The 50,280-nt window shown below is 39.8% G+C and carries 46 protein-coding genes and 5 tRNA genes; 35 read left to right on the forward strand and 16 right to left on the reverse strand.

Annotated features, from left to right (window positions below; all coding sequences use genetic code 11):
• The 5 genes from KA531_00295 to KA531_00315 all read right to left on the reverse strand — a co-directional run.
• Positions 1-832: glycosyltransferase (locus KA531_00295; protein ID MBP6005339.1), on the reverse strand; the 832-nt coding region annotated here is incomplete at its 3' end.
• 9 nt (positions 833-841) lie between these two features.
• A complete protein-coding gene (locus KA531_00300; GenBank protein ID MBP6005340.1) occupies positions 842-1,789 on the reverse strand; it encodes a flippase-like domain-containing protein in 948 nt (315 codons plus the stop codon).
• Entirely contained in the window at positions 1,789-2,733 is a 945-nt protein-coding gene (locus tag KA531_00305; GenBank protein ID MBP6005341.1) for a glycosyltransferase family 2 protein, read from the reverse strand. Before KA531_00305 ends, KA531_00300 begins: the two co-directional genes overlap by 1 nt.
• A 53-nt stretch (positions 2,734-2,786) precedes the next feature.
• On the reverse strand, positions 2,787-4,160 hold the full coding sequence (locus KA531_00310) for a UDP-glucose/GDP-mannose dehydrogenase family protein (GenBank protein ID MBP6005342.1): 1,374 nt from the start codon (positions 4,158-4,160) through the stop codon (positions 2,787-2,789).
• A gap of 28 nt (positions 4,161-4,188) precedes the next feature.
• Complete coding sequence (locus KA531_00315) at positions 4,189-4,845, reverse strand: VTT domain-containing protein (protein MBP6005343.1); 657 nt, start codon at positions 4,843-4,845, stop codon at positions 4,189-4,191.
• A 49-nt stretch (positions 4,846-4,894) separates the two neighbouring features.
• Here KA531_00315 and KA531_00320 point away from each other — a divergent pair, with 49 nt between their 5' ends.
• The 3 genes from KA531_00320 (at position 4,895) to rpoD (ending at position 8,511) form a co-directional block, all read left to right on the forward strand.
• Entirely contained in the window at positions 4,895-5,596 is a 702-nt protein-coding gene (locus tag KA531_00320; protein MBP6005344.1) for a class E sortase, read from the forward strand.
• Positions 5,597-5,720: 124 nt separating this feature from the next.
• Positions 5,721-7,445, forward strand: coding sequence for a DNA primase (locus tag KA531_00325; GenBank protein MBP6005345.1), 1,725 nt, complete (start codon positions 5,721-5,723; stop codon positions 7,443-7,445).
• Entirely contained in the window at positions 7,420-8,511 is a 1,092-nt protein-coding gene (rpoD, locus tag KA531_00330; GenBank protein MBP6005346.1) for an RNA polymerase sigma factor RpoD, read from the forward strand. The genes KA531_00325 and rpoD overlap by 26 nt, the downstream gene beginning before the upstream one ends.
• A 236-nt stretch (positions 8,512-8,747) precedes the next feature.
• Here the strand turns inward: rpoD and KA531_00335 are convergent.
• Together KA531_00335 and KA531_00340 are read right to left on the reverse strand one after the other, a co-directional pair.
• A tRNA-Ile gene (locus KA531_00335) sits at positions 8,748-8,823 on the reverse strand.
• 83 nt (positions 8,824-8,906) lie between these two features.
• The gene (locus KA531_00340; GenBank protein MBP6005347.1) at positions 8,907-9,104 is read right to left on the reverse strand and encodes a hypothetical protein; all 198 of its coding nucleotides are present in this window, start codon (positions 9,102-9,104) and stop codon (positions 8,907-8,909) included.
• Positions 9,105-9,279: 175 nt separating this feature from the next.
• Between KA531_00340 and lexA the strand changes: the two genes are divergently transcribed.
• The 3 genes from lexA (at position 9,280) to KA531_00355 (ending at position 14,110) form a co-directional block, all read left to right on the forward strand.
• Complete coding sequence (gene lexA / locus KA531_00345; protein ID MBP6005348.1) at positions 9,280-9,897, forward strand: transcriptional repressor LexA; 618 nt, start codon at positions 9,280-9,282, stop codon at positions 9,895-9,897.
• Positions 9,898-10,136: 239 nt separating this feature from the next.
• Complete coding sequence (locus KA531_00350; protein MBP6005349.1) at positions 10,137-12,797, forward strand: hypothetical protein; 2,661 nt, start codon at positions 10,137-10,139, stop codon at positions 12,795-12,797.
• Between the two features lie 179 nt (positions 12,798-12,976).
• Positions 12,977-14,110, forward strand: a complete 1,134-nt coding sequence (locus KA531_00355) for a hypothetical protein (protein ID MBP6005350.1) — start codon at positions 12,977-12,979, stop codon at positions 14,108-14,110.
• 55 nt (positions 14,111-14,165) lie between these two features.
• On the opposite strand, the gene KA531_00360 is transcribed toward KA531_00355, so the two are convergent.
• Positions 14,166-15,377 carry a hypothetical protein gene (locus KA531_00360; GenBank protein MBP6005351.1) on the reverse strand — a complete coding sequence of 404 codons (1,212 nt, stop codon included), beginning with the start codon at positions 15,375-15,377 and terminating at the stop codon, positions 14,166-14,168.
• Between the two features lie 139 nt (positions 15,378-15,516).
• Between KA531_00360 and KA531_00365 the strand changes: the two genes are divergently transcribed.
• The 10 genes from KA531_00365 to KA531_00410 all read left to right on the forward strand — a co-directional run bounded on the left by KA531_00365 (position 15,517) and on the right by KA531_00410 (position 27,854).
• A complete protein-coding gene (locus KA531_00365) occupies positions 15,517-16,650 on the forward strand; it encodes a glycosyltransferase family 4 protein (protein MBP6005352.1) in 1,134 nt (377 codons plus the stop codon).
• A 137-nt stretch (positions 16,651-16,787) separates the two neighbouring features.
• Positions 16,788-17,210, forward strand: coding sequence for a DUF1761 domain-containing protein (locus KA531_00370; GenBank protein MBP6005353.1), 423 nt, complete (start codon positions 16,788-16,790; stop codon positions 17,208-17,210).
• 8 nt (positions 17,211-17,218) lie between these two features.
• Positions 17,219-17,728: a magnesium transporter gene (locus tag KA531_00375; protein ID MBP6005354.1), complete on the forward strand. Its 510-nt coding sequence runs from the start codon at positions 17,219-17,221 to the stop codon at positions 17,726-17,728.
• A gap of 7 nt (positions 17,729-17,735) precedes the next feature.
• A complete protein-coding gene (locus KA531_00380; protein MBP6005355.1) occupies positions 17,736-19,514 on the forward strand; it encodes an alanine--tRNA ligase in 1,779 nt (592 codons plus the stop codon).
• Between the two features lie 278 nt (positions 19,515-19,792).
• Positions 19,793-19,966 (forward strand): hypothetical protein, encoded by a 174-nt coding sequence (locus KA531_00385; protein MBP6005356.1) that lies wholly within the window; start codon positions 19,793-19,795, stop codon positions 19,964-19,966.
• Positions 19,967-20,011: 45 nt separating this feature from the next.
• Entirely contained in the window at positions 20,012-21,115 is a 1,104-nt protein-coding gene (locus KA531_00390) for a rod shape-determining protein (protein MBP6005357.1), read from the forward strand.
• Positions 21,102-22,715: a hypothetical protein gene (locus KA531_00395; GenBank protein ID MBP6005358.1), complete on the forward strand. Its 1,614-nt coding sequence runs from the start codon at positions 21,102-21,104 to the stop codon at positions 22,713-22,715. Before KA531_00390 ends, KA531_00395 begins: the two co-directional genes overlap by 14 nt.
• Before the next feature lie 570 nt (positions 22,716-23,285).
• Entirely contained in the window at positions 23,286-24,311 is a 1,026-nt protein-coding gene (locus KA531_00400) for a LysM peptidoglycan-binding domain-containing protein (protein MBP6005359.1), read from the forward strand.
• 11 nt (positions 24,312-24,322) lie between these two features.
• Positions 24,323-25,624 (forward strand): GTPase ObgE, encoded by a 1,302-nt coding sequence (gene obgE / locus KA531_00405; GenBank protein MBP6005360.1) that lies wholly within the window; start codon positions 24,323-24,325, stop codon positions 25,622-25,624.
• A gap of 268 nt (positions 25,625-25,892) precedes the next feature.
• Complete coding sequence (locus tag KA531_00410) at positions 25,893-27,854, forward strand: hypothetical protein (GenBank protein ID MBP6005361.1); 1,962 nt, start codon at positions 25,893-25,895, stop codon at positions 27,852-27,854.
• Between the two features lie 243 nt (positions 27,855-28,097).
• On the opposite strand, the gene KA531_00415 is transcribed toward KA531_00410, so the two are convergent.
• The 5 genes from KA531_00415 to KA531_00435 form a co-directional block, all read right to left on the reverse strand.
• Positions 28,098-28,174: transfer RNA gene (locus tag KA531_00415), tRNA-Ala, on the reverse strand.
• Between the two features lie 86 nt (positions 28,175-28,260).
• Entirely contained in the window at positions 28,261-29,070 is an 810-nt protein-coding gene (locus KA531_00420) for a hypothetical protein (protein ID MBP6005362.1), read from the reverse strand.
• Positions 29,071-30,303, reverse strand: coding sequence for a glycosyltransferase family 2 protein (locus KA531_00425; protein ID MBP6005363.1), 1,233 nt, complete (start codon positions 30,301-30,303; stop codon positions 29,071-29,073). It lies immediately after the preceding gene.
• Entirely contained in the window at positions 30,293-31,030 is a 738-nt protein-coding gene (locus KA531_00430; GenBank protein MBP6005364.1) for a hypothetical protein, read from the reverse strand. The genes KA531_00425 and KA531_00430 overlap by 11 nt, the downstream gene beginning before the upstream one ends.
• On the reverse strand, positions 31,020-31,790 hold the full coding sequence (locus KA531_00435) for a hypothetical protein (protein ID MBP6005365.1): 771 nt from the start codon (positions 31,788-31,790) through the stop codon (positions 31,020-31,022). Before KA531_00435 ends, KA531_00430 begins: the two co-directional genes overlap by 11 nt.
• 290 nt (positions 31,791-32,080) lie before the next feature.
• Between KA531_00435 and KA531_00440 the strand changes: the two genes are divergently transcribed.
• The 11 genes from KA531_00440 (at position 32,081) to KA531_00490 (ending at position 40,033) form a co-directional block, all read left to right on the forward strand.
• A complete protein-coding gene (locus KA531_00440) occupies positions 32,081-32,317 on the forward strand; it encodes a hypothetical protein (protein ID MBP6005366.1) in 237 nt (78 codons plus the stop codon).
• Between the two features lie 130 nt (positions 32,318-32,447).
• Positions 32,448-33,698: a glycosyltransferase family 2 protein gene (locus KA531_00445; protein MBP6005367.1), complete on the forward strand. Its 1,251-nt coding sequence runs from the start codon at positions 32,448-32,450 to the stop codon at positions 33,696-33,698.
• A gap of 424 nt (positions 33,699-34,122) precedes the next feature.
• Positions 34,123-34,260: a hypothetical protein gene (locus tag KA531_00450; GenBank protein ID MBP6005368.1), complete on the forward strand. Its 138-nt coding sequence runs from the start codon at positions 34,123-34,125 to the stop codon at positions 34,258-34,260.
• A gap of 88 nt (positions 34,261-34,348) precedes the next feature.
• Positions 34,349-34,425, forward strand: a tRNA-Met gene (locus tag KA531_00455).
• A 24-nt stretch (positions 34,426-34,449) separates the two neighbouring features.
• Positions 34,450-36,876: a leucine--tRNA ligase gene (locus tag KA531_00460; GenBank protein ID MBP6005369.1), complete on the forward strand. Its 2,427-nt coding sequence runs from the start codon at positions 34,450-34,452 to the stop codon at positions 36,874-36,876.
• A 141-nt stretch (positions 36,877-37,017) separates the two neighbouring features.
• A complete protein-coding gene (gene rpmF, locus KA531_00465; protein MBP6005370.1) occupies positions 37,018-37,182 on the forward strand; it encodes a 50S ribosomal protein L32 in 165 nt (54 codons plus the stop codon).
• A 14-nt stretch (positions 37,183-37,196) separates the two neighbouring features.
• Positions 37,197-37,673, forward strand: coding sequence for a transcription antitermination factor NusB (gene nusB, locus KA531_00470; GenBank protein ID MBP6005371.1), 477 nt, complete (start codon positions 37,197-37,199; stop codon positions 37,671-37,673).
• Positions 37,674-37,686: 13 nt separating this feature from the next.
• A complete protein-coding gene (locus tag KA531_00475; protein MBP6005372.1) occupies positions 37,687-38,166 on the forward strand; it encodes an NUDIX domain-containing protein in 480 nt (159 codons plus the stop codon).
• Entirely contained in the window at positions 38,166-38,888 is a 723-nt protein-coding gene (gene rnc, locus KA531_00480) for a ribonuclease III (GenBank protein ID MBP6005373.1), read from the forward strand. Before KA531_00475 ends, rnc begins: the two co-directional genes overlap by 1 nt.
• Before the next feature lie 88 nt (positions 38,889-38,976).
• The gene (locus KA531_00485) at positions 38,977-39,549 is read left to right on the forward strand and encodes a nucleoside-diphosphate kinase (protein ID MBP6005374.1); all 573 of its coding nucleotides are present in this window, start codon (positions 38,977-38,979) and stop codon (positions 39,547-39,549) included.
• Between the two features lie 49 nt (positions 39,550-39,598).
• Entirely contained in the window at positions 39,599-40,033 is a 435-nt protein-coding gene (locus KA531_00490; protein ID MBP6005375.1) for a hypothetical protein, read from the forward strand.
• A 556-nt stretch (positions 40,034-40,589) separates the two neighbouring features.
• Here KA531_00490 and KA531_00495 read toward each other — a convergent pair.
• Positions 40,590-41,027 (reverse strand): RecX family transcriptional regulator, encoded by a 438-nt coding sequence (locus KA531_00495; protein MBP6005376.1) that lies wholly within the window; start codon positions 41,025-41,027, stop codon positions 40,590-40,592.
• Between the two features lie 69 nt (positions 41,028-41,096).
• On the opposite strand from KA531_00495, the gene KA531_00500 reads away from it, so the two are divergent.
• The 5 genes from KA531_00500 to efp all read left to right on the forward strand — a co-directional run bounded on the left by KA531_00500 (position 41,097) and on the right by efp (position 42,903).
• Positions 41,097-41,171: transfer RNA gene (locus KA531_00500), tRNA-Arg, on the forward strand.
• A 163-nt stretch (positions 41,172-41,334) separates the two neighbouring features.
• On the forward strand, positions 41,335-41,628 hold the full coding sequence (rpsF, locus tag KA531_00505) for a 30S ribosomal protein S6 (protein ID MBP6005377.1): 294 nt from the start codon (positions 41,335-41,337) through the stop codon (positions 41,626-41,628).
• Positions 41,628-42,068, forward strand: a complete 441-nt coding sequence (gene ssb, locus KA531_00510) for a single-stranded DNA-binding protein (protein MBP6005378.1) — start codon at positions 41,628-41,630, stop codon at positions 42,066-42,068. Before rpsF ends, ssb begins: the two co-directional genes overlap by 1 nt.
• Positions 42,069-42,090: 22 nt before the next feature.
• Positions 42,091-42,339: a 30S ribosomal protein S18 gene (rpsR, locus tag KA531_00515; protein MBP6005379.1), complete on the forward strand. Its 249-nt coding sequence runs from the start codon at positions 42,091-42,093 to the stop codon at positions 42,337-42,339.
• A 6-nt stretch (positions 42,340-42,345) separates the two neighbouring features.
• Entirely contained in the window at positions 42,346-42,903 is a 558-nt protein-coding gene (gene efp / locus KA531_00520; protein MBP6005380.1) for an elongation factor P, read from the forward strand.
• A 234-nt stretch (positions 42,904-43,137) separates the two neighbouring features.
• Here the strand turns inward: efp and KA531_00525 are convergent.
• Positions 43,138-43,214: transfer RNA gene (locus tag KA531_00525), tRNA-Asp, on the reverse strand.
• Between the two features lie 178 nt (positions 43,215-43,392).
• On the opposite strand from KA531_00525, the gene KA531_00530 reads away from it, so the two are divergent.
• The 3 genes from KA531_00530 (at position 43,393) to KA531_00540 (ending at position 48,978) form a co-directional block, all read left to right on the forward strand.
• Complete coding sequence (locus KA531_00530) at positions 43,393-44,535, forward strand: hypothetical protein (protein ID MBP6005381.1); 1,143 nt, start codon at positions 43,393-43,395, stop codon at positions 44,533-44,535.
• Between the two features lie 112 nt (positions 44,536-44,647).
• The gene (locus KA531_00535; protein MBP6005382.1) at positions 44,648-48,715 is read left to right on the forward strand and encodes a DUF11 domain-containing protein; all 4,068 of its coding nucleotides are present in this window, start codon (positions 44,648-44,650) and stop codon (positions 48,713-48,715) included.
• Positions 48,716-48,720: 5 nt separating this feature from the next.
• Positions 48,721-48,978, forward strand: coding sequence for a hypothetical protein (locus KA531_00540; GenBank protein ID MBP6005383.1), 258 nt, complete (start codon positions 48,721-48,723; stop codon positions 48,976-48,978).
• A gap of 408 nt (positions 48,979-49,386) precedes the next feature.
• Here KA531_00540 and KA531_00545 read toward each other — a convergent pair.
• On the reverse strand, positions 49,387-50,280 hold an 894-nt coding region (locus KA531_00545), incomplete at its 5' end, for a glycine--tRNA ligase (protein MBP6005384.1).

The raw sequence follows: 50,280 nt of genomic DNA on the forward strand, positions 1-50,280 counted from the left end.
TTTCTTGGGTAGATACATAGGTTAGGTTATGGGAAATATTAAGTTGATCTAGTTGATTTATGAGCTGATCTTTATTACCCCAGGTTTCACCAACAATGTTGAGATGAATTCTGTCACGATCTACTTGAGAGAGCTTAGAGTAAGCTTCAATAAGAATATCTACCCCTTTGTAGGGGCGAATAAATCCGATAAAAAGTAACTCTAATTTCTTGTTAATAACTTTTTTGTTGGTTGGTTTTGGTAAGCCAGTAGGTGAAGGTAAACTTCTTGTTATGATTGGTTTATTGAATTTACCAATAACTTTTGTCAAATGTTGTGCATCTATTGAGCTATGTACAAGGTAGCCATCAGCCACCTTGAGTAGTCTTTCAGAAGTAATTCTTAGTACCTTATCGGGTATTTTCTGGCCAAGGATAGTAACATCATGGTCGTAGAGATTGTGGCAGATGAATACTACTGGAATGCCAGATTTCTGTAACTTCTTTGATATATACCAAAAAGCAGGTTGCCAAAATAGAGTCCACCAATTGATTAATACAGCATCTGGATTTTGGTTCTTGATCATAATGATTGTTCTTTGCCAAGATAGTGGGTTATTGGAGTCTAGGGTATAGTAAATATCTTTAGAGATCTTTTTGATTTCCTGGTAGTCTGTATTTCCAGGATATAAAAATTTCGGGTATTGTTTCTTGAAAGAGAATAGATCAATTTTCGCTAGTTTTTTTAAACTATCTGCTAGGTCAGTATTATATTGGACTATCCCACCACGATAAGGTGTAGTGGGACCAATGATTGATAATTTGAGACTGGGTTGATGGCTGTTGATTTGCATATTAGCTAGTTATTGGTGTTTTTTTGATTTATTAAATCTGATTAGATAATTAATTTTATTGTAATGTTTTGCAACAAGAATCAAGACAAAGATCATAAAAAGAAAAATCACATAATATGCTCGATCAATAATACTGGCTGCAATGATATCTTGAGTAGCTATTCCGTGTAATCTTTGGCTTAATACTAAAAAAGATTCTCGAAAACCGATTGCCCCTGGAGTCAGAGATACAAAGAGTGCCAGATTTGCTGCTCCTGTATAGATTAGAGATTGCTTATAATTAATTGGGTTAGAGCTGATGGCGGATAATTCTATATGATAGACCAATGAGCTAGCCAGTACCAACAGGCCAGTCATTAAACCGATCATCCAAAGGCTTTGGTTGTAGGGTTTTAGATTGCCTAGATAGCCCTTGACCTTTAGGGATCTTGATTTACCACTACGCTGATCTATGGCATAAACGATTAGTGGAATAAAAATAGCTATTGAGCTAGAGGCAATGACTATTTTTGGGTATTGTGAGAGCCCCGTAATTATCAGGATTAAGCAATTAATAAGAGCAAAGAATAAATAAAATATAAAAGTAGCATTGATAAATTGCCTGTACTTTACCTGATATTTCTTATTTAAATAGATTGCTCTAAAGCCAGGACCGCTTTGTAAGGGTCCAAAAAAGTTAACTATAGAAGAATATCCAGTCAAAAAAAGATTATCAATCAGTGGCGTTTTCTTATCCAGATAGGAGAGGGTGAAATGAAGAATTAGAGAGTTTGCTACAATAGTTAACGTAAAAGCTGCAGTAAGTTTAATAAGGGTTACTATAGAAAGATTAGAAAGGATTGAGAGAGTATCAGGGTTGCTATAAAGGTATAGCCCGAAAATGCTGATTGTCAGGATAACTACTCCTGAGATTGTAGCATTACGAATTTTTTTATTATGGATCAGTTGAGAAATCATTACTGATCTTCGTATTGCAATTTTTTGATTCTTTCAAGCTGATCTTCAGTCAGGGTACGGTTGGTTTGTAGCATATCGGCAATGATTAAAAGTGAAACTGATAATAGTGATCCAATTAACATTGTAGAACCAAATATCAATGACTGAAGGTGTCCATCTCCTTTTCCTTGAATTGTATACAGGGCATAGCGAATAAAGGGAATGCCCCCTAGAATCAAAAATATTATAGCAAGTCTACCAAATACTTTCTTGGAATGAAACATGATATAGCTACGCAAAATTGCAGAGGCAGATTTGAACATATGTTGCCAAATATTCTTGAACAATCTTGATTCTCGTGTTTTTGGGTTGGTGGTAATAGGAATACTAACAATCTTGAGATGTTTATTACCAGCTTGAATGATAGTTTCCATGCAGTAGCTAAACTCTGTAATTATATTGATTCTATAAAGCGAATATCGCGAATAAGCCCTAAACCCACTTGCTGCATCCGGTAGATCCGTTTGGGCTGCTTGGTTAACTAGCCAGCTGCCAAAGCGTTGCATGATTTTTTTGAACCCAGAGAAATCAGTGATTTGAGCTGTTTGCCTATCTCCTATTACGATATCGGCCTGAAGGTCAATGATCGGCTTTACCAGTTCGCCAATCATTGATTGGGGGTATTGATTATCTCCATCAGTATTGACGACTATATCAGCTCCATGTTTTAGGGCATAATCAACCCCATCATGGAAGCTGCGAGCAAGACCCATATTGCGTTTGTGTTTGACGAAATGTTTTACACCATAATATTTTGCTACATCGATAGTATCATCAGATGACCCATCATCTATCACTAAGACTTCAATTTGATCTATGCCAGTAATTTTTTTTGGTATGGATTCTAAGACTAGACCCAATGTCTTCTCCTCGTTGAGACAGGGTACCTGGATGAATAACTTCATATTCTTATAGTATATCTTAATCTTATGTCAATCTCAAAATGTAGAGTTCGCATCTACAGTCTTCTACCTACTCCCAGATATTGAATATGGTGTTTGACTAGTAATTTGGGATCATAAGCATTGATGGCATCTACTAGCAGACCTTTTTTGCCCAACAAAGCTATTATCTGGGATGGTGTTAAGTTGCAAAATTCTGGCCATTCAGTTGCGACAATGATTGCATCGGGACTCTTGGGAATTTCGGATATAGAGCTAATTATTTGAATTCTTGAGTCAAGATCATTAAGATTGTTCTTGTCGACTACTGGGTCAAATACTGTTACCCTAGCTTGATTTGTTGCACAAATGTTGGCCATTGCAATACCGGGTGATTTTCTTGTATCACTTGTGCCCGACTTGAACGATAAGCCCAGTATGATAATTTGTTTATTATTTAGAGTGGTTAATTGATCCTTGAGCTTGTCGATAATATATTTGGGCATATTGGCATTGATTGCTTGAGTAGATTGCATTAGTGCAAGATCAATGCCATATTCCTTGGCACTAGAGATCAGGCCACTAACATCTTTTGGGAAACAACCACCACCATAACCCCGTCCAGCTCTCAAAAAAGCAGAACCTATACGTAGATCTGATCCAATGCCATCCATTATCTCTACTACGTCAGCATTAACCCTATCAGATAATATGGCAATTGAGTTAGCAAAACTAATTTTCATAGCTAGAAAGGCATTTGCTGTTACTTTAATCAGTTCGGCACTGTTTATCTCTGTAGTGATATATTGACAAGTTTTGCTTTGTTGATCAATTCCAGTTAGTTTTGTAATGATTTGACGGCTTGACTCGATTTGCTTGTAGACCTTGATCAGGCTATTAATAGCGTTGGCGTTGTTACCCCCTATGACTGTACGGTCTGGATAGAGGCTATCTGCTATAGCAGTGCCTTCACGCAAGAATTCAGGGTTCGATAGATAGTCAATAGTGAAGCTAGATTGGTTAAAAATGTCAATTAGACGATAACCGGTACCCACCGGTACGGTACTTTTTTGGACGTAGATTGTATCTCTTTTGATATATTCTAGTGTAGTTTTGGCAGCTTCAAAAATATAATCTAGATTTGAGCTACCATCTGGGTTGTCTGGTGTGCCTACGCAAGAGAATATGATATCTGATTGTGATACGGATAAAGAATAAGAATCAGTCGGTAATAACATTTTTTTGTTTAAGCCTTCTTGGATTAATCTGTCCAAACCTTTTTCATAGAAAAAAGATTTACCCGATCTTATGATATCTAAACGTTCTTGGTTGGGTTCTACCAAGTAGGTTTGATATCCAGACTGAGCTAGGATTGCCCCAGTAGTCAGTCCGACGTAGCCAGCTCCTAAGATAGTGATAGTTGGTGTTTTATTGACATTAAGTCTAGACATTACAAGTCTTGAAACCTAAAAGCCCTTACTAGAGAACTCGATCCTTGATTAGGTGATAGATTGAAGGTAATACTGAAATAATAATAATCAAAATTGTAGTAGGCAGAAGATAGTCCTCTGCTTGAGGTATAGTACTGCCCAGTATAAAGCCAAGCCAAGTGATACCTATTGCCCAAAGTATTGCTCCAACAAGATTGAAGATCAGGAATCTTCTGTAGTGCATCCCACTAACTCCAGCTAAGATTGGTGCAAAGGTGCGGATGATTGGCATGAATCTAGCTATAATGATAGCTTTGCCACCGTGTTTATCATAAAAGCCTTGAGCTTTCTCCAGATGAGATTGCTTGAATACCATTGAGTCTTTGCGTTCAAAAATCTTTGGACCGACTCGTTTGCCAAAGCTATAGCCGACACTATCTCCAGCAACTGCTCCAATAAAAGTTGCAATTGATAAAAAGAAGATATTGAAAAATCCCTGTGAAGCTAAGAACCCAGCAGTGAAGAGTAGACTGTCTCCTGGGAGCATAAAACCGATCAGTAAACCAGATTCGGCAAAGGCAGTAAAGGCAATGATCAAAACCCCAACGATTGTGCCAAATTCTTTGGCTTTTTCGGCAATATTAAAAAATTCCAAGGCACCGATTGCTTGAATGAATTGGTTAATAGTTTCTAATATTAGTGACATCAAAGCTATTTTAGCATAAGTTTAGTGATTGCTATATAATACTAAATATATGGCAAGACTTAGGAAGCAAATTACTAGAGTTGATAAGACTCCAAAGTCCAGTTTAAGCAAAAGGTATAAAACTCTGAGGTTATTTAATGATCTGATTAGTGTTGTGATATTTTGTTTGGCTATTTATATCATAGTTACACCTTTTTTACCCGAAATCAGACTCAAGTTAGATCAGTGGCTACATGGTGACAATCAGCTAGTCTATCAAAGCGCTTTGGCCGGGGGCAATAATCAAGACTTGTTGCCAATTCCAGAAGTTAACACCTTGGTTATTCCCAAGATAGGAGTTAATGGTGAAGTTTATGAGGGTGCCGATGCCAGTACTTTGGAGCTTGGTATTTGGCGTAGACCAAATACTTCTACTCCAGACCAGGGTAGCAATACAGTGATAGTTGCTCACCGGTTTATGTATACCAGTGGTCCGAAGACCTTCTATCACCTGGACAAAATTGAGGATGGAGATAAGATTCAGGTTTATTGGCAGGGCCAGGAATATATTTATCAAGTTTACGAAACTGAGGTTGTTCCTCCGACTGCAGTTGAGGTAGAGGATCCAACCAATGATCCGATCTTGACTCTCTATACTTGCACGCCACTCTGGACAGCCAAAGATCGTCTTGTAGTTCGGGCAAAATTGATCTATGGTCCAGATAGTCAAGGTGTTCAGGAGACTAATTCAGTAGGAGATCAAGGATTATGAGAAGAGAGGCCACTAGGACATTATTGCTAATCTTGTTGCTGGGGATTACGATTGGGGTAATCATCTTGATGCAGAAAGGCTATGATGCAAACTTTACCAATACCTTCAACTAGGAGATCATCTGATGAGTCGCGCTGTTGAGCAGGTCAAAGAAAGAATTGACCTAGTCGAATATATCTCACGTTATCTAAGTCTTAAGCGTTCGGGTACTAACTACAAAGGTCTTTCACCTTTCAATCAAGAAAAAACTCCGAGCTTTGTAGTTACTCCAGATAAAGGTATCTGGTATGATTTTTCGGCTGGTTTTGGGGGTGATATTTTTGATTTTGTAATGAAGCTTGAGGGGATGGATTTCTATCAAGCCTTGAAGTATTTGGCAGATTTGACAGGAGTGGAGCTAGAGCCTAGACCAGAGGACAAAAAGAATCAGGTTGATAAGAGGTTGCTCTACCAGCTTAATGATTTAGCAAAGAATTTCTATCAACATCGTTTGCTCAAGAGCCCAGAAGCTTTGGAATATCTTAAGGGACGGGGTTTTAAGCGACAGGCAATAATTGATTTTGGGATTGGTTACGCTCCGGCAAGCGGTCAAGAGCTATATACTTTTTTGATCAACAAGGGTTATCAGGAACATAACCTTGTTCTAGCAGGATTAGTTGGTAGGGGTCAGAGGGGAGCCTATGATTTTTTTCGAGATCGGATCACATTGCCGATTAATGATTTTCAGGGGCGTGTGATTGGCTTTTCTGCCCGTTTATTGAAGCCCAAAGAGGGTGTTGGTAAATATATCAATACTGCCAATAGTCCTATCTATCAAAAATCTGAAGCTGTTTATGGAATTACCCAAGCTAGAGAGAATATCAGGAGCAATGATCAGGTGATAGTTGTCGAGGGCAATCTAGATGTAATTAGTCTAAATCAAGCTGGAGTTAAGTACGTAGTGGCTGGATCTGGGACAGCAGTTGGCCGAGGTCAGATTAAAATCCTGGCTCGTTATAGCTCAAATATTACCCTGTGCTTTGATGGAGATCGAGCTGGTAGACAAGCAACAGACAAATTAATCAAGGCAATTTTTGATCTGGATCTCAATCTCAAGTTGATTTTTATGCCTGCTGGTCAGGATCCAGACTCTTTAATTACCGAGGGATTGGAAGCTTGGCAAAAAGTGGCAGACCAAGTAGTGAGTTTGAGTGATTACCTTTTGATTAACAAGGCAAAAGATTTTGATCTGACTAGGGTTAGATCAAGACTCGAGTATCTTAGGGAGATATTTAGTTTCCTAGTTTATAGCAAGAGTCAGGCTGAAATTGAAAGTTATATTGAAGCCCTAGCTAAACGAACTCGACTCCCTAGGGCAAGCATTAGACAAGACTTTAATCAGTATCGAGTAAGTAATAGGTCTACTGAGGCTAATTCATCTGGGTCGGTTGTAATACCAGAAATCCCAAAGACCAATGCACTTGAAGAGGATTTATTGGCATTTATTTTAGTTTATCCTGAAATTTATCAAGACTTTCGTTCACTTGATTACTCAAAATTGTTGATAGATCAGGATCGGTTTGAGCAAATTATTACTCAGGATTTGTCAAAGGCTGATAAAAGTGTTAATCTACTAGTATTGAAAGCGCAGGAGCGATTTGCTAACCTGCCTATGCAAGACGCATTTAGTCAATATCAAAGTATAGTAGCAAAACTCAGAGATCAATGGTATGATTGGGAGTTAGCTGAAATAAGAAGCCAGCTAAATCAAGCTGAACTTGGGGGAGATCAGCCTACTAGTAGAAATTTGATTGAAAATTATCAAAAATTGTTAAAGGAGAGAAATGAGCGAAGAAAATCTAGAGCTTGACCAGATTGTTGATGCCTTGGTCAAGATCTATAAAAAAAATGGAACAGTTAATTACCAAGATATTATTAAGGTAGTACCTAATGTTGAAGATGATATTGAACTAATAGATCAGATCTATGCTAACTTACTTGAAAAAGGCATTGAGGTACGAGGTAAAAGTGAGGATGAGCAAGCAGCTGATTTTGGTGATGATAATGTTCGGGCAGGTGGTTATCTAACCGAAGAAGATTTTAGAGATATTTCTGATGATTCTATCAGGATGTATCTTAGGGAAATTGGTAAGATCCCATTAATTGATTCGGATAAAGAGGTCGAATTGGCTAAGCGGATCGAAGATGGGGATAGTCGTGCTAAATCTGAGCTGGCCGAAGCAAATATGCGACTTGTTGTCAGTATTGCCAAACGTTATGTCGGTAGAGGCCTAGATTTATTAGATTTGATTCAAGAAGGTAATATTGGGCTACTCAGGGCTGTTGAAAAGTTTGATCACACTAGGGGTTTTAAGTTTTCTACTTACGCTACATGGTGGATTCGTCAAGCGATTACTAGAGCTATTGCCGATCAGGCTAGAACCATTAGAATTCCAGTTCATATGGTAGAGACTATCAATAAGCTAGTTAGAACCCAGAGAAGAATGACCCAAGAACTAGGTCGTGAACCTACCAATAAGGAGCTTGGTAGAGCAATGGATATGGATCCGAAGAAAGTCGCTCATATCTTCAAGATTGCTCAAGAGACTGCATCGCTGGACTCAACAATTGGGGATGATAAGGATTCGACACTTGGAGACTTTATCGAAGATGGTGATACTCTCAAGCCAGAGGAAGCTACTTCTGCCCAGCTTCTTAAGGAACAGCTACATAGTGCTCTTGAGAAAGTGGTATCAGATCGAGAAAGGTTGATATTGAGAATGAGATTTGGTCTCGAAGATGGTAGAAGTCATACCCTGGAGGAGGTGGGCAAGTATTTTGGTGTGACCAGGGAGAGGATTCGCCAGATAGAAGCCAAGGCGCTTGCTCGATTGCGTAACAATCGAGACACTAGTAGGCTTAAAGAGCATCTCTAAAAATATCATAGAGTGGATTGAAGGATAGATCATCTATCTTGCCTGAGGTTATGATATTTATTTCGTAATAAAAGGGTGACACCGTACAAACTAGGCCATTTATTATATAGTTAAGATATCAATCCAAAACTTATCCCTAAAAAAGCCTAAGGTGTCTCCGGTATTGCGGGTATTGCGTACAGAAACAAAAAACCACTCCCCCCGTGATGAGAGAAGTGGTTCTAGAGAGGCAGTTGTGGTGGGTCTGGCTGGGATTGAACCAGCGACCAATCGGTTATGAGCCGACTGCTCTAACCACTGAGCTACAGACCCGTAAACCCTATTTTAGCCTAAAGTCAATTTTTTGCCAATTAAAAAGCCTCCCAGTAGGAGGCTTTTTCGCTAGATTGAATAATCTAGGCTTTTTTGAGGATCAAAAGACCAGTCTTTTGATTTTCAATCACTTGATAGCCTGCAGGTACTGCATCGATAGCACCCTCTTTGGCTTCCTTGGCAAAGAAGTAGATAGTTTGTTGTCTACCACCCTTGAGGGTTACTTCTCTACGATGAAGGTAGTAAGTTTGACCCTTTGAGTTAGTTTGTGAATAAGCCATATATTCCTCCTTGTTATTAATTGGCTATTACAGAGTGAACACTTCTGTATATGACTAGCATAGGTATCCATCAGGTTATTGTCAAGTAAATTTTGCTGATATACTTGTCAATTCGCTTAATGTTCGCTATAATTAGTCTGTATTATCCAATTAAGTATCAAATATGGAGGGAACAATGAAAGTAGCACTAACCAAAAAACAGCGTAAAGTCTTGGATTTTATCAATAAGTTTATCGAGAAAAATGGCTACTCACCATCTTTCCGTGAGATAGGCAGAGGCCTGAAGCTTAGCTCTGTAGCTACGGTTGCTCAACATATCAGAGCACTCGAAAAGAAGGGGATGATCAGCAAAGACAACAATGCAGCTAGGTCAATATTGCCAGTCGAGGATGATCAATTATTGGAGAGTGGAATCTTTTTGCCTATCATGGGGAGCATTGCTGCTGGTACACCGATAGCTGCTGTGGCTGATGGGAGCGAGACACTCGAAGTACCATCATTTATGATTAGTGGCAATAATAATTATGTTCTGAGGGTCAAGGGTCAGAGTATGATTGAAGATGGGATATTTGACGGAGACTATGTGGTGATCAAGGAGAATCAAGCTCCTAGAGATGGTGAAGTAGTAGTGGCCCTGATTGATGGTGGGGAAGTCACCCTCAAGAGGATTTACCATGAGACCAATAGGATTAGGCTTCAACCAGCCAATAGTAGCATGGAGCCAATCTATGTTGACAAGAAGACTAGCCTAGATATCCAGGGCGTAGTAGTAGGTGTGATTCGAAAGTATTAGAATAGTTTTTGGAGTGTAGATTCTGTATGACAAAAATAAATACACCATTGTGATTTCTAGATTCCTAGGCTTTATTTTCAGTAGAATATCGGAAAAAACTGATAATGACAGGAACATAAAGGGCGGTATTATCAAGAATGGACTAATAGGAAAATGTAGCTACCAGTCATCTTCAGGGCAGAGATTGGGAGACTATTTAGTCTTAACATATTTGGCTAGAGCGTGTTATAATACCCCTGATGAAACTTAAGAGGTTTGGTAAGCTGCTAATGAGGAGTGGATTGATCTCGCTATTGCTTTTGATGCTTATCAACCTAGCTCTACCCTTGGTAGGTAATCCTAATCAGTATGCTAATAAGATCAATCAATTCTCTAAGCTTGTTCAGCCATTAGTACCAACTAGCTATGCAATTTGTGTGGTAGATGGTGAGACTGGAGATCAGGATAGTGTAGATGCATGCGATGATGCTGGTGGTGAGTGGGTAGATAGCCTGGATGATCAAGCGCAAAGCGAGATCGATACTTGTTATGCAGGAGGCTTTAGTCTGGGCTGGATTATGTGCCCAATCATTGAAGGGTTTACCGGTGTGCTTAATTTTGTAGAGACTCAAGTAGTTGATTCACTAGAGAATGATCCAAAAGGTATTGAGGGACTTCAAAATTCTTGGATAATCTTTCGTGATATTTCAGCTGGAGGAATGGTTTTGGTCATAGTCTTTATGATCTTGAGTAGTGTCTTGAAGCCAGCTGGGGATGCTGGGAAATCTTACAACCTTAAGCGAACAGTACCTAGACTATTTATTGCTTTTATCGGCATATACTTGTCCTTTATGATATCAAGCTTGATACTAGACATTGGCAATATTATGGGTGAAATTATCAAGACAGTGATGAAGGAGCTTCCAGGCTTTGATGGTGGTGAAGTTAGACTGCTTGATTACAGTGGGGCAGGTACGGGATTACTCAGGTCGGCTATCGATGCAGTAGTCCTTGGGTTTGGTGTTTATTTTTTAGTTACAGGCATGCTTGGTGCAGCAGCGATCGGAGTGTTGTTTTTATTTTTCACGGTTGCAATCAGGAAAATATTAGTAGTATTATTGGTGCTATTTTCTCCTATTGCATTTTTGTTATTTGTATTACCTCAAACAAATGGGATATACAAGAAATGGTTTGAAAACCTTTGGCGCTTGAGCTTGATGTATCCAATGGTGATAGCGATTATTTATGGTTCAGAGTACGTGTCTTTTATTATTGCACAGCAGAATGATAATAAGGGAGCAGTAACTGACTTATCTGCTTATATCGGGTTTATTGTCAAGATAGCCCCACTTTTTATAATTCCAGCAACATTTAAGATGGCAGGGTCATTGCTCAGTTTTGCTGGGGGTAAGTTGAATAATTTACAAAATAAAGGCACAGGGGTGGTTAATAAGGCTATTAAGGATACAGTTTCTCAGCCTACAAAAGAATTAATTCAAAGGAAAGCTGTAGGCATCGTAGATAATCGCGAAGAAGGCAATAGTCGTCGGTTAAGATTTAAGAGAAAGGCTGCACGTTTAGCTTTTGGCCCGGGTGCTGTGTTTAGAGAAGGTGGTAATCTTAATTATTCCAAGCAGAGACAGGCTGTGCTAGCCAAGAATGAAGAACTAGAAAAAGCTGATCAGGATCTGTTTGCCGATCAGTGGAATTTGGGCAAGGAAGAAAGGGATGCATTAAAAAACGCCTTAGCCAATGGAAGGTCTTATAATGTTGAGAGGGATGGCAAGATTGTAGATACCAAAGAACCAGCTTCATCGAAATCCCGTATTTACTTCAATCAAAGGAAGAATTCTACCATCCATGGCGTGAAAAATAGTGACCTCAGGGCTGTCGAGGAACTTCATATCAAGAAAACAATATTTGGAGATTCTGGAGACCATAAAGAAGAAAGATTTAGAGCTGCGATGGAAGTCTTGTATAAAGATAACCCACGTTTGGTGCAGAGTGAGATCGATAAATACTTCAGCGAAGGAACCTTGAATGCAGCTGGTATAGAGGAGGCGCGTACTTCTGCTGTATTATTAAACTATGTTATAGCAAACGAAGGAAAGTCAATCAAGGATAAGGCAGCCTTCATTGTGAAGCCACCTAGCTCACTGAAGCCTGAAGAGATCGCTACACAACAGGCGGCATCAATTGAATTGATGACACGGGGTCATATACTTGATGAAAGTGGTAGAAAGATCATGCCCAATTCTAATGACGTCAGGGCTGCCTTAGATGATCCGCAATTAGCACAATTCTTTACGGCAAAAACAAGAGCCATGTGGGAAGATTTCCTGGCTACTAACCCTCCTACCAATACACGTCCTAGTGCATCAACATCGAATTCGGGAGCAAAACCAACTCCTGGCTCTAGCGCACCAGGCTCTGCCACCAGATCAGGTACTACGAATGCTGCTGCCAACAGATCAGGTACCCAGGGCACTACCGCGTCTCCTGTTAATATTCCAGTACCACCATCTGTTTATGCTAGCCTAGATGTTAACCAAAAGATTTTGCAGGGTGATAGTGGATTATCTGATGCTGTTAGGCAGATCCCAAGTATGCCCCAGCGAGTCAGTACTGTTATAGGCACTGCCCAGTCTATTAATAACGATACTTTGAGGAGGAACGCTAATGGCTCAAATCTGAGTAGAGAAATTGCCAGACAGGCAGACGCTGCTATGAGTAGTAGGAATATTTCAGGGATTAGTCAGATGAATGAGCAGCAATTTGTTGCTCAACATGGGGCTGATTTTGATACTCCAGCTGAGGCACAGACTGCCTACCGACAATTAGATGCCATAATAAAAACTATGGACATAAGTCGAGATCAGACTACTGGCGAGATTATTAGTGCTGAGTTTAGGGTACCATAGCATTTGATTGATAATTGATTTTGTGTTGATAAATCAGTTTGTTTTATAATACGTAATATCAATTTTTAGACCCTGGCATTAAAAGATTATTTGTAATTAGCTAGTCTTTTGCTACAATATAAGCATAAAGGGTATAACCTATCAAAATAAAGCAACCCAATAATTCAATAGGAGGATTAATGACTACAGACAAGAAGCCCAGCATTAGCAAAGCCGTCAAGACCCGTACGGTCGCAAGTGCTTCAAGAAAACCGACAAGTACTCCCAGCACACCAGTTCGAATTGTCAGTCAGACAAAAGCAGATCAGGCAGTAAATGCTCAATTGGGTTCGAATAATTCACCCCAAAAATCAAACAATAAAAAAGTACTGTGGATAGTATCAGTTATTGTTGCACTGCTAATTGTGATTTTAGGGTATTTTCTAGTTAGGAATTTTAGGACTCAAAGGTTTATTGAAAAATCTTGGCATCAGGTTGTTCTTGGCGCAGATAAGTTATCCAATGAGGTAACGATAGATATTAGAGATGATCAGATAGAAGAGAGTATTATGCTCGCTAATGATCTGAAATTGACTATCAAGGATCAAAGTTTTGCTAGTGGTAATAAGACAGCAATTTTTAATAATTCCACAGAATTAAAGCGTTATCAGGAATTACTTGGTCAGGTTGACCAATATAACAATCAGATTATCGAGAATATCGAAGCTGATAGCCTTGATCGAAACAAACTAGAAGCTCTGGCTAATGCTGGAGAAAATCTCAAGAATTATTTGGATTCCAAGCTTTCGGAATTCAAGTTTATTAGCGAAAAGATCAGTGACGATTACTATATGGTCGACCAGGATTTGATTGATAAGCTAGAACAAGAAGAGATAGAGGCAGGAGAGCAGCAGGCTAGTCAAGAAGCTGAAGCTCAAGCAGAGGCTCAGAGTCAAGCTGATCAGGATCAGGCTCAATCTAATGTCTTGTCCTTTGTTGAGGCAATGAAAAATCGTAATACTTCTGATACTCCAGCTGGCATGAAGTACTATATGACCAATGCCTATATCCAGGAGTTCGGTCAGCCCGAGTTTGATCGGATTACCAATCCAGATGATAGTTATTCGGTCAATGATATCAGTAGTTACCGGATAGTTGGCACAGAAGCCTTGGATAATTCAGCTGGCTATCGAGTATCTGTCAGTGTTGGGTATCATGTCGAGTATACCGATAGTGATTCGGTATATGATTACACCAGTACGATTGTCTACCGTGTAATCAAAAGCGAATATAATAATCGCTGGGAAGTAGATGGCATCATTCCAGGTAACTAATAGAATCTTACTCCTACAAATAAGTATAATTAGACTTCGAGGATGCTAAGAAAGGTCATAGCCATTCAGGGTTTGGCTGAGACCAGCCAATGTATTGGCCAAGTCCAGGCATCTTAATATCAACGACCATCACTGCTGGTCCTGTGCTGACAAACTGACCATTGCCGATTGAAATCATCACATGACCAGCTGGTATGTTGCTAGTAGGCCCGAAGAAGGCAAAGGCGCCGGGTGGGACATCTTGATTTTGATGGATCATCCCCCTTCTATTCATTTCGAGAAAATGATCGTAGGCAGTATGATAACCACTAAAAGTCCTGCCATAAGCAAGAGCAACAAACCGATCACACCAGCCGTTCCAAGGACGACCATTGTCCGGTTGATAGGCTTTGCCAACTTGAGCTTTCGCCCAATCTACTGCCATTCGAATTTTTGGGTGGATATCTGTAAGATTTGGATCATTGTTAGGGGTAGAAGAGTTTGAGCTAGTCTTGTCGGTAGTAGCTTGCTTGTCTCTTGGGTCAATTCCAGTATAAACACCACTGGCTATTGCTTCATCGATTTTTGCCTGAGTAATCTGATCATTAATCTTGTCATATTTTGCTCTAGTTTCCTCGCTAGTTTGTTTGCTGGTTGATTTAGTGGGAGATTGAGAATCTTGACCCGGGGTTGAACCTTTAGATAGTTGATCTTGAGTTTTTTCGCTTTTCGGACATGATACTTTGCCAGTAATCTGGTATTTGGCTAGCTGATGATAGTCATTAGATTTTGGGTTGGATTTCTTGAGCTTATTAGTGCAGGTTAGGCCCGATTTATCGATCAGTAGAAGTTGCTCCTGGTAAATGAGATAATCCTGATCGTCTATAGTAATTACCTGTAATTCTTCAACTTTTTTGTCTCTTTCACCTTTTTCACGATTGACTCTAGCTAGTCGAAAATCACCATCTTCTTCTGTTAATTGATGTGGGTCGAGTCGATCTTGGCAATCAGGAAGTTGTTGAGTATTCTGACTTGGTTCAATCAGACCTCCATCGTCAAGTAATATCCAACCCTCACTATTAAGCTTGCAACTAGCGATGATACTAAGGTTTGCAGGGATGGTGTAGCTAACTGCGAGTTTAGTATCGGGACCACGAAAGACTAATTGATCCGTCTGGGGACTAATTTCAATTAGTTGATTTGTTGGGACATTGTCTTGATTGGCAATTGCAATACTTGTGCCAAATACTAGACTTATCACTACTAATAATAGCTTTTTGGGCATCATTACACCTCCGTGACAATCTAATCCAATTGTCTAGTTAATAATATATAAAAAATAAATTACTTCTATAGTAGAGGTTATTTTTATGACTTGCAAGCATAAGTAGGATGATTTTAGGTCAATATTAAGTTAAAATAAGACTATGAAGATACTGATTGATGGGCGGATGATCAAGGGAACTGGAATAGGACGATATATTGATCAATTAGTTAGGGAATTGGTTGATCAGGATAAGAACAATAAGTATCTTTTACTAGTGCTAGAGAAAGATAAGGACTCGATTGATATTGAAGCAGACAATCTTGAGCTAGTGGTTTGTGATATTAGTTGGTATAGCTTAGGTGAGCAAAGCGAATTATTAAGAGTTATCACTACCTTTAGGCCTGATTTGGTACATTTTGCAAACTTTAATTTTCCAGTCAGATATAAGGGTAGATTTGTGATGACTATCCATGATTTGACACTTTGGCGTTATCGCAATACCAAATCTGGTCTCAAGCGCTTCATTGATCCCTTGAGATCACAGGTAATGCGTTGGATGGTTAAGCGTGGTGCGAAGAGGGCTGAAAAAATATTTTGTCCAAGTGAGTTTGTTAAATCAGATCTAGTAGAGACACTTGGTATTGATCCGGATAAGATAGTAGTGACCAAGCTGGCTGGCTTTGGCAAAAAAGTTGCAAAAACAGATATCAGAGTGGATCTAAGGCAGTATGGGATCAATCGTCCATATTTATTGTATGTTGGAAATCTATACCTTAATAAGAATATTGAAAGACTAATAGTAGTCTTGGCCCGTCTTGTGATTGAAGCCAAGCTAGATATTCAATTGGTCTTGGTTGGCAAAAAGACAATCTATCATCAAAGGTTGGAGCAGATTGTCTTGGAGGCTGAGCTACATGAGAGAGTGATTTTTACAGATTACTTAGATGATCAAACTCTCTTGGGGGTCTATAAACAGGCCCTATGCTACACCTTTCCATCTTTGTCGGAAGGTTTTGGCTTGCCAATTTTGGAGGCTATGAATCAGGATTTGCCAGTTGTCTGTTCGTCGACGACTTCGGTCGGAGAAATAGGAGGCTATGCTGTAGAAAGTTTTAACCCAACAGATATTGATGATATGTATCAAAAGATTCTATCGGTATTAGAGTCTCCAGATCGTCGAGAGGAGTTAATTTTGCTTGGACGCAAACGTGTCAAACAGTTCTCTTGGCAAGATACTGCAAGTAAGACCCTGGAGGTTTATAGGCAAGTCTTAGAAGTTGCCAGTAGTGATTAAATATAAATACTGATCTTTTGATAGATTCCGCTGGCGCCATGGGGGATATTGTTAACTTTATTTTTTAGGCCTATTTTTGACAGAGTTGCAAAAGAGTGAGATTATAATCTATGACAATATTTAACTAGGAGGGTCTGGTGGATGTAGAGATCAATTATTTAGCAGTTTTGCTAGCCAGTATAGTTCAGTTTGTGATTGGAGCTATCTGGTATATGCCGATTTTTGGTAATTTGTGGGGTAAGATTCACGGATTTGAAAAATTAGAAAAGACAGTTCAGAAGGAAATGCAAAATAATATGATGCCAATGTTGGTTGTCCAATTTGTTTTAAATTTTATCCTGGCTACCGTTTTAGCACACTTCATTGACCAGGTTGATCAGAGCTGGTACAAGATTGCAATCTGGGTTTGGTCTGGGTTTGTAGTTACCACTCAAGCCTCCTCAGTAATTTTTGGGGCAACTCCAAAAAAGTGGCAACTCAAGAAAGTACTAGTGATGGCCGGTGCTTCACTAGTTGAGATCTTGGCTGCTGCTTGGATTATTAGTCTGTTCTTAGGGTAGATTGGAATATGTTCAATGAGGTCAAAGTCAGACTGACCTGGCTTATAATCGGCCTAATTGCTAGTCTGTTAACGGCGGGACTGATTAATAATTTTGATCAGGTACTGGATCGTAATCTGGTATTGGCATCTTTTATCCCTCTGATAGTCTATATGAGCGATGCTGTGGGTACGCAGATGGAGGCGATGATTATTCGCGAACTAAATAACAATGAGAAACTCAACTTTGGCAATTTCTTCAAAAGGCAGCTCCTAGTGGTAAGTACGATTGGGGTAATCATTGCTAGTATCGCTACAGGAATTGTTGGAGTCTGGAAATCTGATTTTGATCTAGCAATAGTGGTTGGCATCTCATTATTATCTGGTATCTTGACTTCACTTGTCACGGGGGCGGTGATGCCATATTTCTTCTGGAGGCTTCATCAAGATCCAGCTGAAGCAAGTGGACCTGTAGCTACTGTAATCCAAGATTTCTTGAGTGTTTTGGTATTTTTTCTAATCGCTTCTATTTTGCTATAATATCTATATGACTACATCACAGATACGCCAATCATTCTTAGATTATTTTGCTAGCAAAGGGTGTCATATTATTCCTTCAGCATCCCTAGTCCCTAAAGATGATCCGACAGTACTGTTTAATATTGCAGGGATGCAGCCAATCGTCCCTTTCCTTAAAGGTCGACCACATCCAGCTGGTACACGATTAGCCAATTCACAAAAATGTGTCAGGACATCTGATCTGGAAGAAGTCGGAGATAGCTCACATTTGACATTTTTTGAGATGCTTGGTCATTGGAGCTTGGGGGATTATTACAAAAAAGAAGCCTTGGAGTGGATCTGGGAATGGCTAACATCTCCAGAATATCTTGGACTAGATAGCTCAAAACTTTATGCAACTGTCTACGAAGGTGATCAGGAAATACCCAGAGACGATCAGAGTATTGGAATTTGGCAAGAAATCTTTAATAGTCAAGGATTGTCGAGTCAGATAGGTAAAAGAATTCTAGATTTGGGTAAGGATGATAATTGGTGGGAGATACCTGGTGCAGAGCAGAGTCCAGCTGGACCAGATAGTGAGATCTTTTATTATCTTGGAAACCAGGCTGATCCGGTATTTGATCCCGAAGACCCAAATTTTATTGAGATTTGTAACTCTGTATTTATGGCTTATCAGAAGGCTTCAGGTGGTTATCAAAATTTAGCTAAAAAGAATGTTGATTTTGGTGGTGGGCTTGAGAGGTTGGCAATGGTCAAGCAGGGAGCAGATTCAGTTTATGGGATAGATATCTTCATTGAGATAGACCGGGCAATTTTGAGCCTAGCAACAGAGAATGACATTAGGGCAAGGCGGATAGTGGCTGATCACATCAGGACTTCTGTGATGATGGTTGGAGATGGGCTTGTGCCCGATAATAATGGTGCTGGCTATGTACTCAGACGACTCATAAGGCGCGCCTTACGTGAGGCGGATAGACTAGGCATTGGTAATCAGTTGATAGAGAAGCTTGTTCCTGTGGTGATTCATTTGTATCAGGATGCTTATCCAAATCTTGCGGAAGACAAGGATCGAATTTTGGTAGTTCTTAGTAAGGAAGAACGTTTGTTTCAGGCTACTTTACGTAAGGGAATTAAGTTATTTCATAAAGAGGTTGGAGAGAAGTTGACTGGTCAGCAGGCTTTTAAGTTATTTGATACTTATGGGTTTCCTTTGGAGCTTAGTATTGAGGAAGCCAAACGGTTAGGATTAGATATTAGCAAGAATCTCGATCAAGAATTTGCGAAGGAATTATCTGCGCAACGAGAAAGATCCAGAACGGCCAACAAAGGAGTTTTTAAGGGTGGCTTGATTGACCACTCACCCAAGGTGATTCGCTATCATACTGCCACGCATATACTTTACAAAGCATTGAGATTGGTTCTTGGGGATCATGTGATTCAAAGAGGAAGTAATATTACAGCTGAAAGAACAAGATTTGATTTCTCTCATCCTGATAAAATGACCAAGGAGCAACTGTCTAAGGTGGAAAATATAGTCAATCAAACTATCAGTCAAGGTCTATCCGTTAGCTATCAAGTAGTGCCTACCGAGCGGGCTTTTGAACAGGGGGCATTGGGTGCGTTTGGTGATCGCTACGATGATCAAGTTAAGGTTTATCAAATTGGTGAAGGAGACAATGTCTACTCATTGGAGATATGTGGAGGGCCCCATGTCCAAAATACTAATGAGGTTGGTCAGTTCAAAATAGTCAAAGAGCAAGCTTCTTCTGCTGGAGTCAGGCGCATTAAGGCTGTAATTGAAGATTGATCATTGCATTGTCATTTTCCGAGTCTTCGCAGAAGATTAGGCGATAACCAATATTTAGCACCTAAGACTGTGGCTATCCTTTCTGGATGCATACGGTCAATTTGGGAATATATACAACTAAAAACAAACAATATAAATAATAAAAACTCATGCATTAGCTCGAATACAGGATTTTGAAGTTTGACCTCAGCGATATATCACTAGACTTCGAGAATGATGAAAGAGTAGGTAGTATCAAATATGAGGAGAAAATATTATTTTCGTGATAAGATATTCTTATGCTTAGAATAGATAGCATTCACTTTATTTCTATCAAGAAATACCTCAATGCCCATTATCAATATCTTTTGCAATTGTTGAAAAAGAGAGACCCCGGGATATTTTTGGGACTAGATATTGGAACCGAGCAGGTTAAGGCAGTACTTGCAAAATACAATGCTGATAGCGGCTAGCTGGAGATTATTGGTGCTGGACATGCTAAGCAAAAATTGAGTGATATGCAGTCAGGTACTATTACAGATATCTCAGGAGTGATTACTAATTGTGATCAGGCAATCAGGGAAGCTGAATCTCAAGCAGATCAGGTCGCAAAACAGGTGGTGATTGGGATAGCTGGAGAGTTGGTGCAGGGTAATAGTTTTGATTTGAGATACCAACGTAAGAATCCTGAGCTAGAGATTAATAAGCTTGAGATTAATGATGTGTTAGCTAAATTACAAGCCAAAGGACTGGGAAAGGCCAGGGACAATATTAGCTGGGAAACTGGACAAAATAATCTGGATATTCGTTTGTTAAATTCAGCAATTACTCAAATAGTCATCGACGGCTACCAGGTCACAAATCCAATAGGCTTCAAGGGTGAACATGTCACGATTAGGGCTTTCAATGCTTTTGCTCCAATGATTCATATTGCAGCAGTTGAAACTATTTCTAAGAATTTAGACCTGAGTCTTACGACAATTGCTGCTGAACCTTTTGCTGTAGCTAAAAGTGTTCAGGAATTGGGCAAAGAATCTACAAGTGCAATTTTTATTGATATCGGAGGTGGGACTACGGATATTGCTATAGTTAGTGAAGGCGGAGTGGCTGGAACAAAAATGTTTGCCCTGGGGGGTAGAAGTTTTACAAGAACTCTAGCAAGTATTTTTTCTATTAGTTTTGAACGAGCTGAAGAACTCAAGCTAGCCTATAGCACTAGTAAATTGGTCGAGCAAAAGTCTAAAAAAGTCAAAAAAGCTCTAGCAGATACTGTAAATCTTTGGCTGGAAGGGGTTAGATTATCCTTAGAAGAATTTGAAGATCTTGATCAGTTGCCTAATAGAATTTTACTCTGTGGGGGAGGTTCCAAGTTAGCCGATTTGATCGAGGCACTTGAGAACAAAAGCTGGCACAAGGAAATTGGATTCAGTAGAAGTCCTGTGATCAAATATATTCAAAAGTCTCAGATATCGAGGGTTGTTGATTCATTAGATTTGGTATCTGGTCCAGAGTTTATTACTCCGCTTGCTTTATTGGGTCTAAGTATAGATACTATTGATAATGATTCAAGCTCAAATATTCTTAGTAAATTTAATCAGGTAGTGAAGAATGACAGAAGATAATAGTCAAATAATTTATTTAGAAGCTGATGCAGATATTACTGAGGTTACAAGGTTATTTAGTCAATCAAAATCAAGTAATATTCGTCTGGTAGTTCCTGCCAAGTCGGGTCTGCTCAGGAGCTCGATCAACCTTAGATTACTTGGTAGACAGATCAAGAATAGTAATAAGCAGGTAATATTGGTTTGTCCAGATCAAGCGATTCAGAAATTGATTTTAAGAAATGGGTTGGATGTTGCTAGTACAATCAAGTCAGAGCCACTAGAGGCAGAGCTAGTCTTGCCCAGTCAATTGGATACCTCAACTCAACAAGTTCAGGTAGTCAATCAAGATAACCAGTTAGACTTAGAGGAAGATTCTGAGCATGGTCAACAGATTGAAAAAAGTGATGACTTGTTAGTTACTAAAGATGATACTGATACTGAGCCTGAGGATAAAGAGATTATACAAGACCCTAAAACTACTTTTATTCAGTCAGATTCTAAAGCATTAAGCATTCCAGATTTTGATCATTTCAGAAAGAGAATCTTGATCGGGCTTGGACTTGGATTAATGGCAGTGACTTTGGTAGTTATTGGAGTCTTATTGCCCCGAGCTGAAGTCAAGATTAGTTTGCAAGCTGACCAAGTGCCAGTCGACCTTCGTTTGGATAGGTCAGAGTTTACTACTGGGGAGATTGGCCAGGTAACCGATAGCGAGACCCTGACCACTTCAGTCGTTGCTAGTGAAGAAAAAGACCTGGGTAAGGTCGCTCAAGGCCAGATAGTGATTCAGAATTGTGAAGATAGTGATACACATAGTCTCAAGAAGGGTGCTAGACTGACTGCTAATGGCTTGGTATTTGAGTTAGATCAAGTAGTCACTATTCCAGCTGGAATTTTTAGCTCTGGGGGGACTGTTTGTTCCACTCCACTTGTAGAGGCTGGAATTAAGGCAACTGATAAGGGCTCTGACTTCAATTTATCTCAGGCTAGTTTTGATTTTGCAGATCTCAGTGCCAATTTCAAGGTTACTGGGACTACGAGTGGTGGTGAGAGTAAGATAGTCAAGGTAGTTTCTCAGGCAGATATTGATACTGCCAAGGAAAGATTAGTAGCCACCAATAGTCTTGATCAGTCAGAACTGGTCAGCCGAATTAGTCAAGATAGTAGAGTGATAGAGGGTAGTTATGCGGAAACAATTGATCAGGAAACTGTGGCTAATCCTGCCGGGAGCCAAGTTGATCAGACTGAGCTAAAGATTACTGTTGTATCTAGCTTGGATTACTTAGAAAATACAGCCATTAGTCGGGTTCTGGATCAGTCTTTGCTAGATAACTCTGATGGTAGTAAGCAGATATTTGATAATGGTCTTGAAGATGCTGGATTAAGCTATCAGGATGGACAAGTAATAATTACTACTACAGGATACCTCGGACCAAAGTTTGATCAAGAGCGAATCATTAAAGAGTTACGATTTGCTAGCAAGAAACAGGTTCGTGAGATAGTCAAGAAACATATCAACTATCAGGATTTACAAGTCAATGGAGGGATTACATTTTTGTCGAGGATGCCAATCTTTGATTCGAAAATTAGCCTGGAGCTCGAAGTCACAAATATTTAGAGGTCAGATATTTTGTGTTGTACGACTAGACTTATAGCCCCCGTAAACAAAACCTGTACCTTATGGTACATAACTATCACTATTACTTCTCATCATATCTACATATATGATTTATTACAATAACAACAATTCTAGGTCTATAATCTATCACTCCCAAGCGAACAGGTTTTGTTTTTGGCAGCTATACCTAGAAATCCTGAAGGGGTTTATTGGTATCTAGAAATATAAATAAAAACAACACAAGTAATCACGCGGTCTAACATTTTCATATATGGGTTCCCAGAGCTTTTTAGATGAAGATAGGAAAAGTCCAGTATGACAATACGGGTTTTGTTTGGTTGACACTAGCTAAGCGGTTTGTTAGAATTCTAGCTAGTATCTTTGTTGTTTGTATAAGTAAGTGAGGTACTGAGTTAATTAATATGGAGTATTGCTATTAGTAAGTTTACTAGTGTCTCTACTGTTCTAGTTCGTCGAAATAAATCCCAGAATCCAAAATCTACTGCCAGTTACCAAAATCAGAGTAAGTCTAGAAAAGAATTACGATTGTTCTTACCTGTTATTTACTTAATGCTGGTTGTGTTTAGTCTCAACTTTCAACTACTCCCCAATATCTTGGTAGCCACCGACCATGGCCAACCTCAAAGTTTTTCAAAAGGCCTGGATAGCTATGGTTTTTTGCAAGCTACTAGTGATATAGCAAAGTTGGCACCAATAGCAGAATTACCAAACCAGGGTTCTAGTGCAGGCCAAGAGATTAGTGCTAATGATTCCACCAGCCTAGATACAACTGGTGGTGATTTTATCACTAAGCCCAAGCCAACTTTGACTGAAGGTAAAGCTACCAGGGATGTAATAGAATATCAGGTCAAAGAAGGTGATACTATCTCAACAATTGCTAGTAGTTTTGGTTTGACTACCGATACTGTTAGGTGGGCAAATCAATTAGATCAAGATCAGGCACTTGGGGTGGGAGAAAGTTTAAAGATTTTGCCTATTGATGGGGTGTTGCATTGGGTTAAGCCCGGATCTGGAGATACCCTAGATCAACTATCTGCTCTGTACAAAGTAGATAAGAAAGTAATTATCAGTTATAACCAAATTCTTGATAATAAGCTTGAGGATGATATAGTTCTGGTGGTGCCTGGAGGTAAGATAGAAGAGGCAGAGGTTAGTCAAGAAACTACCCAGAATCAAGTAGCCCTTGATCAGCCAGCTACTGCCCAAGTTACTGTCCAGCCAGTTCAGAGTGCTCCTATTGCAACCCAACCAGAGGCATTGACTAGTTATAGTGGAGGTTATAACAATTATGCATATGGATACTGCACTTGGTATGTTGCGAATCGTCGAGCGGTCCCAGCTAGTATGGGTAATGCAGTAAATTGGTATTATGCAGCCCAGGCTGCTGGATTTGGTGTCGGTAGCCAACCGATAGTCGGGGCTGTAGCTTGGACGCCAGCTGGCTATTATGGTCATGTGGCCTATGTTGAGGCTGTAGAGGGCAATCAGGTATATGTTTCAGAAATGAATTATGCAGGCTGGGGAGTAGTATCTTATCGTTGGGTATCTGCCAGTGCATTTAGTTATATTTACTAAGTTGATATTCAATGTTTATTGATCAGGTTAGGATTACCGTCCAAGCAGGGCGAGGTGGTGATGGCCGGGTTAGTCTACTGAGCAATAGAAGTCAGGCCAAAGGGGGTCCAGATGGTGGTGATGGTGGTGATGGTGGTGATGTGATCATTCAGGCTAGTCACAATTATAGTACCCTTAGTCATTTTCGTGGTAAAAAACGCTTTAGTGCTGAGAATGGACAGATGGGAGATAAATTTAGACGACATGGTAAGCGTGGTCAAGACATTACCCTTGAAGTGCCTGTAGGTACGGTGATTAAGTCGGAAGGGGAGGTCATAGCCGATCTAGTAGCCAATCATCAGGCTGTAGTGATTGCGAAAGGTGGTGAAGGGGGTTATGGCAATGCTCACTTTACCTCATCCAGGCGGCAAACACCAAGATTTGCTGAGTTGGGTCTAGCGGGGGAGAATCTGGATTTGGATTTTGAATTGAAACTTTTGGCAGATGTCGGCTTGATAGGACTTCCCAATGCGGGTAAGTCGAGCTTAATATCAGTCTTGACTAGTGTCAAACCAAAGATAGCCAACTATCCATTTACCACTATTGTGCCAAAGATTGGGATTGCCAATTACCATCAGCACAGCTTTGTGATTGCAGATCTACCAGGCCTGATAGCTGGTGCCAGCCAGGGCAAGGGTTTGGGTCAGCAGTTCTTGAGGCATATTGAAAGGTGCAGGGTATTGGTGGAGTTGATCAGCATCGAGAGTGAGAATTATCTAAAAGATATTGAAACAATAATCTCCGAGCTTCAACAGTATAAATCTGGTATATTGCTAAAAAGAAAAATAGTGTTTGTTGTTAGTAAGATCGATTTACTTGCTGGAGATAAGAAATTGCTTGATCAATATTTATCACAGATAAAAAAGGCTATAGATAAATTGGTAAAGAAATATCAACTGGACATAGACTCAGAAATAGTAGCAGTTTCTTCTTTGACAAAGACAAATCTTGATCAACTTAAATCTAGGCTCGCAATCCAGCTTGAAGCATGGGATCAAGTAGTTGAGACCGAGCAAGAAGTTGAGATGATTCCCGTAATTCGTGCGGAGGATGATCCAGAACTTTATTTGGTTGAAAAATTAGAAGAGGGCAAGTATATAATAAAAGGTCAGAAGATAGAACGTTTTGCCATGAAGACAAACTTTGACCAAGATCAGGCTGTGGCAAGACTGAGAGATATTTTAGTCAAGATGGGGATAGATCGAGAGTTATCCAGGCAAGGTATTAAGCTCGGAGATCAAGTAGAGATCGCCAACAAATCCCTAGAATACTAACAAGGGTGACACCGTACAAAGCAGGCCACGTATTGTATGGTTAAGGTATTAAGTCAAAAGTTGTCTCCAAAAAACGTTTACGGTGTCTTCTTGTCTTGGCTATATAGATGAAGGAGAATATCTTGGCTCTTGAAGATATTTTTTGACACTATTAGTCCTATTCTGGGTAGGTATCCTATTATTAGTCTTGCTAAAGCATTAGCAATTTGGTATATTTACTTGGATGGTTTGATAAGTTTTATTTTGATTTCTTAATGGAGGACAGGAGTTGATTGGGATTAGACGGTTAATCAGTGTATTATTGGGGTTGAGCCTGGGTGGTTATCTGCTATGGGGATATATAGCTGGAACTCTACCTCAGGAGCCAAGGCTGGAGGCAGCAGGGGACTATTGTATAGAAGGTTTTTATCAGTATGTAGATGGCTATTTAAAGCTTCTAGATTCTGTTACTGGAGAGTATATTGATATTGGTACAAATGTTTCAGCTGAAGCTCAATTGCAATCAAATCTGCCAGTTGCTAATCAAGATATTGACATCAATGCTACTGGATATAGTACAATCGATAATCAGTTTTATTCAATTATTACTGATCCTATCAATACCGATGATCCAGAATTCAATGGCCTTAGTGGCAGTAGTGCCAATACCCATCGACCGAATTTCGTCCATTTAGCAGTTACAGACCCAGCAACAGGTTTTGTAACAGATTTAGGGGAAGTTTATAACATTAATAATAGCGGTCAAACCTTGAGAAATGTTTTGCGAAATGCTCAGAGTTGGTTTGGGGGGAGCAGGGATGAATGGGGCCCAACTTCGATTTCGATGGGGGACATGAATGGCAACTTTTTGTATGTAGCAATCGGCGGCCGTAATGATATAGATAATAATATATATGAGATTGATGTGACCAATAATACTTTTCGCAAGATTAATGTTACTTACACTACGCAAAATAGCCCAGGAACAGTAGAACTGGGTGGCGATCTAGTTTATCACGACGGTTTTCTCTATTCTTTGGAAGGGGCACATTCTAGTACCGCAGACAACCCAAGTAGGTTAGTAAGAATTAATCTGGCTACTGGACAGGGGTATGCCCTAGATATAGCTTCATTGCCACATCAAGATAGGACTTATGGAGCACTTTGGATTGCTTTTGATGGTACAGAATATCATATGTACGCTAATGATACAGGTAATAGTACTGGTGACGGAACTGTGTATGAGATAACTAATTTTGTATCAGGCACACCAGGGTCAAAAGTCCTGGTTAAGACTGAAGTATTCTCAAGAAATGACGGGATGAGCTGTCCGGATGCAGATGTCCCAGCATTTGGTATAGACGCCGTAGATGACGAAGATAGTACAAGCTTTCAAACTCCATTGATAATTGATACTAAGCCAAACGATCGCTATAACCTAGAGGGAGATATGTCTAACTGGGACACCCTATCTGAATCTGGAGGTACAGTTGTATACGATCCGATCACTGAGACTTTCGTTTATACTCCTGCAACTGGCTTTTATGGTATAGATAGGTTTAATTACACGATTTGCTTACCTTTACCCTCCACCCTGTGTGATACTGCTACAGTGACTATTACAGTCACTACTAAGTCAGAATTATTTATCGACAAGCAGGATGATTATTCAGACGGCCAAGTGGTATATCCTGGGGATATTATTAGATATACGATAACTTATGGTCATCACGGTGATATTGACCATAATTTACTCAATGAAACATTGACGGAGACTGTTCCACTAGGCACTACATATCTTGATAACGGATTGTGGGATTGTAGTGATTTGAATGGCAACCAAGTATTTGATGGTGGAGACACATGTATAGCCACTACCGAAGAACTATATGCAGATAGTGAATACCAGATAGAGTTTGAGGTCAAAGTTGATGATAATATCGATATAACAAATCAAGGTCAGATTGATAATATTGTTTATTTGAGCAATAGTTCCGGAGAGTCTATTAGCTCGGAAGAAGTTACATTGGTTGGTGAAGATTTGATTAATCCTATTGATCCAGAAGATCAAGATAATAGTGAGGGTGGAGAGGGTGATGATAGTAAAGAGGATAATACCAATAATAGTGCGGTAGGAGGGGCACTAGATGCAATATTAGCAAAGACTGGCCTCAAGCCTAGTTTTGTGATGTTGATATTCGGTTTGACGATTGTTTGTTGCATTTATCAAGTACGTAGGTTTAGTCGCTAAGGGGGTGTATAGTTTTGTGTTATCTACTCAGATCATAAGTAAGTCTGATGCTGTTATCATTAAGGTATTAGCTTAGCAAGGTGATACCGTACAAACTAGATCATTCATTATATAGTTGAGATATCAATCCAAAACTTATCTCTAAAAAAGCCTAAGGTGTCTCCGGTATTGCGGGCATTGCGTACAGAAACAAAAAAAACCACTTCTCTCGTCGTGAGAGGAGTGGTTTTAGAGAGACGGTTGTGGTGGAGTATGGCGGATTCGAACCGCCGACCTCTTGCATGCCATGCAAGCGCTCTAACCAACTGAGCTAATACCCCATATACTATCTGCAGAGATATTATAACAAGATTGACATTAAACTGGAAGTTTATTTTGGGTTATCACAGTTTTTAACAAGTCAAAATTAGTCTGTTGTCTTGAGTAAGCTAATCGAAGTATCCAAGCTAATTAGCCCACCCAAAAAATTCTCAAGTACCCGACTATCTGGAGAGTCACCAGGTATTTGTTCCCAGAAAGAATAGTCAGTCAGCCATACTGTCTGCAATCTATTCTCAAGGTCAAGAACAACCTCGGGATTAAGTCCTTGGTTATCAAGTAGGTATAACAGGTTTAATACTTGGTTGAGAGATTCAAAACGTTGATCTAAGCCAACACTAACTAACTGTCTTTGATGGTAATAGATTTTTGCGATGCCTATCTGAAGTACCAACTCAAACTTGTCAGCTTTCAGTACCTTGATCAAATCATAGACCTCTTGCAGTTGATGACTAGTGATTGGCTTGGTAATTTCAAGATCTAGTGTTACTTTTTGGTTAATATCCAATTCATAGGTAAGCCCTAGGAAATTTCTCGGCCAATTTTGGGTTTGAATCTGGATTGTTTGAGGATTGATCTCTTCTAGGTAATTGGTGTCTGACAATTGGTAAGTATTTTTTAGCTTAAGTTTTGGACATATCAAGGATATTAGTTGATCGATCTGATAATTGGCTACTTGATTGACCTCAAACTTGGGTGCAGACTCTATAGCTAGCGGCTGGTCTGAGCAGTATTTAGTATAAGAATTATCTATTTGATACTGGTCGGTTCGTTTTTCAATCCTTAGCTTATTACTAATATGGTGGTATGTTACGATTACTATAATTGCTCCTATGGCAAAACAAATTGCAATCAAGCTGGGCAAGAGTATATCAAATTTTGGCCTAGGTATCCCCATTTAGATTCCCTTTCTTTCCCACTTTTGCCAACGCAGTTTGCGCTTTCTGATACTCAGGTAGACACTCTGCATTAAGGCTAGGTATTCAACCCAGACCAAGATATAGATTAGCGGCCATAGATAAATCCAAGATAAGCCAAACTTTAGTTTACGTTCTGACACCTCAAATATTGCTAAGATAATGAATCCTACTGCAAAGAAACTAATACTTAGTGCTAATCCCAGTGGGTTACGTTTGATTACATTGTCGATAAAGAAGTAGCTCAGAGAGATAGGTTCGATCAGTAGTTGAAGCTCAAGCAAGATAGAGCTTGGTAGTAGACCCCAGGTCAAGAGCTTGTTGTGTTGTGGCTTTCTCGAGAAGAACATTTCACGGTATTTGTCAAAAGTTTCAAATCGACCCTTTTTCCAACGGATCCTTTGTTTGACTAGTCCATAGATACTACTTGCTCCTTCGGTGTAACAAACTACATCACTAGCATACTTACTCTTTAGGCCATGAAATTGTGTTCGAAGTGACATCTCTATGTCTTCCGTAAGATTTGCAGTGTCAAACTCTCCAAATTGATCAAAGGTCAATGATTTGCGAAAGGCTGCACAGGCACCACCAAAAATGTACTCAATACCAAGTAGAGAATTTGCCTTCTTGGCATAAAAGCCAAAGCTATACTCAAAGTATTGGAGGTAACCAATCAGGCTTTGATAATTTGCAATCTCTACTCGCCCTACCAAACCAGCTAGACTAGGATCCAAGAAGTGATTAGAAAGATTATGCAATGCCTGTTTGTCCAGAATTGAGTCAGCATCCATAGTCATGATTACTTCAGAATTAGCCAGTTTGAGTCCCTGATTGAGGGCATGGCCTTTGCCAGCATTGGCTTGATAATGATAGATGATATTTTTGCCTTTATGTTTTTTTAAGAAGGCTTTGATGAGTTTGTCAGAGTTGTCAGTTGATCCGTCATTGATAATAATTATTTCTAGATTTGGATAATTATTATCCAGGACAGATTGAATTGTTTTGGTAATTCCTACTGCTTCATTCCAGGCTGGGATGATCACACTGACTGAGATAGGTTTAATTCTTTGTTTATCATAATTTTTTATTCTAAGACTCTCTTTGATATCATATATCGGTGCAATCAGCATAACAAAAAGGTAGCGAACTAGGAGACTTGCTGTACCAATGATTACAACCAGTCTTAAGGCTTGGTAGAGAAAATCAACTATCAAGGCTCTTTCCTGGTTTGAATTGATAGATCTTAATAGGTTGAGTAGCCAAGATAATAGATAGATTAGAGCTTTCGGGTTGTTTTGATAGCTGATCTACTGAATCTATACTGTCCAATATATAGACTCGTCTATTGTTATTTTCTGAAGCAGTGTCTTCAATTATAAGAGGTGAGGACAATTTCAATCTTTCAATCGAATCAATAGAGCCTTGGTCTGCTAGAGTTACCAATAGGCTATCTGAGTCTCGCCAATACAGATTTTGGCCATAATCTATGTATATTTTATCTAGGGTTATTGGATAATTGACCTTCTCTACAGATAAGCCAATTGGGCTAATGAGATAGATATTTGGTCTACTTGTATCAAAATTTTGATTGTGGCTTAAATCTTGGTTGATTATCTTAACCCCTTGCACAAGAGGAAAGTCTATCGCCAGACTTTTTTCAATACTTGAACCAAAGATTATTAGAGTTACAAGGGAGATTAGGCAGTAAAAACTCAATCTAATGACTTGTCTTAGTCCAATACGGTAGGGTATTTTTGATTTGATTGGGTTAGTATGTTGGGCTTGATCTGGTTTTGAATTATTGAGCCTAGTAATCAATTTGGCAACAATATTTAATACTAAACCAGAAACAATGAAGAAAGCCAAAATATCTAGTAGGATTCCGTGGCTCAATCTCAGGGAGTGGTAGATCGAGAATATGCTAGATAGCCTAGATAGCATTGATACTACATCGACAGCTTAGGCTAAATACACTACTTGGAGCTAAGATCTCCATAGTAGAATTGCCTAGGACATTATAGTGATTAGAGCCTATGGTTAGGTTCAGGGTTCTATTGTTTGTATTGTTTACAAATATGCTTGATTGGTTAGGATCTAACTCGATTTGATAGGAATTTAGCACTTGATTATTAGGGCTAAGGCTAGAGAGATTGAAGTTGTTTGGCCTAGGTTGCAAAATGGGCAGTAATGGTTCAATTGGCTCGATGGGTAAGAGGGGATTTGAAGTAGTAGGGATTGTAATGTTATCTATCTCGGATGAATTGTTGGAACTGGATCCAGGAAAGTTATTGACTGATGTAGTGACTTCTTCAGGTTGAATTTGGATAGCCGAAGTGTCTTCGGGGTTTTCTGCTTGGTCATCTTGACTGTTAGCTAGGGTTGAATTATTTGAATTGGTATCAGATGTAGTGACTTCTTCAGGTTGAATTTGGATAGCCGAAGTGTCTTCGGGGTTTTCTGCTTGGTCATCTTGACTGTTAGCTAGGGTTGAATTATTTGAATTGGTATCAGAAGCAAGGGCGGTTTGGTTAATGGATCTGGAATCATTTGTCTTCTCAATTTTGACAAAATTGGGTAGATCAGCTAGATCAAAACGCAATTTGATCGGACTCCTGATTGCTAGATCTAAGCTAGTTCCCAGTATCAATAATAATGCTATATGCAATATGAACTTTCGTTTTGTAAATGTTTTGCTTGACAACTTCAAGTTGACCTCCTTTTATTCAATTCCTCTTAAGACTATTATAGGGTATTTTAGATGAATTTACTAGCGGCCGTAATCTCTCACATGTCGCGGACAGTCCGTAGTATCTATAATCTAGTAAGGCAACAAAAGTCGCGGACAGTCCGCGACAATTTAGGGCGCCAAAGAGGACTTGGTTGGTCATAAGATGATGGTTAATTTTTTAATAAAAAAGGGGAGGTCAAGGGTTGCTATTTTCTCCAAGTGGTTTATAATATATTTGTTCAATAAAAAGAGGAGGAGAGCAAGTGTCAGATGTTACAACAGGTCAGGTTTTGGGTGTCTCAACAGTATTGGGAGGAGCAGGAGCTGCAGTCACTAGCTTAGGAGGAAACGGGTCAGTTTTGGGGGATAGTGTGACTAGTGGGGTAGGTGTATTGCCCAATACCGGAGTTGCAATCGGGATTTTGATTGCAGTAGGTGTGGGTTTAGTCTTAGCTCTACTGACAGTTACTCGTTTACGTACCAAATCATCAGCAAAGTAATCTAATAGATTTAATTGTTTTGAGTTTGACTGGGGTATTCGATCTGATTGCTATGATCAATTTTATATTGGTCTTATTGGGTATTAGTGTATATAGCTATATATTTTTTGCAGCAATTTATTATAATCGATTGTATAAAAGTTTGATCAAAAATCAGGATGGACCAGATGAGGACAAACAAATAGAACAAACCAGTCAGTCAGAAATTAGTCCAGTGTTCTCAGATATTAGTACTAGCTCCAATTATTTACCTAGTATCACAATCATCATCCCTGCCTACAATGAAGAGAAGGTAATTATTCAGTGCTTAGAGAGTATTGCTAAAGTGGAGTATCAGGGGCTTAAGGTTGTTGTAGTGGATGATGGTTCGAGGGATCAGACAGCAAAACTAGTCCGTAATTTCATTGATCAGCATCGATTGTCTCCCAATCCATATAAGCTAGAATTCTATTTGCTCAACCAAGCTAATCAGGGGAAGGGTGCAGCGCTCAATAGTGTGATTTTTGATTATACTGATAGTGAGATAGTTGGGTGTCTAGACGCTGATAGTGAGATTGATCCTCGGGCAGTAACCAATGCGATCAGGCATTTTAACCTTGATAATTCAATTATTGCAGTTTCGAGCTATATTGATGTGATTAAAAAGCCGAGCTTGTTTTATTGGCTACAAAAGATTGAGTACCTCATAGCATTTGGCCTGAAGAAAGGGATAACTAGGGCAAATATGGATTATCTACTTCCTGGTCCGGGGTCATTTTTTGTTAGAGATAGTATTATCAAGATCGGAGGCTATGATCACGATACTATTACCGAAGATCTTGGATTGTCGTTGAAGATAGTTGACTCTGATCTAGAGAACAAGAAGCTGTATTTTGCTAGTGATGTGATTACTCGGACGGATCCGGTATCAAGTTGGCAGGATCTATATCGCCAAAGAAAGCGTTGGATTAGAGGATGGTTTCAAAATCTTTTAAGATATCGCAATTTGCTGCTAAGTACAAGCAAAAGGCATAGCTGGCAATTGACAGTATTTTATCTTCCCTATCTGGTAATTAGTCAGTTTTTTGGTGTATTCCAGATTAGTATTTTATTTGTAACAATTATGATTAGCTTGATTGCTGGTAATCCCTGGGTCTTAGTGCTGCAAATCATATCAATACAAGCATTGATATTTTATTTTATCTTTACCGATGCCAATATTCTGCCGAGTAAAGAGCGCTGGAAGTTAAGTCTTGGCTCATTTTCTGTGATCGGGATGTTGATGGGGCTGAATCTTTTGCAGGCTGGGATTACGATTGGTGAGTACGGAAGGCTACTTTGGAGTATAGTGAGGCCAGATGTCAAAGATTCTGGTAGTTGGCAACATGTTTCCCGGAGTTAGATTTTCTAAGCTTGTAAACCTTCTGTAGTACCGATCAATTCTCAGGATTATTGAAAGTACTTTTTTGTTCTGTTAACTAATTAACTAACCCTCCGAAGGGAGGGATAGAGCTTTTGTGAGAAAAAAACAGTCTTAATATTGAATAATCTCTATTTCGAATTCCCGTCATTAATTTATCACTTTCCGAGATCCTACTAACCCTTCTATTACGCCCTGAGCTCCCCCTTGTATCATCCCCCGAAACCCCATCTCTCTTTGTCATCCTCCAAAACTCGAAGGCTCCTCCTCTCGTCATCCTCCGAATTCCCAAGGGGAATTACGGGGGATCTATCTCTACTGAGATTTGGATAATCACTTAATGCTAATGCTGGATCTCCATAATTTCTTACAGAAAGTTGGAAGATGACGGAGTTGAAGGGAAGCTTTGGAAGATGACGAGAAGAAAATCAATGCAGAAAGGAGAGGTAGGTTAATAGAGCCTGAAGATGAGGAGATAGGTAAGTCTACCTACTATCAGATAGTAGGATGGGATTTTGATATCTACAGGATAGCCTCTGGCTGATTCTTTTGCATTATTTCTTCGAGTTCCTTAAATTGCGTTCAGAACGGAAGATGATTTTATTTGATAATTACGATATACTAGAAGTAGCGGCTGAGTAGCTCAGGTGGTTAGAGCACCAGATTCATAAACTGGAGGTCACAGGTTCAAATCCCGTCTCAGCTACCAGATATTAACAAGACAAGGAATAGGATGCAAAAATATAATCCAGTTGAGTTAGAAAAAAAATGGCAGAAAGTCTGGGAAGAGACAGGAATATATGCCACCCCGGATCAACCGAAGAAGCCTTACTATTGCCTGGTAATGTTTCCTTATCCAAGTGGAAATTTGCACGTAGGACACTGGTATAATTTTGCTCTAGCAGATAGCTTTGCTAGGTTTCAGAGAATGCAGGGTTATGATTTGCTGCATCCAATAGGGTTTGATGCTTTTGGATTACCTGCTGAAAATGCTGCTATTAAGCGAGGATTGGCGGCTGATCAGTGGACTACAGATAATATCAACCAGATGAAGCAACAGCTCAAATCAATTGGAGCCATTTATGACTGGGATCGTATGATAAATACATCAGATCCAGAATATTATCGTTGGACACAGTGGCTCTTCTTGCAGTTTTATAAGTCCGGTCAAGCATATCAGGCTGAGGCTTTGGTTAATTGGGATCCTGTAGATCAGACTGTGCTTGCCAACGAGCAGGTTATAGATGGTAGGGGTGAGCGATCAGGAGCCCTTGTGGAGAAAAAAAGACTCAAACAATGGTTCTTTAAGATCACGGACTATGCAGATGAATTACTTGATGAGTTAGACAATCTAGATTGGCATGACAATATCAAGCAAATGCAGCGCAATTGGATTGGCAAGAGTCAAGGTAGCCAATTTGGGTTCACTGTAGAGGGTAAAGAGCTAATGATCGAAGTCTTTACTACTAGGATCGATACTTTGGCAGGGGCAACATTTTTGGTCTTAGCTCCCGAACACGAATTAGTCGAAAGGATCATTGATGATCAGTACCGAGCAAAGATTAAGGATTATCAAAAACAAGTTGCCAGTATGACAAATCTAGATCGAATTCAGTCCGATAATAAGGATGGAGTATTTACGGGTGCTTATGCAATAAACCCCTTGACTGGTAAAAGAATGCCGATTTATATTGCGGAGTATGTCTTGCCAGAATATGGTACAGGGGCAATTATGGCCGTTCCTGGACATGATCAACGAGATCATCAATTTGCCACCAAGCATGGCCTAGAAATTATTGAAGTGATTGATTCTAATGGACTAGATTTAGTCGATCAAGCTTATGAGGGTGATGGTAAATTGATCAATTCAGGACAGTTTGATGAACTTAATCAAGAAGATGCCAAGTACCAGATTACTGAAGCTTTAGCTAAGACTAATCAATCAAAATTGGTAACAAACTACCGTTTGAAAGATTGGTTGATCTCTCGTCAAAGGTATTGGGGTTGTCCAATCCCAATTATTTATTGTGATTCTTGTGGAGTGGTACCAGTCCCCGAAGCCGATCTTCCTGTAGTCTTGCCACTAGAGCAGGAGTTTGATAACAAAATCGATTCACCCTTAAAGCGTCATCCCGAATATCTACAGCTAGAATGTCCAGAGTGTGGAGGGTCTCAGGCTAGGCGTGAAACAGATACTCTGGATACTTTTGTAGATTCTAGTTGGTATTTCTTGCGTTATGCTGATAATCACAATTCTGATAGAGCATTTGATATCAGCAAGGTTAATGCCTGGATGCCAGTAGATCATTATATAGGTGGAATTGAACATGCTGTGATGCACTTGCTTTATGCAAGATATTTCACTAAGGCTTTAGCAGACTTGAAACTGGTTGGCTTTCGTGAGCCTTTCAAGCGACTGACCAATCAGGGAACAATCCTAGGTCCAGATGGTCAAAAAATGAGCAAATCCAAGGGTAATGTTGTTGATCCTGATCAGTATGTTAGTCAGTATGGATCAGATAGCGTCCGAATATATTTGATGTTTTTGGGGCCTTTTAGCCAGGGTGGTCCCTGGGATGATTCAAGATTTGAGGGCATCACTAGGTTTTTGACCAGACTTTACAGCCTGGTAGTCGATCCTTATCGGGCAGGTGAGTTTGAATCAGATCAAGAGACAGAACTAGTGCAGAAACTGCATGCCACGATTAAAAAGCTCGGGGAGGATCTTGAAGAATTGAAGTTTAATACGGCTATCGCTAGTCTAATGGAGCTAGTAAATCTGATGCAGGATAAGAAAAATCAAGGTGTAATATCATCTGATATTTGGCATCAGAGTCTTAGATATTTGAGTTTGATCTTAGCACCGATCACTCCCCATTTAGCAGAAGAGTTTTGGCGACATCTAGGGGAAGAACAGAGTATCCACCTTCAATCTTGGCCAGCCTATGATCCTGACGTGATCGAGCAATCAGAGTTAATTATTCCAATCCAGATCAATGGTAAAAAACGTTCAGAGATATTGGTTACTCAAGGCTTAGATCGCGAAGAGGTGACTAAGCTTGTGCTTGATAATGCCCGAGTGCGACAGCTGCTTGAGGGCAGAGAACCAGACAAGATTATTGTGGTACCAGATAGAATTGTTAATATCGTGTTAGAATAGGGTGCTGTATAATTGTTATTTTTCGAATCTCTAAGAAGGAGTTTAGAAGGAGTCACTTTGAAGTAAGTTTTGGATTGAACTTTTTTCAAGTTAGTGATACAATAAATCAAAGGTAAAAGAAGAAGCAAAGAGAGGTAGTATATGGCTGTACCAAAAAAACAATCATCTAGGTCAAAGGTTCGAAGAAGACGCTCACACCAGGCAATTAAACCTGAGGGTTTGATCGTTGAGCCAAGAACAGGTCAGGCTGTACCTAGACGATTATTTAGGGCAATCAATCTAGGTCTAGTCAAGCTAAAAAAATAGCTTGTAGTCTGATAATGGCATCCAATCGACATTTAGCAAGAATTGTAGCAATGCAAGCATTGTTTGAGTTAGCTTTTGGTCTTGAGATTGGCTTGATTCAGGTAGGCGATCAATCTAGTATAAAATCAATCATTGACCGATCAATCGATGTCTACAAGATGTCAGTTAAGGATCAAGAATTTTGTAGAGATCTTTATTATGGTAGTATTGAGAATCTTGATGCACTCGATCAAATAATTGCTCCAGCTGCTCCAGAATGGCCAATTGGTCAAATATCCAAAGTAGATTTGGCGATCTTGAGACTTAGCGTTTTTGAGCTAACTACTTATGACCAGATCACTCCCTATAAGGTGATCATCAATGAAGCTGTAGAGGTAGCAAAGTCTTTTGGAGGAGAAAATTCTTCAAAATTTGTCAACGGGGTACTGGCTACAGTGTATAAAGAACAAATAGAATCTAAACAAGGGGAAGATTATGTCAAGACCGATTAGGGATAATAGACAAATGGGAAGGCGTTTGGCAAAACGCTTTAAGATTACAGCGATTAGGGAATATAGTTCAGGAGGATTTGTTTTTCGTCAAAATGGCCAGGGTGATATTGATCTATTATTGATTGAAGATAAGAGAGGGCGTTGGAGTATCCCCAAGGGGCATATTGATCCAGGAGAAACATCCGAAGAGACTGCCTTGCGAGAAATCAATGAAGAGACCAATTTAGAAAGTCTAAGGTTAATAGAATTAATGGACGAGATTTATTTTTTTTATAAGATAGAAGGTAGGTTTGTTCATATGACAGTTTTTGTCTATTTACTAGAAGCAATTAAAGGCTTTCAGGAACAGATCCAGGTAGAAGATCTAGAGTGGATCACGGAAGTCAAATGGTTTAGTGCCAAGGATGCCTACCACTTGATTGAATATCCAGATCTCAAGAGGTTGACTAAGCATGCTTACAAAAGAATTACAGGTAAGGAGTTGGTTGTCTAATGATTGACAAGCTCAAACAAGACCTCCATGGATTATTTGCTGATTTTGGCATCAAGATCAATAACCCAGACTTGATAATTAGGGCCTTTATCCATCGTAGTTATCTTAATGAGAATCGAGGTATAGATAGTGAGCATAATGAGCGCTTAGAATTTCTTGGTGATGCAGTATTGGAATTAGTGGTAACCGAATATCTGTATCGAAAATTCTCAAGGGATGAAGGAGTATTGACAAACTTGCGTTCAGCCTTAGTTAAGACTGAAACCTTATCTGAGACTGTCAAGGATCTAGGATTTTCTGATTATTTACTGGTCTCAAGAGGAGAATTAAAGTCGGGTGGTAGAGAAAGAACTAGCTTGCAGGCAAATCTTTACGAGGCAATTGTTGGAGCAATTTATTTAGATCAAGGTATTGATAAGGCTAGAGAATTCATTACTACTACTTTACTGAGCAAGCTTGATCAGATTTTATCTACCAAAGCCTATCTTGATCCAAAAAGTCATTTCCAGGAGCTCAGTCAGCAATATTTCAATATTACTCCTACATATCAGGTGCTGGATGAATCAGGACCAGATCATGATAAGTTATTTACGGTTGGTATTTTTGTTGGTGACCAAAAGTTTGGAGTGGGAGAGGGGACGAGTAAGCAGTCTGCCCAACAAACTGCAGCTGAAGACGGACTCAAAAACTTGCCAAAGCATAAACAATCATTTAAATTGTAATATAAGTAATTAAGAGAAAAGGAGAACAGTGAGTAACACAAAGTTAGATCCAAGGATTCAGGCAATCAAGACTCAGCATACTTTTTGCATGATTAAGCCAGATGGTGTTAAACGTGGGTTGTCTGGAGAAATTATTAGAAGGATTGAGACTGCTGGACTCAAAATAGTAGCACTCAAAATGATGACTGCTGATGAGGACATGATTCGTAAGCATTATCCAATGAGTGATCAGGCTTGGGTAGATCGTCTGGGGGATAAAGGGCTAGGGACTTTTGAGGAATATGATTTAGATCCAGTTGAATTTTTAGGTACTTCCGATAGGAGTCAAGTCGGGAGGCAAGTTGCAGAAACCTTGGTGGGCTATATGACTTCAGGACCTGTTGTCTGTATGGTTGTTGAAGGCGTACAGGCAATCGACATGATTAGAAAACTAGCAGGCCATACATTACCATTTAAGGCAGAAATGGGTACGATTAGGGGAGATTTTTCAGTCGATAGCCCAGGAGTAGCTAATGTTGAAGGGCGAGCTATCCATAATCTATTTCATGCTAGCGAGAACCCTACAGAGGCTGCAAATGAAGTAGCATTGTGGTTTAGTGAAGCAGATAAGCAGAAATATTTCCGTGTAGATGAATCTTTGATGTATTCAAAGCACTATTAATCAAATAGTATTTGGATCTATGCAGATTTGGGCAAGTAAAATCACTAAGATGCCGGTTTTTGATGTGTCTTTGGGTAAATATGTAGCCTGGACTAACGGTCTAATTTTTGACCCAAAGACGCTGAGGGTTAAGCTTTTTAAGATTCAGTCTCACAAAGATCAATTCTACCTGAGAGTGGAGGATATTGCTGAGATTATTGCCAAAAGGATTTTGATCAAAAGTCAGTCAGACATCTCTGAAATAGAAGATTTAATTCGTTACCAATCTTTGATCGAGCAAAGTTTGACCATGGTAGGACTTCCGGTGTTTGATGATACTGGCAAAAAGCATGGGGTCTGTAAAGACCTATTACTTGATAGCTGGGGTCTTGATCTTAGTGCCATTAGCCTCAAGCCTAGCTTGTTCAATCGTCTGCTGTATCGAGAGCGAAGAATTGATGCTTTGCAGATTAAGCAAATCCTTGATGGTAAAATTATTGTCTAAAATCGTACTTAACTTTCTAGTCCCCATTTTATTTCCGTTATTATCCGAGAAATCGCTAAACCTATATTCTCACCTTCCGAGACTCTGCTAACCCTTCTGCTATTCTCTGAGCCCACTGTAGCATCCCTCAAAACCCTCTCCTGCCCCGTCATCCCCCGTATTGTTCGCAAGGAAATACGGGGTTCCTGTTATTATTGAATTAGACAATGCAAAATACTAGATATCCCATAAATACCTGCGGGATTTTGGAATATGACGGAGTAGGGTCATCCTCTGAAACCCGAAGGGAATTATGAGGGAATCAATATTTTGTATTTGTATTTATATCCACCATACTCAGAGCTAATCTTCGGATATCCAGATATACTAGAAACAAATAATACAGATAATCCATCCCATGTAGTATCTTTTTAGATTGATATCGAAAGAAGTCCAGGATGACGAATTGCTTTTGTATTTGGGTTAGCTTAATGTATAATCATAACTAGTTTAATAAGAGCGAGAATGGAGGTATATGGGATTATTATTAGTTTTGATTATTTGGGGGTTGGTTGGACTAATTGGTTGGCGAGCTGTTTTCGAACGCTAATTTGATCGACTGATAACTGTAGCCACGCCTAAGGAGTTTTTGGTAGGTCGATGGGGTATTCTCTAGGTTGCGTAAATTAATCTGGGTGATTAGACTTTGCTCAATCCATATCTGCTCGATAGAATCAATCGCTAATTTGATTAATTCGGAGCTGAGACGTTTTTTGGTCAAGGCTTGTTTAAGCTGCAAAGGGGAACGGTGCCTGATCCTAATCGCTTCTTCTGTCCAGGCTAGAATGAGGGAGTTATCATCGACTAGCTTAGATTCGATTAAGGCATTGTGTACACCAGGGGTATAGTCAAGTTGATTTTTTTGGCAAAAGCTAATAATCTCAGATTCAAATCTTGGACTATAATTGATCCAAGTGACAATTTTGTCTAGTGTCTTCTTTTCCTCTGGGCTCATAGCTTGATAATATCACAGATTGCTTACAATTATCAGATGTGATAGGGTAGAAATTGGGAGACTTTGGTTGCCCTGGTAGCTCAGAGGAAGAGCGTCTCCGTCCTAAGGAGAGCGTCGGGGGTTCGATTCCCTCCCAGGGTACCAGCTAACTAATTGGGTATATGAGTATTTGTGATACTTGGCTTATTCCGATCAGGGCAGTAACTAAATTGCTCAGAGTATCTTATTTCATGACTACGTTTTGTTTTTATCTGAATCAGTGATAATTAGGATTGATGAAATCGATTTAGGCTGGTATAATACGAGCATGCAAAGAAAATATGAAGTAGCAATCGTCCTAAGTCCGGACTTGGAGGCAGTAGTAGCCAATAGTAAATCCAAGGTAGAGGCCAGTATTACGGAATTGGGTGGCAAGATCGTAGATGTCGATGAGTGGGGTAAGCGTCGGCTAGCTTATCCAATCAAAAAACATGAATGGGGTATATATTACTTCTTTTATGTCAAAATTGATCCCAAGGATATTTTGGAGCTAGAAACCAAGTTTCGTTACAACCAAGAGATTCTGAGATTCTTAGTAACCAGACAAGAGGAAAATAAGTAGTGTCTAGAAGCTTTAATCAAGCAATTGTTGTCGGCAATCTGACTAGAGATCCTGAGCTCAGGACTACTCCATCTGGCAAGACTGTAGTAGGATTTGGTATTGCTACCAATCGTAGCTGGAAGACTGATGCTGGTGAGCAGAGGGATGAAGTAGAATACCATGATATTGTTGTATGGGGTAAACTCGGTGAGATTTGTAATCAGTATCTCGGTAAAGGACGCAAAGCTATGGTAATCGGTAGGCTTCAGACTAGGAATTGGGAGGACAAAGATGGTAATAAGCGTCAAAAGACTGAAATCATTGCTAGTGATGTAACTTTTATGGACGGAGGTGGCCAATCAGCTAACCCCAGTGTCTCTAGTCCGTCTAGCCAATCTTCTAGTGTTGTTCAAGATATCGATGAAGGCAGTGAAGTTAATCTAGATGATATTCCATTTTAGTTAGTAAGATAGAGGAGAAGATATGAGTGATCAAGTAGATAATACCCAGGTACAAGTAGATGATCAGGTTTCTGATCAAGCTCAAATAGCAAGACAATCAGGAGATAAAGTTGATTATAAGGATATCAAGAATCTACAGAGGTACATAACCCCGACAGGCAAGATTGATACTCGACGTAGAGGTGTTACTTCCAAGCAACAAAAGAAGATAGCAGATGCTATTAAGCGTGCCAGACACTTGGCACTTTTGCCATACGTAGTAAATCAATAAGCATAGATGTATTCAATTACTGATCTCAGGAAGGATACTTTGATAGATTTGGATGGAATTCCTCATCGAGTGGTCGAATATCATCACGCTCAATTGGGTAGGGGCGGAGCAACAGTTCGAATCAAGGTCAAAAATCTCGCCACCGGTCAAGTACTAGATAGGACTTATAAAAATGATGAGAAGATTGCTCCAGCTGACGTAGTACGCAAAAAGATTCAATATTTGTATAGCGATCAAGAGAATGCTAGCTTTATGGATACAATTACTTTTGATCAATATCAGGTAGGGAAATCAGAGTCAGAGGATGTCCTGAAGTATTTCCCAGAAGGGGCAGAGCTGGAGGCTTATATTTATAATCAAGCAATTGTGAGTTTTGAATTGCCCAATAATACGATCCTCGAGGTGGTAGAAGCTCCAGGTGCTGATAAGGGCAATTCTGCTAGCGGTGCTACCAAGGTAGTCAAGATGGAGACAGGTATCAGTGTCAATGCACCCCTTTTTATCAAGGTAGGTGACAAGCTCAAGGTCGATACTCGTTCTGGTGACTATCTTCAGAGAGCCTAAGCCAAGTAAAAATCATTTTTCACCACTCTTGACATAGTCAACTATCATCAAAAGTCGCGGACAGTCCGCGACAATCTTAATCTGAGAGATAGCCAACAACCGCGGACAGTCCGCGACATTTTATAGGGTGTAATATCGGTTTAGCGTAGACTTTTTATCAGTAATAAAAAAGTGCAATTAATATCCAGTAAGCTCCTTGACTTATCGGGTATTAATTGCACTTTCAATATGTTCTGGCGGGCTCGACCGGATTCGAACCGGCGATCTCCTCCGTGACAGGGAGGCATGTTAGGCCTCTACACCACGAGCCCGCATAAAAACTCAACTATTATGAATAGTTGATAGAGTAAATCCTAACATGAATGCTAGGATTTGTCTATTGGATTATTGGTAAGACTCAAGGCTTAGTCTCAAACAAAGACTAGATAAGGGTGTGAGGTTTTGCCTATTGTGTTACAATCAAAATGATCTATAAAATGGAGGTATAGAATGATTAAGGGTTTCAATAAATATTTGCTATTAGGACTGCTTGGGGTTTTGGTAGTAGGGGGATTCTTCGTTGGTTCTGCTAGACCTGTTCAAGCTGAGGAAAAGTCTGATGATAGTCAGGGGGTAGATACAGTAGTCCTGGAAGGGCCAGTGGTTAAAGTAGGTCAAGAATTAGTGGTTGATCAATACATCAAAGGGGATTTAATAATAATGGCTAGGAAGGTTCAGATTACCGGGGTGGTAGAGGGTAGTGTTTATGGTATGGCAGAAACTGTAGATTTGGATGGTCAGGTAGAGGGCAACATGCATCTTCTGGCTAGAGATATTGATTATGCCGGAGAGGTACAGGGTAGTAGTTATAGTCTTGGTCAATATTTTACTATGCAAATAGGATCAATGATCGGTGGTTCTGTAATAGCTGCTGGAGAAGGTCTGGATATTCAGGGGAAGGTTAAGAATATTTTCTTTGCAGGCTCTAGATTATTATTAGGCGGTCAAGTTGACCAAGCAAATTTACGCGTAGATAGTCTGGAGATTATTGATAGTGCAAAGGTTGGCAAGATCCAGGGGCAATACAAAGAATCTGAGATTTCTGAATCTGCAAATATAGAAGATAACCAATTGACAATGGTCGAGTCAGAGCCGAAAGCAAATAATGCGGCAAAGAGAGTTTTTATGAAATCCGGGGCAATTCTTGGATGGGCTATTGGTTTCGCTTTGCTATTTATGTTTGTGAAGTATTATTTGGTATCAATATATCAAGCCCTTGACTCCCGGAGTGGAGATCCCTTGAAAAGTTTGGGTGTAGGATTCTTGGCATCCATAGCCTCGCCATTAGTTTTGTTAGCTGGGATCATGCCGTTTATCGGCTGGTCATTCATTGGTTTAGCTATAGCTATCTGGATATTGGCTTTGACCCTAACTCCAGTGATAATTATCCAGATCATCGCAAATAAGGTTGCTAATCGTAATCTCCAAATATGGGAGATATTGGGTATAGCTCTATTGGTTAGTCTAGCTTACAGTTTGCCCTTAATTGGACTTTTAGTTAAGTATTTTGGTGTAATAATCAGTCTCGGCTTAATATTAAGGACAGTTGTCAGTAAGACCAATAAGAAATTAAACAAGAATAGACTTGCATAGACCTAAGTGCTTATGATAATCTAAGATTAACTATCGTGAGGGTAGCGTTCACAAAGCAATGCGTGAAAATAAAAACTAAAAAGTAAAGCTATTATTAAATAGAGGTGGAGTAATGATACAAAAGTTGAATTTGTTTGGTAAGCTAGGGACAAGGAAGTCAATTATTACCTTGGCAGGGTTAGGGTTGGTCATAGTTGGAGCAGTCAATATTACTTCAGTCAGTGGTCTAAATCAGCAGACTAGCAACAATCAAACATTGAGCAAGGATGTCAATCCAATTGTTAACGGTAATCCTGATTATACTACCACTACCGTAAATGCTGGTGGTGAATTAGAGTGGATTATTGAATATGGCAACGATACAGGCAGTATCGTTGATCCCGTTACTATCACGGATGATATTATTGGTGGACAACAATATGTAGGGGGGAGCCTAGATGTTCCTCTTGGTTGGGAGGAAGGCTACTCGACAAATGGTGGTAGTAGCTATAGTCCTACAGAGCCAGCAGCTAGTAGTGTAAATTCATTGCAAGCTACCGGTAACAGGATTACCTCTCCTTCCACAGGTATCAATGGTCTGATACCCGCACCAGTTGCTTCTGTCAATCAAGACAAGTCAGTCACTCATGGGGATGGTTATTTGCCTATTGTTTATCGCAGCGGAGATATTTATAGGGTATACAATATTTACCATCACAATTCTTGGGAAGATGGCGATGCTACTGGTATCATTAATTGTTTTGATGTCAACTCTGGCGATTATTGTGCTGATACTAGTTTTGATTATACTACTGGACTATATACGCCCCTAACAGGCGTTGGAGTGCAGACTTCGTGGTTTCCAGAAGGTCAGCAGGCAGTTATAAATGGCAAGTTTTATTATGCAGTTCATCAGGAAGCTAGTAGCAATGTAGGTGTTGGTTGTTTAGATCTCGCTACCGGGGTAGATTGCACTACCAATTCCTATACTCAAATTAGTGCTGATGCTCCTTGGTATACTTATGCCAATGCAAATAAAAACCACCATGCTGGTATCGAGGGTCCTGCGGTAGTGGGGGACACGCTTTATTTCTTCGTTCGTCATAGTAATGGCAAGCTCTATATGCATAGCTACAACACAACTACTGGAGTAGCTAATACCACCGGAGTTCAGATCAATACCACCGGAGTTTATCTAAATGACCCCATCCAGAGTGAGGGGGAACTGTACGTACCCTATGAAGTAATAGGAACAAAGATTTATTTTACAATCAATTTCCAGATCAGTGGCACTAAGAGTGCTCCTGAGTTTGGTTGCTTTGATACTGCTACCAATTCTGCTTGCGCAGGATATAGTTCGACTGCAATCTTACCTAACGCAACTGCTACAGCCAATTTTGCAGCCGGGGCACAGACCTGGATTTATTATTCAGTTTATCCTGTATATCTACCAAATGGTAGCGTAGATAGTGTCTGTACATCTACCCTAGCTCAGTATAATCAAGATATTAACAATCCAGCTGGGTATCAATACCCGACTTATTGTTATTCACCAACCAGTAATACACCCTACATCAACACATCGGTTCAATCTAGCCTTGAAGCCTTTTGGGCAAGCTATAGCAGTATTCCCGCAGTTAGCAGTATGGTCAACAATAGTAGTCAGGGTGTGAATGGAATGTTGATGATAGAAGAGATTAATATCAATCTCAATGGTGCTAATAGGACCTATTTTGCTACCAGAAGTAGTGATCAGTATCCTAGTAACAATGATGAAACCCAAGGTCTTGGGATAGTCGCTTGCTATGATTTTACCAATTCTCAGCCTTGTGCAGGATTCGGAACAGCCGGATTACCAGCAGGGATAGCTACTTTTGGCAACGTCAATCCTAGCCAGCTAAGTGCTACTCCGACTTTTGGTAATACTCAGGACTACGGTTACGATTACGACCAAGTAAGTGGATGTATGTGGGGGTTGGGGGATGAAGGGTACCTTTGGAGCTTTGATGCAGAGACAGGAGCAAGTCCCTGTAGCTCGATATCCGAAACTATTGAATTAGACCTTAACCCAGATAATTTCTACTGTGATGGTAAGAGTGACAATTATATTCAGGGATGGGATAGTTTGACCGTGCTAGAGCCAGGATCTGGTGTTCCTGCTACTGTTAGTTATACTGTTACAGTCTATGATGTTAACAATAATCCAATATCTGGATATCAGAATATTACATTACCAGCTAGTAATCAATTAGATCTAAGTGGAATCAATAGCACGACTTATTCTAGCTTGCGAGTAGAGGTGACTGCAGCAGATAGTAATAATGGTACTAGTTGGACTAATACTATACCTGTGATGTTGACTTTTGAGGCTACTAATAATCCTCAAGTTTGTTATCGTACAATAGTCCCAGATAATTGTGATATTACCTCAGCAGATAACACTGCAGTGGTTGATGCCGATGGTACTACAATCAGCGTCAGTGATAGTATAGAAATCATCAATCAGTCCAATTGTGATCCAGGAAGAATAGGTAATCAAGTCTGGAATGACCTAGACCGTGACGGAGTATTTGATACAGGGGAACCAGGTATCCCTGGGGTAGTGGTCAAGCTCTATCAAGGTGTTTGTTCTAGTAATACAGCCCAATCTACTCCAATTGCCACTACTACAACAGGGTCTGATGGAACCTATTATTTCAATGGACTACCAGTAGATCAAAGTTACTATGTAATTGTAGACAAAACAAGTAATAGTGTGATCAATGACTATACTTTGTCAGTTGGCTCAAACCAGTCTGCTGATAATTACTCCAAGGATGACAGTTGCTACGAGGTAAATCTTACAACTGCAAATCCAACCAATCTAACTGCTGATTTTGGATACTATGCTGGGAGAATTGGTAATCAGATCTGGATAGATTTAGATAGAGATGGTATCTTCGATGATGGACTAGAGACTGGTGTTGCTGGAGTAACCGTTAAGCTCTATCAAGGTGTTTGTAGTAGTCATACTACAGCCTCATCTCCACTTAGTACCACCACTACAGCCAATGATGGTACGTATTATTTTGATGAGTTAGCTCTAGACCAAACGTATTATGTAATAGTTGATAGGACTGGTAGTTCAATCGAGAATTATCTTCATGTCATGGGAAGTGACCAGTCTGCTGATAATTACTCCAAGGATGAAACTTGTTATGGGGTTAATTTGACCGCCGGAAATCCAGAGAATTTAACAGCTGATTTTGGTTATTATGCGTCAGGTATTGATATCGCGGTAAACAAAGAGATAGTGGGGCAGGCTGATGGTGCGACTTTAGCTAGAGGGCAAAAGTTTACTTATCGAATTACTGTCACTAATCTTGGTCCTGACGAAGCCAAGAATATTACGATCAAAGACCAATTTCCAGGAGGAATTACAGTAGAGCCTGGATCCGTTAGTTGTGTATTTAAAAATCCAGAAAACACTTGTGATATTAATCCAGCTATTAGCAACTATACGGGTATTCTGACAGAGGATCAAAATATCGGATTGTTGGTCAATCAGAAATTGGTAATTGATGTAGTTGCTACTGTAGATAAAGATACATCTGGAACAATTATCAACATAGTTGAAGTAGCGGAAAAAGGCAGAGAAGAAGTAACTTATGCGAACAATAAAGATACTGTTAGTTTTGTAGTACCAAAAGAAATTGACCTAGCTATCACCAAGACTCATGATCCGGCTCAACCAACTGCCGGTGGTATAGTGACCTACACTATTGTGGTGGTCAATAATGGCCCCGACGATGTCGAAGGCGCTACAATGAACGACAATGTTCCGGAAGTGATTACTGCAGTTAGCTGGACATGTACTGCTAGTGCTAATGCGGTATGTCTAGATACGAGTGGTAGTGGTAATCAAATAAATGCGGTTAGCAATATGCTGAATGGTGCTTCAGTAACTTATTCAGTAGTGGGGACTTTGTCAGGTAGCGCAAGTGGCGAGATAGTCAATCAGGCTTCGGTTACCGCTCCTGAAGGTTATATTGAGACTACACTTGAAAACAATACTGATTCGACTGCCTTTAGTATCGCTCCACCTGCATCTTTACCACAGACTGGTTTTACTAAGAATTTAAGCCTAGTAGGAATACTTAGTCTGATGCTTGGATTATTTATTGTCTATAAGCAACTTAGAAATTTGCCAGCAAATCAGTAGTCCTAATGAGTAAACACCCAATCAATGATTCTGATTTGGAGATGATAGTCAAGATTGCCTTATATCAGATATTGGGATTAGTATGGATGGTTAACAGTGGGGGTTATCGGATTTTCCCGATTGGTTTGGTGATTGGTTATTTTCTGACCAAGCATGAGAAGCTACGCTTAAACCAACGGCTTGAGTTTGCACCACTAGTAATGGGATCGACCCTGGGGTTGGTTGGCGTTGGTGGGGTTTACTTGGCTTTGCCTTGGTTTTAAAGATAGATACTATCCAGAGTCAGTTGGCCAAAATCCTGTAAGGATTTATGGAGATCTAACGTTTCGCATCAAGTGATTAGCTAAATGTCAGTAGAGGTGGATCCCCCGTATTGTTCTACGAACAATCGGAGGATGACGAGAGAGGAGGGGCTTCGGGGATGATAATACAAGGGAGGGCTCCAGGGACGAAACTATACTCCCGAAAACAAAACCCATACCTTTGACTGTATCTTACAGTATATAACTTTCACTATTACTTCTCATCATATCTATATATATGATTTATCACAATAACAACAATTCTAGATCTATAATCTATGACTCCCAAGCGAACAGGTTTTGTTTTGAGTGGATATAAGAACCAAGTGTCATGTTTCTTTAGGCTTGAGACGGTTGCTGTATATTTGATTAAGATCGGAATTGATCTTGAATATAGGAGGTTAGGTCGGCTATTTTGATCCTGATTTGTTCCATGCTATCCCTATCCCTGATAGTAATGGCCTGGTCTTCTAGGGACTCAAAATCGACAGTCACACATAAGGGTGTACCTATCTCATCTTGTCTACGGTAGCGTTTACCAATGCTCTGCGTCTCATCATATTCTGCCATTAGGCCAGATTGACTAACTTCTTTAAATAACTGCTTTGCAAGGTCGGTAAGAGGCTCCTTCTTGCTTAGGGGTAAGATTGCTACTTTGATCGGGGCGATAGCTTTGGCAAGTCTAAGTACAGTCCTAGTCTCACCATTAACTTCTTCTTGGTCATAAGCATTGGTGATAGCAGCCATCATTAGTCTGCCAACTCCGACTGAGCTCTCTATTACGTTAGGGACGAAACGGCTAGAGTCATTTGGATCAAAGTAGCTGAGATCTTGACCACTCTCTTTGATATGACTACTGAGATCAAAGTCAGTTCGGTTGTGAGTTCCCCAGAGTTCTTTTTTGCCATGGGGGAAATGGAAGTAGATGTCATGAGCTGCTGCTGCGTAGTGAGCTCTCTCATCATCTCCATGTTCGTGCCAACTGAGACGTGCTGGATTAATGCCCATCCTTGAAACTAAAAAGTCCCAAGCAAAATCTCGCCATTCCTGGTAAGCTTGGTCTTGAATGTTTGGATGAATGAAGTATTGCATCTCCATTTGTTCTAGTTCGCGAACACGAAATATGAAGTCGCGGGGATTAATCTCATTGCGGAAGGCTTTACCGACTTGAGCTATACCAAAAGGTAGTTTGGAGCGAGTAGTTTCTCGGACGAGTTCATAGTTGGTAAAGATTGATCCAGCTGTTTCTGGACGCAGATAGAC

Source organism: Candidatus Saccharibacteria bacterium, from assembly GCA_017983775.1.
Classification (GTDB): domain Bacteria; phylum Patescibacteriota; class Saccharimonadia; order JAGOAT01; family JAGOAT01; genus JAGOAT01.

Coding starts and splice junctions, on each gene's coding strand:
- rnc (MBP6005373.1), top strand. CDS start 38,166: ATGATTGACAAGCTCAAACAAGACCTCCATGGATTATTTGCTGATTTT.
- KA531_00540 (MBP6005383.1), top strand. CDS start 48,721: ATGAGTAAACACCCAATCAATGATTCTGATTTGGAGATGATAGTCAAG.
- KA531_00355 (MBP6005350.1), top strand. CDS start 12,977: ATGACTACAGACAAGAAGCCCAGCATTAGCAAAGCCGTCAAGACCCGT.
- rpoD (MBP6005346.1), top strand. CDS start 7,420: ATGAGCGAAGAAAATCTAGAGCTTGACCAGATTGTTGATGCCTTGGTC.
- rpmF (MBP6005370.1), top strand. CDS start 37,018: ATGGCTGTACCAAAAAAACAATCATCTAGGTCAAAGGTTCGAAGAAGA.
- KA531_00320 (MBP6005344.1), top strand. CDS start 4,895: ATGGCAAGACTTAGGAAGCAAATTACTAGAGTTGATAAGACTCCAAAG.
- KA531_00315 (MBP6005343.1), bottom strand. CDS start 4,845: ATGTCACTAATATTAGAAACTATTAACCAATTCATTCAAGCAATCGGT.
- nusB (MBP6005371.1), top strand. CDS start 37,197: ATGGCATCCAATCGACATTTAGCAAGAATTGTAGCAATGCAAGCATTG.
- KA531_00460 (MBP6005369.1), top strand. CDS start 34,450: ATGCAAAAATATAATCCAGTTGAGTTAGAAAAAAAATGGCAGAAAGTC.
- KA531_00535 (MBP6005382.1), top strand. CDS start 44,648: ATGATACAAAAGTTGAATTTGTTTGGTAAGCTAGGGACAAGGAAGTCA.
- KA531_00495 (MBP6005376.1), bottom strand. CDS start 41,027: ATGAGCCCAGAGGAAAAGAAGACACTAGACAAAATTGTCACTTGGATC.
- KA531_00430 (MBP6005364.1), bottom strand. CDS start 31,030: ATGCTATCTAGGCTATCTAGCATATTCTCGATCTACCACTCCCTGAGA.
- KA531_00490 (MBP6005375.1), top strand. CDS start 39,599: ATGCCGGTTTTTGATGTGTCTTTGGGTAAATATGTAGCCTGGACTAAC.
- lexA (MBP6005348.1), top strand. CDS start 9,280: ATGAAAGTAGCACTAACCAAAAAACAGCGTAAAGTCTTGGATTTTATC.
- KA531_00395 (MBP6005358.1), top strand. CDS start 21,102: ATGACAGAAGATAATAGTCAAATAATTTATTTAGAAGCTGATGCAGAT.
- KA531_00485 (MBP6005374.1), top strand. CDS start 38,977: ATGATTAAGCCAGATGGTGTTAAACGTGGGTTGTCTGGAGAAATTATT.
- efp (MBP6005380.1), top strand. CDS start 42,346: ATGTATTCAATTACTGATCTCAGGAAGGATACTTTGATAGATTTGGAT.
- KA531_00420 (MBP6005362.1), bottom strand. CDS start 29,070: ATGGGGATACCTAGGCCAAAATTTGATATACTCTTGCCCAGCTTGATT.
- KA531_00375 (MBP6005354.1), top strand. CDS start 17,219: ATGTTCAATGAGGTCAAAGTCAGACTGACCTGGCTTATAATCGGCCTA.
- KA531_00340 (MBP6005347.1), bottom strand. CDS start 9,104: ATGGCTTATTCACAAACTAACTCAAAGGGTCAAACTTACTACCTTCAT.
- obgE (MBP6005360.1), top strand. CDS start 24,323: ATGTTTATTGATCAGGTTAGGATTACCGTCCAAGCAGGGCGAGGTGGT.
- KA531_00350 (MBP6005349.1), top strand. CDS start 10,137: ATGAAACTTAAGAGGTTTGGTAAGCTGCTAATGAGGAGTGGATTGATC.
- KA531_00305 (MBP6005341.1), bottom strand. CDS start 2,733: ATGAAGTTATTCATCCAGGTACCCTGTCTCAACGAGGAGAAGACATTG.
- rpsF (MBP6005377.1), top strand. CDS start 41,335: ATGCAAAGAAAATATGAAGTAGCAATCGTCCTAAGTCCGGACTTGGAG.
- KA531_00400 (MBP6005359.1), top strand. CDS start 23,286: ATGCTGGTTGTGTTTAGTCTCAACTTTCAACTACTCCCCAATATCTTG.
- KA531_00360 (MBP6005351.1), bottom strand. CDS start 15,377: ATGATGCCCAAAAAGCTATTATTAGTAGTGATAAGTCTAGTATTTGGC.
- KA531_00310 (MBP6005342.1), bottom strand. CDS start 4,160: ATGTCTAGACTTAATGTCAATAAAACACCAACTATCACTATCTTAGGA.
- KA531_00385 (MBP6005356.1), top strand. CDS start 19,793: ATGCTTAGAATAGATAGCATTCACTTTATTTCTATCAAGAAATACCTC.
- KA531_00475 (MBP6005372.1), top strand. CDS start 37,687: ATGGGAAGGCGTTTGGCAAAACGCTTTAAGATTACAGCGATTAGGGAA.
- KA531_00325 (MBP6005345.1), top strand. CDS start 5,721: ATGAGTCGCGCTGTTGAGCAGGTCAAAGAAAGAATTGACCTAGTCGAA.
- KA531_00380 (MBP6005355.1), top strand. CDS start 17,736: ATGACTACATCACAGATACGCCAATCATTCTTAGATTATTTTGCTAGC.
- KA531_00530 (MBP6005381.1), top strand. CDS start 43,393: ATGATTAAGGGTTTCAATAAATATTTGCTATTAGGACTGCTTGGGGTT.
- KA531_00390 (MBP6005357.1), top strand. CDS start 20,012: ATGCAGTCAGGTACTATTACAGATATCTCAGGAGTGATTACTAATTGT.
- KA531_00300 (MBP6005340.1), bottom strand. CDS start 1,789: ATGATTTCTCAACTGATCCATAATAAAAAAATTCGTAATGCTACAATC.
- KA531_00365 (MBP6005352.1), top strand. CDS start 15,517: ATGAAGATACTGATTGATGGGCGGATGATCAAGGGAACTGGAATAGGA.
- rpsR (MBP6005379.1), top strand. CDS start 42,091: ATGAGTGATCAAGTAGATAATACCCAGGTACAAGTAGATGATCAGGTT.